Origin of the sequence: Phocaeicola sp. RTP21359st1_B8_RTP21360_211022 (assembly GCF_040911965.1) — a bacterium.
GTDB lineage: Bacteria > Bacteroidota > Bacteroidia > Bacteroidales > Bacteroidaceae > Phocaeicola > Phocaeicola vulgatus.
In genome coordinates, this window is the sequence record NZ_JBDFXP010000004.1 from 1 (window position 1) to 57,671 (window position 57,671).

The following is a 57,671-nucleotide window of genomic DNA, read 5'->3' on the forward strand; positions in this document are numbered from 1 at the left end:
TAATTAATTAACAAAACTCGGTTTAGGGCACTGAAAAGTGCCCTTTCGAAGGGGGATGCCCTAAATTGAGTGCTTACAGGTTTATTTCAGAGTAACCGTTTCATTTCAGAAAGGCAGATCTTTACAGAAACACAGGTCTACTTCAGAACAACCGTTTTATTTCAGAAAGGCAGATCTTTACAGAAATACAGGTCTACTTCAGAGTAACCGTTTCATTTCAGAAAGGCAAAATACTATCAGACTTCAGAAGCCCGGAAAGTTCAGGCGTTTTCTTCCGTCTTGTCATCTGGTCCGGAAGCCTCTCCCGTCAGGTCCACGGTGTTTTTCCCCGCTTTCAGGGCTTTAACCACCAGCTTGGCAGCCTTTCGGGTAGGGACCAGGTTGAATACGCTGTCTTTCAGCAAGCTGAGGAAACGGGTCCCGGCTTTCCAGCGCACGTTCAGGTCTTTCACATGGATGGCGGGATTGTATGTCTCCAGTGATTCGGCTCCCATGCTGTTGATATGAATGGAGAAAGTGCCCAGATCGCCCATCTGGATGCGTTGTCCTGCCAGAAGCTGCTCCCGCATACAGTCCACCGCTTGGATCAGGACCGCCTGGATGTCGGCACGGTTGTATTTGGAGCCGTGAGTCGAGATATGCTCGGCAAACTTGTCCAGTGTCATGATTTCTGAGTACTGGGCGTTGGCATAAGCCTTCTTGGGAGCATCCTGGTCACTGGGATTGGCACGGAGTGAGATACTGTAGTTGATCATCGTTTTTGTTTTTAAAGGGTTATTATTATCGGAAAAGTGTCAGGTAGGAGCAAGGCGCACACTGCTGCGGCGTTCGGTGAAACTTGGGGCAAGATCCGCGGAATCTTGTACCAGGATTTTTGTAATCTTGTGCCGGGTTGCGGCTTCTTCCTTCTGACACTGCAAAGATAACTTCACGTCCGTGCGGCGTGACCCCTTCCGACCCCTTTTGACCCTTTGGGGAAACTGTCCGGGAACTCGGCCAGCACTTGCGTCATGTGGTGACTTCAGGGGGGGCACGCTTCCCTCTTTATTCTTTCCGCGTAATCCACGCTCAAAGAGAGAGGAAGAGTTCTCGGACAGTCTGTGGCAGATTCCAGGGGGAATCACGGTTCTCCCAGGTGGAGGTAGACGAGTTGCAACTGGCGGCAGGTGAAGGATTTCTGACAGGGATGGTATCCAGTGGCTTCCAGGGCGTGGAGCAACGGTGCGCACCGGGCGATCCAGCGCATCAGATGACGCACGGCTACTTTCGGCGTACTGTCCGGAAAATAGAGAAGGGCTGTTTCGGTCTTATTCATGAATGGTTTCTTGTTTAACGTGAGTTTGATAGATGATGATAATGAACCAACGGCCAATCACCTACGGATAGAGTGCGGCCCGGTTGGCACATTGGCGCATTGGTAAATTGTACATAGCAGCAAATCAATAAATCGGTACATTGACACATGGGCAAATTATTCAAATCCCCTTTCGGCATAAAGCGTGCCCGATTGTTTTTATACTAACCGGCATGGAGTGTCGTATATAAAGTTTATCCGGAGTTTTCCGAACAATCGCAAAGAACTGCCACAAACGATTTTTGCTATCCGGGAACAACGGCCGCACGGAGCAGCGACGGGGACACGGGGACAGTGGGGACAGCCCCTTTTTTCCTCACACACACATGCGTGTACATATAGAGAGCCGCGTCAGTTCTTGTGATACGTTCCCTTGCCGTCCACACTCACCAGCGCCCCCTGTTTGGTGAGCCGTTTGAGCCAGGTCAGCGCGGTGGATTCAGGTATCCTCCTGTCGTGCGCTTTTTCCAGCAGCATCCGGCGGGTAAACTCGTCCTCCATCTCGGCAAAGAGCATATCCTTGTCCGCCGTGCTCCGGCGCTTGATAACGGAGGAGGACAGAAACGAAAGAACATGGGTGGCGTGCAGATAAAGCGGCTCCACCAAGGCAAGTACGGCATGGAAATCATCGTCTGTAATCGCCAGGTTCCAGCGCGGGATGATACGGTCCTTCAGATTATCGGAAGAAATATGCGCGTCAGGTTTCACCAGAGAAGGGTCTTCCAGGCTTCGCAGGATGGCGACTATCGACATCATGCGGCACGCATTGACGGCAAGACGGATGACGGAACTGCTCATCTCGTCCCCGTTGATCTTGCCGGAGCGATGGAACAGCTTGTCGAACAGGAAGTTGAACTGTTTATGCTGGGCATGAGTCAGCTTCAGGGTAAACAATCCCCGAAGCGTCAGCTCGTCCAGCGTGTTTTTCCATTCGTTGCCCATCAGGCGGAATTCCTCGTCCACATCCACCTCATCCTCGCCGAACTGGTCCGCCCACTGGGTGACGCGTGGCATATAATAAAAGTTCTGGCGGGAGAACAGACCGTTCTCCGCCGTGGGGATCAGGGGCTTTACCTGTGCGGGCGTACCCGAGAGCAGCACGGAGAGATAGCTTCTGCTCACCTCCTGATATTCGCGGTCAGTACGCCGGTTGTAGGACAGGCGGTCGTGGTCGAACGCCTTGCGCAGCGTGTCGCTCCAGTTTCCGTATTCGGTCCCTATGGCGGTGGATACGGTGTCCGCCTCACTTTCGCAGATGATGCCCGTTCCGTTGGAATCCATGATATTTTGCAGGATGCCTGTTCCGGTGTTGTTTCCCGATATGAGGAACATCCGGTTGGGAGGCAATACGGGAGCTTCCTGATTTTTCCGTTCCTTGCCCAGAGAGTCGTAGGCAGCCTTTTCCCGGCGGTAAGTTTTCATCGCCTCTTTCACCTCGCTGCGTATCTTGTCGTGTATGGGTTCGATGAGGAGCCGTACCCATGTCAACGCGCTTTTTCCCGAGGCGGACGGAGCCACGATGAAAGTCTGCATACAGGGGGCCTGCCACTTCCGGCCGTACTGGCACCGCACTATGTGGGAGAGGGAGGCACCCAGTACGGTAAACGCTCCCAGGAGCAATATATCACGCTGTTCGGGATTTTTACCGAAGGAGATGATTCTCTCCAGCAGTTCCGGCCACACATAGTTCTGTGGAAAGGTAGGCAGGGGGGAATAAGGATCGGAGCCTTCGGTGAGCTGTTCCTCCTCGTCGGTATCATCGGAAATGTTATTTCCCACCTTATTATATCGCGCGCACGTGTGTGGAAAATCCGGGGCTGTCCCTGCTGTCCCCATTGTCCCTGCCTTGTGAGAGCCGGTGCTGCCGGAAATCTTCACTCCGCATTGCCCGGCCAGATGGAACACGGTTCCCAGATGTATATCTTCTTTATCGGCATGAAGCGCGTTCGAGAACAGTGCTTGTGCATTTTTTTCGTCGTATTTGGAGGAAAGGGAGCAGAGGGAGAGGAAATCATTGCGTCCCGCTTCCCCGCAATCGTTTGCGATGGCGAAAGCCAGTTGTACATATTCAATGTAGGTGGGAGCGATATCCGCGCCTGCCATGCGGACAGCTTCGGTCAGCTGCCGCAAGTTTTCTAAAGGATTGTTCATGTTCATGATATTTGTTGTTTTTTGAGTGCCTGTTTAAATTTTGTCCGGCATTCTTTTGAGTATGCTTTTCTATTCTTCTTAAATTTCCCGGCGTATCAATGCTTCCTCGTCATACGAGAGGAAACAGGCCCGTACCAGGTCCTTGCCGGAACGGTCCACGCCTTTGCCGGAGCGGTTCGTTTTCTTATCTTCCCCGTCCGGGTGGCTGCTGTGGAAATCATAGATCGCTTGTACATAGTTCATCGCCCAGTGGATGTTTTCGGAAGTATTCTGTCTGGTGTCGGGTATGCGTGCCAGGTCGTAGGGGATGAACGCTTTTACTCCGTATCCGCTGGGGCTGGTGAATGCCAGTACAGGGTGCAGGAGGCGGTCGTCGAACAATTGTCTTTTCAGCTTTTCCGCTTCCCCACGGGAATCAAGATGGTCTATGTCCACTACAATCAAGCCCGACGGTCCGGTCAGGCTGTCGCTTTTGCGGTAGGAAAAGACGCCGCAGGGAGTAACGTAGGGCAGTGTCTGCTGCTTGAGCATACGATAGATTTTTTCATCCCCGTTTTCCGCTGCCCGGCGCACGGTCTCGGTCAGTGTTTTCAGGCGTTCGCTGGATGTGATAAGTTTGTACACTTCCTGTAAGGTTATTTCCTTGTAGGGCGTTAAGGTGGGCGGCTGGATGGTTCGTCCGGTGGCACTGTCCTTTACCGGTGATATCGGTGGCAGAAACAGTGACATTTTAAATTGGTTCATTCGTTTTTATTTATTAAATTTGCAAGCCCTGATATTTATGAATCAGGTTATTGATTTTCAATGTTACAAAGTTCGATATAATAACCGAGATACGTGTGTTTTTGTCCTGAATGAGGACATGTAAATGAGTATTCATATAAAAAAATACGATTTAATCCGATGGAACATTTGAATCCTGTTGATCAGGCCCGGCAATTGGCTGCCGAGGTAGTGAAACGTCTGGGCCAGTTGAATCTGCACAGACGGGAGTTGGAGCGTAAGCTCCATGTGGCTAATGGCTTTTTTACCAGCCTGGAAGAAAAAAAATAACATGACGCTTCTTCTTTTTTTCGAGGTGAAGGCGGTTATAGAAGAACACTATGAGAGGCGTATCGAGTTTTACAGGTATGTCAACCCGCCGCTGTCACGGGAGGCGGAACGTGAACTGGGGGAGTGGAAGGGAAAAGTGAGGGAGATAATGGGGATGCTTTGAGTAAATTCTTTAATGAGAAATTTTTGTCTGAAGAAAAATAAATTGTATATTTGCGAAAACCTACTTGGAGGAAAAATATGAAAACGACATCTGAATACATTGCATTATTGCGTAAGTATATGGCTGAGAATGCTCATAAATATGGCATTGTGCGTATGGGTATTTTCGGGTCTGTGGCACGTGGCGAGCAGACTGAAAATAGTGATGTGGATGTGTGTGTGGAAGGTCAGCTGCATGGCTTTTTCGCTTTAGCGGGTATAAAGCAAGAGTTGGAAGAATTATTGGGCTGCAAAGTGGATATTGTACGCCTGCGAGATAGAATGGATTCATTTTTACGTGAAAGAATTCAGAGGGAGGGCATTTATGTATGACACGTTGATCGCTTTCCATATATTGGATTTGATACAGAAATCTCTGGAAAGAATAAGTTTTCGTTTTTCGGATATCTCCTGTCCGGATGATTTTCTATTGAGTGAAAGCGGTATGATGAAACTGGATAGTATCTGCATGAAACTGACTGCGATTGGAGAAAGCATTAAAAATCTGGATAAGGTGACAAACAAAGAATTATTAGCTCAATATCCGGAGATTCCATGGAGGTATGTGATGGGGGTACGTGATATAATAGTACATCATTATTTCGATGTAGATGCTGATGAGATTTATCGTATTTGCCTGGAAGACATACCACAATTGCAGCAAGCGATAAAACGAATGCTGGATGATCTGAAGACGGATAACCTAATAATGGGATAGCTTTTCTTTACCAATATCGTAAAATTCTTTTCTGAAGAAAAGAAGTCATATTTTGCGGTAAACGCAACAGGAAGTGGCGGAGTTTGTTTATCTTCGTAGCGGTAATGTTAAAATGGAAAAAATGATGGAACAGCAGCAATTGAAGAAATGCCCGATAGGCATACAGACTTTTGAGGAAATAATCAACAAGGGTTACCTCTATATAGATAAGACGGAATATGTTTACCGGATGGCGCACGGCGCCTCCAAATATTGTTTCCTGAGCCGTCCCCGCCGGTTCGGCAAGTCATTGCTGACTTCTACGTTGCACAGTTACTTTGCCGGGAAGAAGGACCTTTTCAGGGGATTGGCCATTGAGAAGCTGGAAACCGAATGGACGGAATATCCGGTGCTGCACTTCGACATGAGTCTGGCGAAGCATGTGGACAAGGATACGTTGGAAAGCATGCTGAGCTTCCAGCTTAGCGGATATGAACAAATTTATGGCAAGCCTGAGGAGGCTGTGAAGCTGAACGACCGGATGACTTCACTCATCATGCGTGCCAACGAACAGACCGGCCGACAGGTGGTAGTCCTTATTGACGAGTATGACGCGCCTTTGCTGGATGTGATGCATGAGGAAACGGATCTTCCCGTTCTCCGTAACGTGATGCGCAATTTTTACAGTCCGTTGAAGGCGTGCGACCCTTATCTTCGCTTTGTGTTCCTGACCGGCATTACCAAATTCTCCCAACTCAGCATCTTCAGCGAGCTGAACAATATCTTGAATATCAGTATGCTGAAGCCCTATGCCGCCATTTGTGGCATCACTCAGGAAGAAATGCAGGAACAGATGACAGCTTATATAGAACGGCTTGCCGTTTCGCAGGAAATGAGCAAAGAGGAAACGTTGCAGAAGTTGAAAGAGAAATATGACGGTTATCATTTTACCTGGCCTTCGCCCGATATCTATAATCCGTTCAGCCTGCTGAATGCCTTTGCCAATGACGAGTTGAACAATTACTGGTTTGGCAGCGGCACGCCCACTTATCTGATAGAGATGCTACGCAAGTTCCACGTCCTTCCCTCCCAGTTAGGGGGAAGTATGCAGGCTATGGCTGCTGATTTCGATGCGCCTACGGAGAAAATGGAGGGCATTGTTCCTCTGCTCTATCAGAGCGGTTACTTTACGATAAAGGATTACAACAAGCTGGCCGAACTGTATACGCTGGACATTCCGAACGGTGAGATACGGATCGGGCTGATGCGCAGCTTGTTGCCTGGCTATCTGGCCCATAACACGCTGAAAGGCAATACGACCATCGCCCGTATGTATCTTGCGATAGCCGGGGGAGATATGGACGGGGCCTTGCGTCTTCTTCAGGAATTCCTTTCTACTGTTACGTATTGTGATAACACGAATTATGAGGGACATTACCAGCAATTGTTCTACATCATCTTCTCCCTGTTCGGGATGTATGTCGATGTGGAGGTGCGTACCCCCAAGGGGCGTGTGGATGTGGTGATGCGTGTTGCCGGTAAGCTGTATGTCATTGAATTGAAGCTGGGTAGGTCTGCGGAAGCGGCCATGGCCCAGATCAATCTGAAGCAGTATCCCGAACGCTTTTCCCTCAGCGGATTGCAAGTGGTGAAGGTGGGGATCAATTTTGATGTGGAGAAACACACCCTGGGGGATTGGGTCATAGAAGAATAGGCCGTATATGATGTAAGAACTCTTTCATTGCAGGGACGGTAAAAGCGAAAAATAATGGAACAGGAACTTTTCGATAGGATATCAATTAAGATGCTGAATATTTGTTTGTTTGAAGAAAAATTTCGTTCTTTGTATTAAGCTTGATTGCAGTTAACAACAAATTCAATCTAAAGATAAGGAGTATGAAGCGTCCTGAAATCGTGAAATCTATACAAAATGCCTTACATAAGGTTGCTCCTGGTATAAAGGTGATACTTTATGGAAGTGAGGCGCGGGGTGATGCGCGTAGTGATAGTGATATAGACCTGTTGCTGTTGATAGATAAGGATGTGGTTACTTTGGAGGACAAGATGCTTTTAACTGCTCCTTTATATGACATTGAGTTAGAAACCGGTGTTCAAATCAATCCGTTTATAGAGTCGATGAAAGAATGGGGAAAACGTTTCACTCCGTTTTATGAGAATATAATGAAGGAGGGGATATTGTTATGACTCCGGAACAGCGGTTTGATATTGTTTTATATAGGCTGAATTCAGCCAAATCATTGTTAGATGAAATAAAAGATCATATAGAGCGTGGTTATTACAATACGGCAATGAATAGGATGTATTATGCCTGTTTTTATGCTGTGAGTGGATTGTTGTTGCAGTCGGAGATAGACGGAGTCAAGAGTCATGAAGGTGTACGTCAAAAATTCAGCCAGCATTTTATTCTTACAGGTAAATTCCCTAAAGAATGGGGACGCTTTTATTCTATTTTGTTCAATAATCGTTCAGCTGCCGATTATGAAGACTTTAAGAACTTTGATTTAGCAGCAACTCAGGAAATGTATCCTAAAGTCTGTGCTTTTATAGGACTTATTGATAATTGGGTTTTCGATAAAAATTAATCCGTAAAGAATAAGATATTTACTATAGGCTGCATGCAATGATGCATGTGGCCTTCCCTCTTTTTTGTTGCCGGTAGCGACCGGCATCCGCATAATGTATTGCATGAACGACACTCTTCGCGACTACCAGCAGGAGATGAAGCTCCGCCTTTTCAAGGAGTGGGAGCTTCACCGAAGTGTGATGGTACAGATGCCCACCGGTACGGGCAAGACGCATCTGCTGGCCGCCATAGTAAGGGAATTCCTGCGTGGTTCCGGCAGCCGGGTATGGATCGTGGCGCACCGCCGGGAGCTGGTGGAGCAGATAGAGGAAACCGTGTCCCGGCACGGGATGAGCAAAGAGGACGGAAGGGTGAGGGTGATGTCCATCCAGTGGCTGTCACGAAACCGGAAGCACATGGATGAAGAGCCGGACCTGATCGTTATCGACGAGGCGCATCACGCCCTGGCGGAAACCTACCGGATACTTTGGGAGAACTATCCGGAGGCAAGGAAACTGGGTATGACCGCCACTCCCTGCCGGCTGAACGGCAAGGGATTCACGGACTTGTTCGACAGCCTGATCACTTCGTGGACTGTCGCGGAATTCATCGGAAAGGGTTGGTTGTCATCCTTTGACTATGTGTCCATCCGTGCGAACAGCAGGGAACAGCGGTTGATAGACTCGCTGAAGAAACGGGGTGCGGACGGGGACTACCAGGTAAAGGAGATGAACGAGGTGCTGAACCGGGAGACAAGTATCGGCCGGCTGTATGAGAGCGTGGAACGATATGCCCGCGGAAAGAAAGGAATCGTATATGCTGTCAGCATCGCCCATGCCCGCCGGATAGCGGCTTGTTATAGCGCACACGGACTGGAGGCTGTGGCTATCGACAGCAGGACTCCGGCTTCGGAACGCCGGGAACTGGTGGAGGATTTCAGACGGGGGAAGGTGAAAGTGCTGGTCAATGTGGATATCTTTTCCGAAGGCTTCGACTGTCCCGATGTGGAGTTCGTGCAGCTGGCACGTCCCACGCTTTCCCTGGCGAAATACCTGCAACAGGTGGGGCGTGGGCTGAGGAGGTCGGCAGACAAGGCGTCCTGTATGCTGATAGACAATGTGGGTCTGTACCGCATCTTCGGTCTGCCCGCCCGGAACCATGACTGGGCGGCGATGTTCGAGGGGCGGATGATTGGCAACGCGCTGTCCCGGGCACGGGCGGAAACAGGCAGGCTGTCTGTATCCGGTCTGCTGCCGGAGGAGGAAAGACAACGGGAGGATGAAAGACAGCGGGAGGATGAACTGGAGGTGGTGATAACGCACGACCGGCTGATGGACTTCCTTACAAGCCGGGAAGATTCCGCAACGGAAAAAGGCGGACAGCCCGTTTTGAAAAGTTATTATGACAGACAAAGCGGGCTTTGGGGATTGAGGCGCGGGGAGAGGATGACGGTAAGGCCCCGGTATCCGGAAGTGTTTGATATCTGTGGAGACCGGGCGGCAGTGAGATTCGGGAATAACCGGGCAGGTGTGGTGAATGAAACCGGACAGCCCGGAATACAGCTGGACCGCTGCCGGAAAATGAAGTTCATGAAGGGGGATCTGCTTGCCGTGACAGACTGTGCGGGCAATGAATCTTACATCGACCTGAAGGTAAACAGAACCTATCGGGAGAAACCCGTGGTGTTGTCATTCGGCTGTATGGAATTGCCATACGGCGGTGTGGAGCTGCTGAAGGTGGGAACGTTCTTTTTCAGCCGTACCGGAAAACCGTATGTCTCCATGCGAGGGGTGGATCAGAACGGCATCTACTTTTATGACTTTTATCTGAAGATACCGGATTACCGTGTTCCGAAGGACTGCCAACTGGTGGATCCTGTCTGGACTACCTTGTTTGATGTTTTCGCCTGTGTGCTGGCAGGGGATGAGGAGGAAGTGTATTGGTGCTGTGGCCGTCTGGCGGACCGGAGCATCGTGGTGATGGACGGGAACGGGAATTATTATCATGTGGAGAAAGGGAAGGAAAAGCGGTATATAGCCTGTAACACTCCCCGGCCGGGCGAGGAAGATTTCCATACGGTGATGGAACGTCTGAAGGAAGAAGCCGGGCGGCGTGCCGGGATAGCTCAACGGAAACAATTGCAGGAAGAGGAACAGAAAAGGCTGAAAAGGTTGGAAGAGATCAGGGATGCATTGCCTTTTCGGATGGGGATGAAATGGGGCTTGAAACTGGGGGAACGTATCATTGTGCCTCCCAAATACAGGAAGATTCTGCCTCCTGTGGGCTATTATTGCGCTTACGAGGAAAACGCCTGCCAATGGGGAATAATGGCTCTGGACGGAAAAGTGGTGGTGGAGGCCAGATACCAGAAGGTGGATATAGAATGCAACGGTACGGTGCATCTGACGGTGATTCCGGGTAAGGTGAAGACCATAAAACTCTGAGCGTTTGCCGGAACGGAATGCAAATGGCGCAAATGACACAAATAGGAACGGGGATAAATTTGTGTCATTTGCGTCATTTGCGTTCTAAGTAGTCACCACTAGGTAATTCGACGCTATGCCTTAAGCGACCGGTTAATGCTGTCAATATAATCCAGAATCTCCTGTCTGCCTGTTTTCTTTTCAGAGGAGGATACGAAATGAGGAGGGAGTTCTTCCCACTGTTCTGTCAGTTTTTTCAGATATTTGTTTACATTATCCTTAACCTTGCCATTGGTCAGCTTGTCGGCTTTGGTGAAGATGATAGAGAAGGGTACTCCATTTTCTCCCAGCCATTCCATAAATTCCAAGTCTATTTTCTGAGGCTCCAGACGGCAGTCTATCAATACAAACAGATTGGTCATTTGCTCGCGTTCCAGGATATAATCCTCGATAATCTGCTGTATCTTTTCTACCTGTTTCTTGCCCCGGGAGGCATATCCGTATCCCGGTAAATCCACCAGATACCATTCTTTATTGATCAGAAAGTGATTGATCAGCAAAGTCTTCCCCGGAGTGGAGGAAGTCATAGCCAGTTTGGGACGTTTGGCCAACATGTTTATCAGACTCGATTTACCTACATTTGAACGGCCGATAAATGCATATTCGGGCAGGTTGTCCTGCGGGCATTTCTCTACTTTTGTGTTACTTACTACAAATTCTGCACTGAGTATTTCCATAATTCTTTGTTTTTATACTTAAACAAGTCAGCCCCATAAAAGTCAGGAAGCCGTTAAACATTAACATTTCATAGCCAAACTGATAGCCGGTGGAGGTGAACACCAGCCGGTCTATGGCATAGCATAATAGCGGCGAGGCGATGGCTATGTAAGGAACAAAACGGTCGCGCGGCCGCATTGGGGTGAACAGCCCGAATGCAAACAGCCCCAACAACGGGCCGTAAGTGTACGAGGCGATGGTATAGATAGCGTCGATGACACTCTTGTTGTTTACTGCCTTGAACAGCAGGATGAATCCGATAAAGAGGACTGATATGCAGAAGTGCACGAGCTTCCTCCGTCTTTCCGCTTCCTTGCCGGACAAATGGCTTATGCCCGCTATGTCTATACAGAAGCTGGTGGTGAGGGCGGTCAATGCCGAATCGGCGCTGGAAAAGGCGGCTGCAATGATGCCGATGGTAAAGAATATCAGTACGGCGAATCCCAGATGGCCTTCCGCCGCAAACAAGGGCAGTATCTCATCCCCGGCTGCCGGCAGGGGGATGTTCAGTTGCGAGGCGAACAATAACAGCAGGATTCCGAGTGACAGGAACAGAAAATTGACCGGAACGAATGAGATGCCGTAGCAATACATGTTCTTTTGGGCTTCACGCAGGTTCTTGCACGACAGGTTCTTCTGCATCATATCCTGATCCAGCCCTGTCATGACAATCGTGATGAAGATGCCGCTGAAAAATTGCTTGAAGAAATTCTGTTTGCTGTGCCAGTCGTCAAAAACAAAGATACGGCTGTGCTCATTTTCCCGGATGGCATGTACCAGTCCCGGAAAATCCAGATTCAGTTGGCCGGAAACCTCATAAAGTATTAATCCCAGCGCCAGCAGCAGGCAGAGTGTCTGCAAGCTGTCCGTCCACACAATCGTGCGTATGCCGCTGCGGCGGGTGTACAGCCAGATCAGTAAGACAATCCCTATCACCGTGGCGGCGAAAGGAATATGAAAGGCGTCGAATACATAATGCTGGAGGATAAGGCATACCAGATAAAGGCGTGCTGCGGCTCCGATGATCTTGGACAGAAGGAAAAAGGAGGCTCCCGTCTTATAAGCGTGCCTTCCGATCCGGTCTCCCAGATACGTGTAGATGGAGGTCAGGTTCAACCTGTAATAAAGCGGCAGCAGAACGTGGGCGATGATGAGATAGCCTATGAAGAAGCCGAAACAGGTCTGCATATAGGTCATGTCGATGCCGCGTACCATACCCGGAACGGAAACGAAGGTAACTCCCGAAAGGGAGGCTCCGATCATTCCGAAAGAAACAATATACCAGGGAGAACGGCGGTTGCCGCGGAAGAACGCGTCATTATCGGAATGACGGCCGGTAAGGCGGGCTACAAGCAGCAGTATTCCGAAATAGAGCAGTATGGTCAGCAGAATATAAATTCCGTTCATGTTATTTTTTTGAGTGCAAATGTACTCAAAATCGTTGAAATTGCGTAAGTTTGCATCCATTATAATACAAAATAACTGATGAACCAACAATATCCGTCCATGCTGCTGGAAAAAGCGGTAGGAGAGTTTGCCAAGTTGCCGGGTGTGGGACGCAAGACCGCCATGCGGCTGGTATTGCATCTGCTCAGACAGGATACGGCTGTGGTAGAGGCGTTTGGTAATGCGATGATTACCTTGAAACATGAAGTGAAATATTGTAAAGTGTGCCATAATATATCGGACACGGAAACTTGCCGTATCTGTTCCAATCCGGCACGGGACGCTTCCACGATCTGTGTGGTGGAGAGTATCCGTGATGTGATGGCGGTGGAAGCCACGCAGCAGTACAGGGGGCTGTACCATGTCCTGGGGGGAGTCATCTCGCCCATGGATGGCATAGGCCCTTCCGATCTGCAGATAGAAAGTCTGGTGGAACGGGTGAAAGGCGGTGAGGTGAAGGAAGTGATCCTTGCCTTGAGCTCGACGATGGAGGGGGACACGACGAATTTCTATATCTCGCGCAAGCTGGACGGCATGGACGTGAAGCTGAGTGTGATAGCGCGTGGTATCTCTATCGGGGATGAGCTGGAATATACGGATGAAGTGACGTTGGGACGTTCCATCATAAATCGTACTTTGTTTACGGGAACGGCATAAACTGGGAAAAACAGAAAGAGATGGAAAAGAAGATAAGACAATTGCTGCGATACTTGCAGATAGAATATGTGGCGGTATGGGTGTTGCCTTTGCTCCTGGTGGCTCTTTATGAAACAGGGGTGATGACCGAGGGGGCTTACGCGGGCGATGTCCGTATGGATTATGTCTTGCAGACGGTAGGGATTTTATTGGCGGTGGGGCTGATTCCTTTATCGCTCCGGCTGTTCAGCCTTTCCTTGGTGAAGAATGTGAAGCAGCGTTCATTGCCGGAAGCCTTGAAAAGTTATCGCCGCTGGAGTGAGATAAGGACGGGGATGCTGGTGGTTCCCGTATTGGTGAACTTGTCATTTTATTATCTGACTCTGAACAACACGGGCGTATTGTGTGCCATGATGGCGCTGATCGCTTCCCTGTTCTGTGTCCCTACCCGCAAGCGGATGCTGGATGAGCTGGATTTGGTAAAAGAGGAGAATGAGGAGCCTGCTTTATGATGAGTGACCGGCATTTTCAAGGGAACGGGATAAGGCTCCGTGCACCGGAGCCGGAAGACTTGGAAGTCATGTTCCGCTTTGAGAACGCTACGGATGTGTGGGAGATGAGCAATACCACAGGCCCGTATTCGCGTTTTCAGTTGAAGCAGTACATAGAGCAGACCCAGAATGATTTGTTTGCCGACCGCCAGTTGCGCCTGATGATAGAAAACGGGAACCGGCAGGTGGTGGGGATTGTGGATCTATGTTCTTTTGATCCTTTGCACAACCGGGCCGAGGTGGGGATTATGGTGGATAAATCCTGTCGCAGGCAGGGGATAGGGCGTAACGCCTTGGCTTTGCTGGAAGAACACTGTTTCCGTTATCTGGGAATTCATCAGTTGTTTGCCTATATCGCTGTGGAAAACCTTCCTTCCCGCAGACTCTTTGCGGCGTGCGGGTACAAAGAGAGTGCGGTATTGAAAGAGTGGGCGCATACGTTTGGCGGTGGCTATACGGATGTGCTGGTTGTCCAGAAGCTGAATCTCAGTTGAGGGAGGGGTATTGGGGATAGCGGGCCCAAATGGCGTATTTGCCTCCCATTTCGTTCAAACTGGTATGCCATAAGTCGCGGAAGTGCTGGTTGAGCAACGTTTCTTTCCCGGCTTTTCCTATGAGCCATGAGTTCTCTTTTATTTCTTTGGCAAGTTGTCCATGATCCCATCCCGCATAACCGGCAAAGAAACGGATCACTCCTTCAATGGGCTTCCCGTCCAGTATATATTGTTGCACGGCATTGAAATCACCATTCAGATAAAGCCCGTTTCCCAGAGGCAGTGCGCCTTCCAGATCTTTTAGCGTATGCAGGAAAAATATTGTCTCCCGGCTCACCGGCCCGCCTTTATACACTGGGACCCGCTGTGCGAACTCCAATTCGGGGATGAGGTCATTGAGCAGAATGTGGTAACGGAAATCTTTATTCATGATAATACCCATACTTCCCTCGTCATTATGCTCGATAAGAAGCACGACTGCTCTTGTAAAGTGGTAGTCGTTCATGAAAGGGGAGGATATAAGGATGCTTCCCTGTTGTGGAAGTACTTTATTTGATTCTACTTGAAAAACATGCATATCCATAGTTGCGTTTCCTTTTATTTACACGACTAATATACATATTATATTTAAAAAATACATGAAGTGCTCTCTTTTTTTTGTATTTTTATTTTTCTTGTATCTTAAATGGCTTATTATCAGAGTTGATGTAAAAAAGTTCAAGAAAATATTCGTAAAATGCTTGCAGATATCGAAATTTTGCGTACCTTTGCAACCGCAATCGAGAGAGATGCAGTATAAGAAAAATGAAATTTGGTGCGTTAGTTCAGTTGGTTAGAATACATGCCTGTCACGCATGGGGTCACGGGTTCGAGTCCCGTACGCACCGCAATAAACATTGAAAATCAATAGTTTAAAGAAGTAGTGCCCACTTTTACATCTGTTAATGTAAAGGTGGGCTTTTCGTTTTATTCAAGCACATTGTTGCGAGGGGAATGGTGATTTTCGAATATTACGGGAATATGAGTAATAAATGTTTCATAGTTGCTATTATTTGAGTTTAAAAGCTACTGGGACTGTATATTTCACCTTTACAGCTTTTCCTTTTAGTGTGCCGGGTTTCCATTGAGGAAGCATTTTTATCAGACGTAGTGCCTCATTATCTAAAGAAGACTCAACACTCCTTACTATGTTAGGTTCTATTATGTAACCGTCTTCGTCTATGATGAATTGAACAATAACCTTTCCTTGCATTCCTTCCGTTTGTGCTTTGGTTGGATATTTCATATTATCGTTGATGAATTGTAACAATTTATCTATACCACCGGGAAATTCTGGCATTTCCTCTACTACCTCATAAACCGTATTCTCTTCTACCGGTTCTTCTTGCACGGGAATATACCGGACACCATACCCTTCCGGCTCTTTAGGAATTGATTTGCTTGTAAGATTTGATTTTGGTGCCTTATTCGCACATCCCATAAAAGAGTAAAATAGAACTCCTACCCATATTTTTGTTTTCATAACATTGAATTGTTTAGTGAAAGGGATGTTTATTCTATTTCAAATTCAGCATTGAGATTGATTTTTTCCAAATCATTCCACATTGATGTGGAAATACGATATTTGCCGGGAGTTGTTTTATAGTATTTAATAGGAAAACTGAAACAATAATATATAGGTGGGGTAATCGGTATAATTTCGTCATCAAAAAAAACTGTGGGCTTTTTCGTCCAAAGCCTTACCCATTGATTATTTTCCCATCTTTCTAAAATCCATCTTCTGCCATAACTTAGTGGAAGTTTCTGAGGATTGAGGACAATAGCGAACACTTCTTCACTTTCAGTGGTATAATGCCCATGTAGCATATTCATGCGTACTGTTTTCCCTAAAGTATCGGTGCTTACACAGATTGCATCCGCACTGCCGATTTCTACACAGTTTTCTTGACTGGACTGATGCGTACACCCGATAGTGAAAAGACAGAAAAGACAGAAGAAACATGAAAATATAGTTTTCATCTTGGTTTATTTATCAGTGAAACAAAGTATTTACAAAAATACTCAAAGTGCAATTCATTAACAATTAGAATTACACTTTTATTTTCTACCAAAGAATTATATTCTCAACTCTCTTTGGGGCCTGTTTTTCTCTTTTGGAGTGTGGCCTACACCCAGCTTTTCCTTAAGCTCTTTAAATTTCATCTTGAACCATTCAAGTATAGGCATTCCGTCAATGCACAACCGGAACTTTCCTTTCTTCTGCGGATTCCTCTTTACTGTTGCCGTTGAATATGCCGTTCCGAACTTCTCCCGGTGTTCCCGTGAATGCAGTTTTCCCCTGAACCCTACGGGCTGGAAGTAGGCAAGCAGTCTTGTCAGTTCTTCCGTGAATCCCACTTCCCGGCATTGCTCGGCTATCGGCAGCAAGTCTTTTATATCTCCCCGCCCTGACTTGCTTCCACTGTCTCCTGTAACGGAAATATTGAGAAAATACGATTATGTGATTCCGGTTATCAGATAGGGAGGAGGTGTAATATTTGGTCTTTTCTTTATCATAATTGTTTTTTAGACAATAAAATGCTTCTGTCTTTTCGTTTGTATGGTTAATAGAATTATATTTGTACATTATACAATATCTATTAACCATGAAAACTTATTCATTATTAGCAGGCATTTTATTGTCTTTTTCGTTATCTATTCAGGCAGGTGATCTGAAATTGTGGTATAAGCAACCTGCCGGGACGTGGGTGGAAGCGCTTCCGGTCGGCAATTCCCGGATGGGAGCGATGGTATATGGCGGAACGGCCCGTGAAGAACTTCAACTAAACGATGAAACCATGTGGGGAGGCAGTCCCTACCGGAATGACAAGCCGGAAGCATTGGAAAGTCTGCCTCAAGTGCGTGAACTGATTTTCGCCGGAAAAAACATGGAGGCTCAGAACTTGATTCAAGAAAACTTTTATGCCGGGAAGCATGGTATGCCCTATCAGACAATCGGCAGTTTGATTATAGAAACCCCCGGACATGAAAAGGTTACCGATTATTATCGTGATCTGGATTTGGAACGTGCGGTGGCTACTACCCGTTACAAAGTGGATGGCGTGACTTTTCAACGTGAAGTTTTTGCATCATTTCCTGATAAGGTGGTAGTGGTTCGTTTGACAGCAGACCGGCCGGGAAAACTGAATTTTAAGGTCGGATATGTGTCGCCATTGGAGCATAAAGTCAGCAGGAAAGGAAAGAAATTGGTTCTGACCGGAAAGGGTAGGGATCATGAGGGAGTGAAAGGATTGATTCGTATGGAAACACAGACACAGGCTGATGTGGATGGAGGTAAGGTGAAAATTGATGACCAAAACATTACAGTGGAAGGAGCGGACAGTGTTACTCTGTATGTTTCATCGGGTACGAATTTTATTAATTATCACGATATAAGTGGCAATGAGAGTAAAAAAGCGTCCGGATATCTGTCTCTGGCATTGGGACGCCCTTATAGTCAGGTTTTACAGGAGCATATAGCTCTTTATAAAGAGCAGTTTGACCGTGTAAGATTGGATTTGGGAACCAGTGAGCGGGCTAAGTTGGAAACTGTCAAACGCATCGAACTGTTCAATGAAGGTAAGGATGTTTCTTTGGCGGTGTTGCTTTTTCAGTATGGACGTTATTTGCTTATTTCCTCCTCCCAGCCGGGAGGTCAGCCTGCCAATTTGCAAGGTATATGGAATAATAAACTGGCTGCTCCATGGGATGGAAAATATACCATCAATATTAATACGGAAATGAATTACTGGCCGGCTGAAGTGACCAATCTGAGTGAAACGCACCAGCCCTTGTTCGAAATGGTGAAAGAATTGTCAGTTACCGGCAGGGAAACGGCACGGACTATGTATGGATGCAACGGATGGGTGGCTCATCACAATACAGATATATGGCGTGCCACCGGTCCGGTGGATAAGGCGTTTTATGGTACATGGCCCATGGGAGGTGCTTGGTTGACTACCCACTTGTGGCAGCATTATTTATATAGTGGGGACAAGCTGTTTCTTTCCGAAGCCTATCCGGCATTGAAAGGAGCTGCTGATTTTTATCTTGATTATTTGACTGAACATCCTGAATACGGTTGGATGGTGACTGCTCCGTCCATGTCTCCGGAACATGGACCTTCGGGAGAGGATACTAAAAAAGCTTCAACGATTGTGGCAGGTTGTACGATGGATAATCAGATAATTTTCGATGTGCTTAGCAATGCATTGCATGCGTCAAGAATTCTAAAAATGTCCGCTTCTTATCAAGATTCTTTGCAGTCTATGTTAAATCGTCTGGCCCCGATGCAGATCGGGAAATACAATCAGTTACAGGAATGGCTGGAAGACTTGGATAATCCGAATGACAAGCATCGCCATATTTCTCATGTATATGGATTGTTCCCTAGTAATCAGATATCTCCTTACACCCATCCTTTGCTTTTCCAGGCAGCTAAAAATACGTTGTTACAGCGTGGCGACGAAGCTACCGGTTGGTCCATTGGCTGGAAAGTTAATCTGTGGGCCCGTTTGCTGGACGGTAATCATGCGTTCCGGATTATTAATAATATGTTGAAGCTGCTGCCTGGGGATGAAGTGAAAGAGGCTTATCCGCAAGGACGGACTTATCCTAATCTGTTTGATGCTCATCCGCCTTTTCAGATTGACGGTAATTTTGGCTACACTGCCGGTGTGGCTGAAATGTTGTTGCAGAGCCATGACGGAGCTGTACATTTGCTTCCGGCTCTTCCGGATGCCTGGGCCACAGGAAGTGTGCAAGGACTGGTTGCCCGTGGAGGATTTGTGGTGGATATGAACTGGAATGGCGTGCAGCTGGATAAAGCGAAGATTCATTCCCGTTTGGGAGGTAATTTGCGTTTACGTTCGTATGTTCCTTTGCGTGGGGTTGGATTAAAAGAGGCAAAAGGTAAGAATCCGAATGAATATTATATGCAGGCAGAGATCAAAGAGCCTTTGGTTACCAAGGAGATAAACCCGCAATATCCTGCTTTGTATAAGGTGTATGAATATGACTTGATGACAGAACAGGGACAAGATTATATAGTGGAGCGTGGGTTATAATACATGAAGATGCCCAAAGTGATTTGTGCATTATTTCACTTTGGGCACTTTTGTAAATGGAAGTGTCATGGTGTAGTTATCAGATGGCTTCCTTCTTTTCCAATTCTAATGCTCTGGGAAAAATGATATTGTTTTCCAGGTGGATATGTTCATGTAATGCCTCTTCAAATTGTTTCAATTGTTGTAAAACCAAGCGGAAGCTGGCACAAGCATCTTCAGGGGCGGTGAATCCGTTGGTTAATGAAGAGATTTTTTCAAAACGTTCTCCTTCGTGATTATGTTCATCTTCCATCACTTCGATGGGATACAGAATGGTGCCGCAATGGAATTTAGCTACTTTCAAGCCTTCCTCTTTGGCTTGGAACATTTCATAAACATAAGGAAATAATACATTCTCTTCTTTTGATAAATGATTTTCCAAATCAAGAAGCGAGTCGCGGAACAGTGCCTGGACTTGCAGTAACTCTGGATGATTCTTTGAATGCGCTTCGGTTACTTTGGTTAATAATGCTTCTATTTGCGGACCTTTGGCACGGATTCCCCGATGGTGTATTTTCAATACATAGTCTATTAATAAATCGATGGGCCATCCGGCAAAGTCAGGAGCATTACTAACCGTATTCTCTTGTAATTCATTTAATTCATGTGCTACTGCTTCGGGATCAATACCACGGTTCCGGCAGGCTTCTGCAAACGGAGTATTGCCATGGCAGCAAAAATCAATATGGTAACGGGAGAATACTTTGGTTGTATCAAAGTTGCCGGCTACAATTTGTCCGACTGTACATGAATGGTAATTTTTCTGTTTCATAATTATTCCGTTTATTCGTTCGTTAATCCCCATTTTCTCATATCACTTTCTACTGTACCGATACCGCTTACTCCAAAGTTTTCGACCAGTACTTTCGTCACGTTGGGCGAGAGGAATGCGGGTAAGGTGGGACCGAGATGAATCTCTTTTATTCCCAAACTGAGTAATGCCAGCAATACGATTACCGCTTTCTGTTCATACCAGGCGATATTGTAAATAATGGGCAGTTCATTGATGTCATGTAGCCCGAATACTTCCTTCAGTTTGAGGGCGATGACTGCCAATGAATAGCTATCGTTACATTGTCCTGCATCTAAAACACGCGGAATGCCATTAATGTCACCTAACCCTAGTTTGTTATAACGATATTTAGCACATCCCGCAGTCAAAATGACTGTGTCTTTGGGGAGCATCTCGGCAAAAGTGGTGTAGTAATCACGACTGCGCATACGTCCGTCACAACCTGCCATGACGATGAACTTACGGATAGCTCCGCTCTTTACCGCTTCTACGACCTTGTCTGCTAGTTGTAATACCTGATTATGGGCAAAACCACCAACGATTTCTCCATGTTCTATTTCTGTCGGTGCGGCACATTGTTTGGCTGTTTCTATAATTTCAGTATAGTCCTTATGTCCTTTCTCGTCTGCTGTAATATGCTTGCAGCCGGGATATCCGGTAGAATTAGTGGTAAACATGCGTTCTTTATAAGTGGCATTGGGCAGAGGGGGAACGATGCAGTTGGTTGTGAACAGGATAGGACCATTGAACGAGGTAAACTCCTCCCGTTGTTTCCACCAGGCATTTCCATAGTTTCCTGCAAAATGTGTATATTTTTTAAATGCCGGATAGTAATGTGCAGGAAGCATTTCACCGTGAGTATATACGTCCACGCCACTGTCTTTGGTTTGTTCCAACAATTCTTCCAGATCATGCAGGTCATGTCCGCTTATCAGAATACCGGGGCGAGTACCTGTTCCTATATTTACATGGGTAATTTCCGGATTGCCATACCTGGAAGTATTTGCCTTGTCGAGCAGAGCCATTGTTCGAACGCCTATTTCACCTGTTTTCAGTGCTAATACAGTCAGTTCATCAGCCGATAAAGATTTTGTTGTAATTTGTGCGATGGTGTTCTGCATGAAACGATGAATACTTTCGTCATTATGTCCTAACCTCATGGCATGTTCCAGATAAGCAGCCATTCCTTTCAGACCATACATAATCAGTTCTTTTAAAGAGCGTAGATCCTCGTTTTGTTCACGTAATACGCCGACTGTTGCGGCTTTTGCATCATATTCATCGTGGCTGCCTTTCCAATTTAATTCATCGGCTTCCGGCAGAGGAATGTCCTTGGCAGAGGCTTGATGCTTAAGGTCATCACGTATTGCTAATCCTTTGTCAATGCGTTTCGTAATGCTTTCGTCATCGAAATTGGCATTGGTAATGGTACAGAATAAGGCGTCTACAATGAAATTGTCCACTTCTTTTTCAACGGGGAGGGAATGCTGGCGCAATTGATCCGCCACAACAGAAATTCCTCGTACTACAAAGAGCAATAAATCCATGGTACGTGCTGTAGTTGCATTTTTTCCACAAACACCTTTTAAGGTGCAACCGAAACCTTTGGCCGTTTCCTGACATTGGAAACAAAACATGTTATTCTCCATATCTTTTTTCATTTTAATGATTTCTATTACTTTTGTGCAAAAGTAGACGGTTTTCGTCTTTTAAGTTGTACCATATGTTACAGCGGATACAAATAACAGTTAAAAGAAAGTAGGATGGAACTGACAGGATTATTGCAGATGGCTCCTTTCCGGGGAATGAAAGAGGAAGAATTGGTTGCTTTCCTATTCGGACTTCCGAATAGTTTGAAGCACTTTGAACCAGGTGATATCATTGCCCGGCAAGGTGACTTATGTAAAGGGCTGTACATTCTTGCATCGGGAAGTGTACGGGCGGGAATGATAAATGATGAAGGGAAAGAACTGACGGTAGAAGAAATTGGAGCTCCTAACTTGCTGGCTTCGGCTTTTATTTTTGCCACTGAAAATCGTTTTCCCGTTAATGTAGAGGCAATAGGACCTTGTGAGGTTTTTGTAATAGGTAAAGAAAGATTTTTAGAATTTATGCGTTTGCATCCATTGATGATGCAGAATTTTTTGAAGGATATTTCGGACAGGAGTGTCTTTTTAAGCAGGAAATTGAATGAGTTTGCTTTGTTGAATTTAAAGACTCGTTTGTTGAAATATCTAGAAACACATTCTGTTATTCATAATCAGCAGGAGGTGGCGCAGAAGCTGGGAGTTACTCGTCCGTCATTGGCCAGGGCGCTGTCTGAACTGGTGAATGAAGGGAAAATAAAGAAATAAATTGAGATTTCTTTTTTATGGGTAAAGTGGAAAAACGTATCTTGTATCTTTGAGAGTTTTTGTGTGTAACCCATTCTTGTGAAAGTGTTCAAGGTGTTTTGTTATAAATACTTTGACTTTAAAGAAAAGGATCTTTGTCTATAAGGATTGGTTCTTTTGAAATGAGGACCATATTGAAATTTTCTTGATTAAAAAAGAGGGTGAATTCAAGACCCTTTATGTGATTCTTTTGTCTTGATTCACCCTTTTGGAAATATTGGGTTGGTGTGTATTCAGCATGTTACTTCATCTGAATACTTTTATCTCGTACTTTTCTCAATATTTGTTGTAATTCGAATACTTTTTCGGGATGTTCAGTCGCTAAATTCACCTTTTCACCTGCTTGTTTCATATCATATAACTGGGGAATACCTAAATAACCAGTTTCAATTTTCGGACCCCATGGAATCATTTTAGGACCATCGCTGCCTTCAATAAATTTCCAATCTTTAGTACGCACGGATAGGGTGTGATTGGATGCCTGTTCAATAACCCATGGGCGGTCTGTTTTGTCTTGTCCTAATAGATTTGCTAATCGGTTGTAGCTGTCGGGAGCACTTCCTTTCGGAATACGGGCATCTACCAGAGAAGCTAGTGATGCCAGCCAGTCTATTTGCGAAATAAGCACATCGCTGACTTCCGGCTTGTTGATGGCTTTAGGCCAGTGTACAATTACAGGAACACGAGTCCCCCCTTCAAATGCACTGTATTTTCCACCTCTCAGGTTGCCGGCAGGTTCGTGCCCGTTCAGTAACTCTTCTGCCTTGTCATCATATCCGTCGTCTACTACCGGTCCATTGTCGCTGGAAAGAATAATTAATGTGTTCTGGGTTAATCCCATTTTATCGAGGGCTTCGAGTAACTGACCTACACTCCAGTCAAATTGTGCGATAGCATCACCGCGCAGTCCCATCTTGTTTTTACCACGGAAACGATTGTGTGGAAAACGGGGAACGTGCACATCATTAGTGGCGAAATACATAAAGAAAGGCTCGTCTTTATGTTGTTTGATAAAATCAACTGCATGTGCGGTAATGGAATCGGCTATATTTTCATCTTTCCATAATGCTTTGCCACCTCCTTTCATATAACCGATTCGGCTGATACCGTTCACGATAGACATATCATGACCGTGACTCGGTTTCAGATTATATAAAAGTTCAGGGTTGTCTTTTCCGGTAGGTTCACCGGGGAAATTTTTTATATAGCTTACTTCTATCGGAGCTGAAGGATCATAATTGGCTACTTGGCCATTCTCGATAAATACACAGGGAACCCGGTCGGCTGTGGCTGCCATGATATAGGAATAGTCAAACCCCAAATCACCTAGAGAAGCAGAGAGAGGAGCATTCCAGTCTTGTTGTGCAGTTTTATCACCTAATCCTAAATGCCATTTGCCAAATGCTCCTGTGGCATAGCCGGAGCTTTTAAACATATCTGCCATAGTATATTGCTCGGGACGTATAATCATTCCTGCATTGCCGGCAGCTACATCTGTTCCGGGTTTACGCCATGCATATTCTCCGGTCAGCATGGAATATCTGGATGGGGTACTGGTAGCGGCGGTAGCGTGTGCGTTGATAAATCGTATCCCTTCGGATGCCAGACGGTTGACATTTGGAGTTTGTACGTTTTTTGCTCCATAACACTCCAAGTCACCATATCCTAAATCATCAGCATAGATGAAGATAACATTGGGCTTGTCTGTATTTTGATTTTTGTTTTCCGCATGAACAGCCAAGCATGAAGTAAGTGCCAATGAAAGCATTCCGTAATGTCTTTTTTTCATAGTAATTATATTGTTTAGTGAGTAATCAATTCTACAAAGATAAAGATATATTTTAAAAACGGGGATTAATTCTACAAAATTGTGGAATGAAATTGTGGTATTTCTACATAATGTGAAAAATGAAATAATGGTTATTTTGTTGATTTTTAGAGTATTGGATGCCGATGTGCCCCATGGCATATTTTTTGTTATGTAAATTAATGTAATACACTAAAAACTAAACTTTAAAATATATAACCATTTGCCTTAACAAAACAAGGCTGAAAAGCCATGTTCCCCCTGAATGGGAAAATCTGTATATAACTCAGTTTTAAGCTTCCCGGTTCGTGACGAATCGGGAAGTTTCTATTATTTCCTTGATGAATCTGGTTTTTCTACAAGACTTTTACTGAAAATAAGTTAATATTAATGGATGATATGCAGTATTCGATCTCTTTCTTACTTTTAAAAGTAGAAAATAGATTAATACATTATAGTTATGAAAAAGTTGAACCTTTTATTATTAGCATTCCTGGCAGTTATGGGAGTCACTTTCCAATCATGTGATGATGATGATGGTTACTCTCTTGGTGATGTGGCAGTGGATTGGGCTACTGTAAATGTGAAAGGTGCCCATGTTTATGACTTTACAGGTGACAGATGGGGACAAATCTGGCCTGCAACGACTGATTATTTTTGGTATTCCCCGATAGATGGACAACGGGTTATTCTTTATTTCAATCCTTTGTATGATAATTATCCGGAAGGATATGATTGCTCAGTCAAAGTGTTGAGTATAAAGGAAATTCTAACTAAACCTATAGAGGAGCTGACAGCAGAGAATGAAGAAGAGTTTGGAAATGATCCTGTAGATATATTTGAAGGTAATATGTGGATTAGTGGTGGTTATTTAAATATTATCTTTAATCAGAACATGCCTTCTAAAATGAAACATTTGGTTAGTTTGGTAAAGAACACTACAATTACGCCCGTCCAGGATGGCTATATTCATTTAGAGTATCGTTACAATACGTATGCTGATACTACTGGTTATTGGAGAAACGGTGCGGTATCTTTTAATTTGAAATCTTTGAAAATAACATCGGAAACAAAGGGTATAAAGGTAAAAATAAACTCGGCTAAAAATGGTGAAAAGGAAGTCTCTTTTGATTTAAAAGAAACACCGTCACCAGTAGGCTTGAGTCAAATGGATTTTTCTCAAATGGAAATCAAATAATTAGGGTTTGATTAGAGAGAGTTGTGTGTGGCCCCTTGCATCTTGTTGTGGTAGATGCAGGGGGCTGATTGTATAGTTGATAACGGTTTTTAGTTTGATATTTGTTGTTTATTAGTTGGTTGATGGAAAAAATTGTATGGCTTCTTCGTTTTTTTTCTTATTTCAGTGTTTTTTCAGAATTATCTTGTTTCTTTGTCTTTAAGAACCAAAAGTTGGACTTATGAAAATACTATTAGTAGAAGACGATGCTAATTTGCGTGAAGTGACTCAGCGCTCATTGGAAAAGGAGCGTTATGTGGTGGAAATTGCTGCCGATTACCGTACCGCATTACAAAAGATAGAGGATTATGATTATGACTGCATTTTGCTGGATATTATGTTGCCGGATGGCAGTGGCCTGGATTTGTTGGAAAAGTTGAAAGAAATGCATAAACGGGAAAATGTGATCATTCTTTCAGCCAAAGACTCTATAGAAGACAAAGTGCTAGGATTGGAGCTCGGAGCCGATGATTATCTGCCTAAACCTTTTCATTTGGTGGAACTGAATGCACGTATCAAAAGCGTGATACGCCGTCATCAGCAAGGTGGGGAAAATAGTATCAAATATGGAAATATAGAAATTTTTCCCGATAAATATGGGGTGACCGTAGCTGGAAAGAAGCTTGAACTGAACCGTAAGGAATATGATATTCTGGTTTATTTTATGAACCGTCCCGGCAGATTGGTTAATAAAAGCACACTTGCCGAATCCGTATGGGGCGACCATATAGATCAAGTCGATAATTTTGATTTTATCTATGCCCAAATCAAGAATTTACGAAAGAGATTGAAAGAGGCTGGAGCTACTCCTGAACTGAAGGCTGTTTATGGTTTTGGATATAAAATGGTAGTGGAATAAATGAAACTGATTTATTATATCATTATCCGTATATCGTTGGTGTTGTCGGTTTTATTGACCGGCTGGGCCATCCTTTTCTATTTTGCTGTAATGGATGAGGTGAATGATGAAGTGGATGACTCATTGGAGGATTATTCGGAAATTATCATCATACGTGCATTGGCGGGAGAGGAGCTTCCTTCTAAAAATACAGCTTCCAACAATCAGTATTTCCTGCGTGAAGTGACGAAGGAATATGCAGGATCTTGTGATGATATCATTTATAAAGATTCTATGGTTTATATTCCTGAAAAAGATGAAACTGAACCTGCACGAATCCTTACGACCATTTTTAAGGATGATGGCGAAAAGTTTTTTGAATTGACGGTAGCGACTCCTTCTATAGAAAAAGAAGATTTGAAAGATGCTATGGCAGGTTGGATTATTTTTCTTTATATCGCTTTATTATTGACTATAATTGTTATTAATGTGTGGGTGTTTTATCGGAATATGCGTCCTCTTTATGTATTGCTTCATTGGTTGGATAAATATCGTATCGGTAAGGTAAACGAGCCTTTACAAAATAATACCCGGGTTTCAGAATTCAGAAAATTAAATGAAGCGGCTGTTCGTTATGCAGAGCGCAGTGAGCAGATGTTCGAACAGCAAAAACAATTTATTGGTAATGCATCTCATGAGATGCAGACACCACTGGCTATTTGTCGTAATCGGTTGGAGATGCTGATGGAGGATGAAAATCTTTCAGAAAGCCAATTGGAAGAGTTGATGAAAACCCACCAGACTTTGGAACATATAACGAAGTTGAACAAGTCTTTGTTATTGCTTTCGAAGATAGAGAACGGTCAATTTACGGATACTGTCCAAGTAGAAGTGAATAAATTATTGAGGCAATATCTGGAGGACTATAAAGAAGTGTATCAATATCGTGAGATCATAACAAGTATAGAGGAAGAAGGTGTTTTCTATCTTACGATAAATGAAACATTGGCAGTGGTGTTGCTTACCAATTTGTTGAAGAATGCTTTTGTGCACAATATGGACGGTGGGCACATCCGGATTGTCATTACTCCCCACAGTGTGATGTTCTGCAATACAGGGGCGGCACAACCGCTGGATGCCCGGCGTATTTTTGAGCGTTTTTATCAAGGAAAGAAAAAAGAAGGCTCTACCGGTCTAGGTTTGGCAATAGCAGATACGATATGTAAAATGCAGGCTCTCAGGCTTTGCTATGAATATAAGAGCGGGGAGCATTGTTTTACACTTTATGCATCCACTCATAATCAATAAAAAAAATCGTGTTTTTTTTAGAATTTCAAATTCTTTTCAGAATCTCCCTTCATATTTGCATCAGAAAACAGAATGTAGAACCAAATAAAAAAAATGACGATTATGAAAAAGGTATTATTATTGTTAGTGTGCTTATTTACGTTGCAAACAGTGGTATGGGCGGATGATGACAAACCTATTCAAGTAAACCAATTGCCTCAGACTGCACAGACTTTTATCAAAACTCATTTCCCCGATAATAAGGTGGCGATGGCTAAAATGGAAACAGACTGGTTTGATAAAAGCTATGATGTGATTTTTACCAATGGAGACAAACTGGAATTCGATAAGAAAGGTGTTTGGACAGAAGTGAATTGCAAATACAGCGCTGTACCTGTCGCTGTGGTTCCTGAAGCAATAAAAAAGTACGTTGCTACGAATTACCCCGATGCCAAGATGCTCAAGATCGAGAGGGACAAGCATGACTATGAAGTGAAACTTTCTAATGGTTGGGAGATAAAGTTTGATATGCAGTTCAATGTGATTGATATTGACAATTAATTGTTAGTTATAGATTGAAGTATGGTTTATGTATGATAAACTGAAGCTTTGCAGGCCGTTTCTTGTTCCATGAAGAAACGGCCTGTCTTTTCATTAATTTTAATAGCATAGTAATTTTGCCGACACGATCTTGTAACAGATAACATGGATATTTGCATAGTTTTAATAATAAAGATATGCATCTGAGAACGTATTATCCTACAGTGGTTTTATCGGATATCCATCCGGGAACCTCTCATTCTAAAACAATAGAGGTCAGTAACTTTTTGAAATCTGTCAATTGTGACCGTCTGATATTGAACGGAGACATTATAGATGGTTGGCATTTGCGCAAGGCAGGTACTAAGAGGTGGCAAGCAAAACATACTGATTTCTTTAAGGTTATCATGAAGATGATGGAGAACTTCGGTACTGAAGTTATTTATGTGCGCGGCAACCACGATGATTTTTTGGACAGCTTGGTCCCTATGACATTCTATAACGTAAAAATCGTCAAAGAATACATCCTTGAAACACATGGAAAGCGTTATTATGTGACACATGGCGATCTATTCGACCGGGTTACCACACAGATGAAATGGTTAGCCCGGTTGGGCGATGCAGGTTATACATTCCTCTTATGGGCGAACCGCTTTTATAACCAATATCGTACCCAGTGGGGGAAACCGTATTATTCTCTGTCACAGGCCGTCAAACAAAAAGTAAAGTCGGCTGTTTCCTATATATCGGACTTTGAGAAAGTGTTGGTGGAGTTTGCACGTGTACGTAAATGTGACGGAGTGATTTGTGGTCATATCCATCATCCGGCTAATACCTATTATGATGGTATTCATTATCTGAATTCGGGCGATTGGGTAGAAAGCCTTTCGGCACTGACTGAGGATGCGGACGGGAATTGGAATATCATGGAATACCATCATGTACTAGCTGATGAGAATGAAGATAATAAAGAGTTTACCCTAATACATACAGCCTCATGAAATTTTTATTTATAGTACAGGGTGAGGGGAGAGGACATCTTACTCAAGCCATTACGTTGGAGGAAATATTGCGCCGGAACGGTCACGAAGTAGTGGAAGTACTGGTAGGTAAAAGTAGTTCGCGCCGCTTGCCGGGATTTTTCAATCGTAACATCCATGCTCCTGTAAAACGTTTTGTCAGTCCTAATTTTCTGCCTACACCAGCCAACAAACGGGTGAGTTTGATGCGGAGCGTGGCATATAATCTAGTGAAACTTCCTGTGTATATCAATAGCATTAACTACATTCGTCAGCGTATCGAGGCCAGTGGTGCGGACAGGGTTATCAATTTCTATGAATTGCTGACCGGACTGACTTATTTCCTGTTCCGTCCCTCTGTTCCGCAGATCTGTATAGGGCATCAATATCTGTTCTTGCATAAAAGTTTTGAATTTCCAAAGGCTGATAAAGTAAGCTTGGCTCTTTTGAAGTTTTTTACCGTATTGACCAGCTTGGGGGCGAAGGAACGTTTGGCTCTTTCTTTTCGTCACATGAAGGATGATCCTCAGAATCATATCCGTGTGATTCCTCCCTTGTTGCGTAGGGAAGTGACTTTACATGAACCTTATTCCGGTGACTATATACATGGCTATATGGTTAATGCGGGTTTCAGTGAAAATGTAATGAAATGGCACAGGCAACATCCCGGGATACCGCTTCGTTTCTTTTGGGACAAGTGGGAGGAGGAACCGGTGAAGAGAGTGGACAATACATTGAGCTTTTATCAACTGGATGATGTGGAATTTTTGAGGCAGATGGCGGGATGCAAGGCTTATGCCAGTACTGCCGGATTTGAATCGGTGTGCGAGGCCATGTATTTAGGCAAGCCTATTCTGATGGTTCCTGCCCATATAGAACAGGACTGTAATGCATATGATGCCGAAAAAAGCGGTGCGGGTATCATTTCCTCCGATTTTAATTTGCAACAGTTGCTGGAATTTGCGAAGGATTACCATCCCAATCGTGATTTTGTGTATTGGGTACGTGGAGCTGAGTATACTTTGTTAAATTTATTGGAGAGTGATTCTTCCAATTATCAACAAGTTTTATTCAACGAGATGTATTTGGTGGAAGAGTTTATTTGAGTTTCGTATAAAAAATCTAGTCATGGTTGTGTGCGCCAGAAAGAAATGAAAGTTGAATAAACTTTCATTTTAATACTGTTTGTATTGTACGACTTCAAAAATATTCGGTTTATCCTGATAAATTGTTGGAAATTAATAGTTGAAGTTCCAAAATTTGCTATATATTTGTAATCGTTAACAACTAACAAACAGAAATACCATGATGAACAAAATGTGCATGGCAGCTGTTATAGCTGCTTCTTTGTATGCAGGGACTACTTTTGCCCAACCTGCCGCCGTAAAGAAAATCATTGAAACGGGCCAAACAGATAACCGGGTGATGCATCAGTTGGATATTCTCACCAATCGTTTTGGGGGAAGAGTTATAGGCTCGGATGCGTATGAGAATGCAGCCGAGTGGATGATGCGTGAATATAAACGATGGGGTATTGATGTACGCTTGGAAGAAGCTGGAGAACTGCCGGTAGGTTTTAACCGTGGTCCATGGTTCGGACGTTTAATCGGGGGAGATCAGGCAATGGATCTGCATTTTGTCACTCCATCCTACACTTCAGGTACTAAAGGTCTGCAACGCGGGCATGTTTTGATAGAGCCCCGTACTCAAGAAGAGCTGGACCGCATGAAACATCAGTTGAAAGGCGCTTGGGTGTTGATCTCAGGTGAAAATGTAGGTTGGCCTGTTGACCGTTCTGCTAAAGGAGATTCGTTGAGAGCTGCTATCAAAGCTGAAAATATAGAAATAGAAAAGCAGAATGCTGCCTTGATGGAAGAGAATTGGAGCAAAGGAACCAAACATGCCATGAAGCCTTTGCGTGAAATGCCGGGACTATTTTATAAAGAGATGTGTGAGGCAGGAGCACTTGGCTTTATTCAGTCGGCACCTGTACCTTTACGTGCTTTGTATGATCGTGCTTTATTGAATGATCCCCATACTACGTTTGATAATTTGCCCGAAGTCTGTGATATCAAGTTGGATGAACATCAATACAAGATTATTAAACAGATGGTGAAAGAACGACGGAACTTTTGGCTGGAATTTGATATTCGTAATCATTTCAAACTAGGTCCTGTGAAATATCATAATGTCGTAGCATCCATTAAGGGCACTAAATATCCGGATGAATATGTTATTATAAGCGGACATCTTGATTCTTATGATGTGGCAACCGGTGGTATAGACTGCGGCACAGGCATTGGTCCTATGATGGAGGCTGCCCGTATGATTGCACTTTCCGGTGCAAAACCTAAACGTACTATACTGTTTGTGGCTTTTGCTGGAGAGGAATTTGGATTATTGGGTGCAAAAGCATATGTCAAGACTCATGCAAAAGAATTGGGAAAGATTGCCAATCTGTTCAACCGGGACGGAGGGCCGACTCCACCGGTGGGAATCTCCGTTCCTCAGGCTATGTATGATGATTTTGTGGAAGTGTGCAAGCCTGTGAAAGAGATCCGTGCGGATTATCCGTTTGAGGTAAAGGTTGCGAAACCCTTTAAACGTCCTACTCAAAGCGGCGGTACGGATGCCAGTGTTTTTGCAGTGGAAGGAGTGCCTACTTTTGGTTTCAATACACAAGACATAAAAGGATATAATTTCTCTTATGGGGAAATATGGCATACGGAACGTGATCTTTATACGAAGAATATACCAGAATACCAAGAGCATGCAGCTACGGTAACAGCAGTGGTTGCTTTGGGAATTGCTAATTTAAGTAAACAGTTATCTCGTGAAGGAATGCACAAAAAGTAGCGGAAATGTTCTTTTTTTCTTCTTTTGGTGGAATAATGTCGTATTGATGTGTAAAAAATGTTAGCTTAAGTTCAATCTACTGAGATAATCTTTACCTTTGCTGCGCATATAAAGCAAAAGGTAGGTAAACAAAAAGCCTGCGATATTTGTTAATATAGAAAAGGTAAATTATCAAATAAAAGTAAATAGAAGCTTATGTCACAGATTATTGGACATATTTCACAAGTTATCGGACCGGTAGTCGATGTGTATTTTGAGGGCAAAGGCATCGACACCGATCTGCTTCTTCCAAGCATTCATGATGCATTGACTATCAAACGCAATGACGGCAGAATTCTAGTCGTGGAAGTTCAACAACACATTGGTGAAGACACAGTGCGTACTGTAGCTATGGATAGTACGGACGGTTTGCAACGTGGTATGGAAGTAATTCCGACAGGACATCCTATTACTATGCCGGTTGGTAATCAGATTAAAGGCCGGTTGATGAACGTAGTAGGTGAGGCTGTGGACGGTATGCGCCCGTTGAGTAAGGAAGGGGCGTTTCCCATTCACCGTGAGCCCCCTAAGTTTGATGAATTGTCTACTGTGCAGGAAGTGCTCTTCACAGGTATCAAGGTTATTGATTTGCTGGAACCTTATTCAAAGGGTGGTAAAATCGGATTGTTTGGGGGGGCCGGTGTAGGCAAGACTGTGCTTATTATGGAGCTGATTAACAACATTGCCAAGAAACATAACGGCTTTTCTGTTTTTGCCGGAGTCGGTGAACGTACACGTGAAGGCAACGACCTGTTGCGTGAAATGATTGAATCTGGTGTAATCCGCTACGGAGAAGAATTTAAGAAAAGCATGGAAGAAGGTCATTGGGATCTTTCCAAAGTAGATTATAATGAAGTTGAAAAGTCACAGGCCACATTGGTGTACGGACAGATGAACGAGCCTCCCGGCGCGCGTTCTTCCATTGCCCTTTCGGGGCTGACCGTTGCCGAATCTTTCCGTGACCGCAAAAACGGTGACAGCAACGGACCACGTGACATTTTGTTCTTTATCGACAATATATTCCGTTTCACTCAGGCAGGTTCCGAGGTTTCGGCTTTGTTGGGCCGTATGCCGTCAGCCGTGGGGTACCAACCGACACTGGCAACGGAAATGGGACAGATGCAGGAACGTATCACTTCTACCAAGAATGGTTCTATCACCTCGGTACAGGCTGTGTATGTACCTGCTGATGACTTGACAGACCCTGCGCCCGCTACTACATTTACTCACTTGGATGCAACGACCGTATTGAGCCGTAAAATTACCGAACTGGGTATTTATCCGGCTGTAGATCCGTTGGAATCAACCTCACGTATTCTTGATCCGCTGATTGTAGGGCAGGAGCACTATGATGTGGCTCAGCGTGTGAAGCAGATTTTGCAGCGCAACAAGGAGTTGCAAGATATCATTTCTATTTTGGGTATGGACGAATTGAGTGATGAAGATCGTCAGACTGTAAACCGTGCGCGTCGGGTGCAGCGGTTCCTTTCACAACCGTTTGCCGTAGCCGAACAGTTTACAGGTGTGCCGGGTGTCATGGTTTCTATCGAAGATACGATAAAAGGATTCAAGATGATTTTGGACGGTGAGGTGGATTACTTGCCGGAACAGGCATTCCTGAATGTAGGAACGATAGAGGAAGCAATAGAAAAGGGAAAGAAGTTGCTGGATGCTGCCAGCCATAAGAAATAAAAGTAAGTATGGAACATCATGAAGATCTTCATTTGATAGTGGTTTCTCCGGAAAGTACTTTGTTTGACGGCAAAGTGGAAATAGTGACACTACCGGGGGAATTAGGCTCTTTTTCTGTCCTGTATGATCATGCTCCGCTGATATCATCACTGATAAAAGGCGAGATAAAATACACGGAGGACGAATTGGAGAAATCAATTGGAATATCGAGTGGGTTCGTTGAGGTGAGGGACAATATAGTTTCGGCCTGTGTGGAAATCTAATACATAATTATGTTTTTGTTAGCCGTAAAGAGAAAATTTATCATATCGTTGACCATATTAATGGTTGTATTGAGTTGGGGAGGAGCCTTGGTATTTCACACCTTGTTGCCTAGGTATTATTTTGCCTGGTATCCCTCCATACCGATATTTTTTTATCTTTTCGGCCTCTTTTACATATTTATGTTCGGATGCTGTTATCGGGTAAGTCCGCAAAAAATGGTGGCGGTTTACTTGGTGGCGAAAGTGACGAAGATGATGTTGAGCATCTTGATTATGTCCGTCTATGCAGTGGCGGTGGCACATCAAGTACTGTCATTTATAGGAACTTACATGGTATTCTATATTATCTTTCTGATTTTTGAAACCCGCTTCTTTTTTCATTTTGAGATAAAACATAAAAGTAATAGGTACAAGTATAAGTAATATGAGAAGTTTACGATATATAGGAACGGTTTTAATGTTGCTGATCGCTTTTCTGCAAGGAGCCAATGCCCGGGAAGAGTCGGATACTGACTATAAAGAGCAGCAGGTAGACGTAAATGAAATCGTTTTCGGACATATAGGTGATTCGTATGAATGGCATATCACTGACATAGGAGATACACCTATAGCTATACCACTGCCGGTAATCGTAAAAAGCAGTACAGGATGGCACGTTTTTCTTTCTTCTAGGTTTGAGGAAGGAAACGGAGAGTATGAAGGACTGTACATTGCTAAAGACGGTGAATATAAAGGTAAGATAGTGGAAAAGGATGCTAGCGGTAACGAAGTAAAACCTTTGGATATCTCTATTACAAAGAATGTTACCGGATTGTTTGTCAATAGTGCCATTCTGGTGATTCTAGTGTTGAGTTGTGCCCGTTGGTACAAAAAACATCCAGTAGAAAAGGAAGCTCCTAAAGGAATGGTGGGCATGATGGAAGCTTGTATCCTGGCAATCAATGATGATGTGATAAAGGGTTGTATCGGTAAGGATTATAAGCGTTATGCACCTTATCTGCTGACGGCTTTCTTCTTTATCCTGATCAATAATCTGATGGGATTGATTCCTTTCTTCCCCGGCGGTGCGAATATTACAGGTAATATTGCCGTTACCTTTGTGCTGGCTATCTGTACGTTCCTGGCTGTGAATCTATGGGGGAACAAGGAATATTGGAAAGAGATTCTATGGCCTGATGTTCCTTGGTGGTTGAAGGCTCCGTTCCCGATGATGCCGATTATTGAGATTTTCGGAATCTTTACGAAGCCATTTGCATTGATGATCCGTTTGTTTGCCAATATGATGGCCGGTCATGCTGCTATTCTCAGTTTGATATCCATCATTTTTATTACGGCGAATATGGGACCTCTGATCAATGGTTCCATGGGATTTGTTGCTGTGGCATTCGGAATCTTTATGACTGCGCTGGAATTATTGGTCGCATTTATTCAAGCATACGTATTTACCATGTTGTCCGCGGTCTTTATCGGGTTGTCCCGTACAGAAGAGATGCGTGAAGAAAAAGAAATGAAATAAATTAAATAATTAATTCAAAAAACAAACTATTATGTTACTAGCAGTTTTATTACAGTCCGCTGCTGCGGCAGGTTTAGGGAAATTAGGTGCTGCACTTGGAGCAGCTATTGCAGTAATCGGTGCAGGTATCGGTATCGGTAAAATCGGTGGTTCTGCCATGGAGGCAATTGCCCGTCAGCCGGAGGCGGCAGGAGATATCCGTATGAATATGATTATTATCGCCGCGTTGGTAGAAGGTGTGGCCCTGATCGCCATTATTGTTTGTTTATTAACTTTGTTCTTATAATTAATTTAGCATGTCATTATTAACACCTGATAGCGGTCTGTTATTCTGGATGGTCATCGTTTTCGGTATCGTTTTTGTCATTCTGGCAAAATACGGTTTTCCGGTGATCACCAGAATGGTGGATGAGCGAAAACAATATATAGACAAGTCACTGCTTGCTGCACGTGAAGCCAATGAGCAATTGGCTAATATTAAAGCAGACAGTGAAATGATATTGGCTAAGGCTCACGAGGAGCAGGCGCGCATCCTGAATGAAGCGGTCGCAACCCGCGAACGTATTCTGAAGGAAGCCAAAACACAGGCTCAGGTTGAAGGACAGAAACTGCTGGATGAAGCGAAAAAGCAGATTCAGGCAGAAAAAGACAGCGCTATCAGCGACATCCGCCGCCAAGTAGCTGTACTGTCTGTCGACATTGCTGAGAAGGTTTTGCGCAAGAACCTCGATGATGAGAAAGAACAAATGGAAATGATTGACCGTTTGCTGGATGAATTAACTGTTTCTAAAGACTGATTGTTATGTATATAGGAGTCATTTCAATGCGTTATGCTAAGGCTTTGCTGGCCTATGCCGACGAAAAGGGGACAGAGGATACTGTTTATGAGGAAGCCGGAATATTGGCAGATAGTTTCTCGAGAATCCCCGAACTTCGACAGGCATTGGATAATCCTGTATTGCCTGCTGAAACAAAGTTGAAACTGATTTGCGAAGCCGCCGGAGGAGGTAAGGTGAGCGAAGAATTGAAACGCTTTGTGGAATTGGTACTGGAGGAAAGAAGAGAGAAATTCTTGCAGTTTATGATTATGTCATACATTGACCTTTATCGGAAACAGAAGAATATCAGCGTCGGTAAAATCACGACTGTTTGTCCGGTAGCGGAAGAGGTAGTCAGCCGCATACGGGCATTGGTCGTAGAGAAAACTCATGGAACTGTAGAGTTCAAAACCAAAATAGATCCGAAACTGGAAGGTGGTTTTATCTTTGAAATCGGAACTTACAGATTGGATGCGAGCGTAGCTAACCAGATAAAACGGGTAAAGCAACAGTTTATAGCTAAAAATAGAAGAATAGTATAAAATTAAAAATTATAAGTTAGAAAGTAAAAGTATATCAGTTTGTATCTTTTGGTTTTTAATTTAAGGTTAATACCTGGTCGGACTTTAATTTTTAATTTTCAATTTTTAATGTAAAAAGATTATGTCTGAAAATATAAAACCCAGCGAAGTATCCGAAGTTTTACTTCAGCAGCTGAAAGGCATCGACACCCACCTGCAATTTGACGAGGTGGGGAATGTGCTGCAAGTGAGCGATGGCGTAGCACGTATTTACGGTCTGCGCAACGCGGAAGCCAATGAGTTGCTGGAGTTTGAAAACGGTATCATGGCTATCGTGATGAACCTGGAGGAGGACAATGTAGGTGCGGTATTGCTAGGTCCTACTGATCAGATTAAGGAAGGAATGGTGGTGAAACGTACCAAACGCATTGCTTCTATTAATGTGGGCGAAGGTATGTTAGGGCGTGTCATCGATCCGTTAGGCGTACCATTGGATGGCCGCGGACAGATTGGCGGGGAACTGTGCGAAATGCCTTTGGAGCGTAAAGCTCCCGGAGTGATCTTCCGTCAGCCTGTGAACCAGCCTTTGCAGACAGGGCTGAAGTCTGTGGATGCCATGATTCCTATCGGGCGTGGACAACGTGAGTTGATTATCGGGGACCGTCAGACCGGAAAAACCTCTATCGCTATAGATACGATTTTGAATCAGAAATCCAACTATGAAGCGGGAAAACCTGTATATTGCATTTATGTAGCTATTGGTCAGAAGGGTTCCACTGTAGCCAGTCTGGTGAATACGCTGCGTGAACGCGGTGCGATGGATTATACCATAGTGGTAGCTGCCACTGCTGCCGATCCGGCTGCATTGCAGTATTTTGCTCCGTTTGCCGGAGCGGCTATCGGAGAGTATTTCCGTGACACCGGCCGGGATGCCTTGGTAGTGTATGATGACTTGTCAAAGCAAGCCGTAGCCTATCGTGAAGTATCCTTGATTCTGCGTCGTCCCTCCGGTCGTGAGGCATATCCGGGTGATATCTTCTATCTGCATTCACGATTGTTGGAACGTGCGGCGAAGATTATCAACCAGCAGGAAGTGGCCGAACAGATGAATGACCTTCCACCCAGTTTGAAAGGCAAGGTAAAGGCAGGTGGTTCACTGACTGCATTGCCTATTATCGAAACACAGGCAGGTGATGTTTCCGCGTATATTCCAACCAATGTCATTTCCATTACAGACGGTCAGATATTCCTTGAAACCGATTTGTTCAACCAGGGTTTCCGTCCGGCTATCAATGTGGGTATTTCCGTATCCCGTGTGGGAGGTAGTGCCCAGATCAAGAGCATGAAGAAGGTGGCAGGTACATTGAAGATCGATCAGGCACAATATCGCGAACTGGAGGCTTTCTCCAAGTTCAGCAGTGATATGGATCCTGTAACGGCAATGGCTATCGACCGGGGACGTAAGAACAACCAGTTGCTGATACAGCCGCAGTACAGTCCGATGCCTGTCGGAGAACAAATAGCAATCCTTTATTGTGGTACACATAGTTTGCTGCGTGATGTACCCTTGCATAAGGTGCAGGATTTCCAGAAATCATTCCTGGAGATGATGCGTGCCGACCATCAGAAAGATGTGCTTGATGTATTGTCAAGCGGTGTGATAAATGATGATGTAACTGCAATTATAGAGAAAGTAGCAGCTGATACGGCTCAACCATTTAAAGTGAACGAATAGTCATGGCATCACTGAAAGAAGTAAAAGGAAGAATAGCCTCAGTAAATAATACGCGGAAAATTACTTCGGCTATGAAGATGGTAGCCTCTGCCAAGTTGCATAAGGCGCAGGCTGCCATAGAAAACATGCTTCCTTACGAACGAAGGCTGAATCACATCCTGACCAATTTTCTGAGTGCGGATAGTGAGGTGGAGTCTCCTTTCATTGTGAAACGTGAAGTGAAGCGTGTGGCTATCGTCGTGTTTGCCTCCAATACCAGTCTGTGTGGCGGGTTCAATGCAAATATCATCAGGCATCTGACGGTTATTTTGGATGAATACAAGTCCCTGGGTATGGAGAACGTGCTTTTATACCCGGTAGGCAGAAAGGTAGCGGAAGGTGTGAAGAAATTGGGATTCAAGGCCGAAGGCGATTTCCAGCATATGGCGGATAAACCTTCCTATCAGGAAGCTGCCGCCTTGGCAGAGGACTTGATGAGGCGCTTTCTGCATCGTGACATAGACAAGGTGGAGTTGCTGTACAACCATTTCCGTTCTACAGCAGTACAGGTCCTGACGCGTGAAACCTATCTTCCGATAGACTTGACACAAGAGAAGAAAGAGGAGGACAAAGGCAGGATACCCGATTATATTGTGGAACCGTCTGTAGATGTGGTGATGGGGGAATTGCTCCCGAAGGTACTCCGTATGAAGATGTTCACGGTATTACTGGATTCGAATGCTTCCGAACATGCCGCCCGCACTATGGCTATGCAGATTGCTACAGACAATGCGAATGATTTGTTGCAGGATCTGACGGTGATGTACAATAAGAGCCGCCAACAGGCAATTACCAATGAGCTGTTGGATATAGTAGGCGGTTCAATGGCCTGATTTTTTTTCTTGGGGCAAGATACGCAGCATCTTGCCCCAAGAATTTGAATATCATGCGACAAGTTTATCGGAATCTTTCTATAAGTGTCATCCCTTCCATCGAAGGCGGGTTAAATAATCATAGTGCTCCCCCTCTTTGATAAGCTCCGCCTCGAATCCATTCCCGGCAGCATACAGGCTGAGTGTCTGAAAATCGACATAAAGCCAGTCGAAAGAATCTCCTTTTATATTTTTGTATTGCATCCGGAAGTCTATTTCGCCATAATAATCTCCTGCCAGATCAATCAGGAAACTCCCGTCCTCATCTTCAAAAAGATAACGGAGATCACTGGAATCCATCAAGATACATCCCCCGGGGCGAAGCAGTTGTTTCATCTTTTGAAAGAAAGCTGCCATATTTTCCAACTTCCCGATAATGCCCGATCCGTTCATCAGCATGAGGATTGTATCGAATGTTTCTAGAAAATGCGGATCGAAAAGATTCATCTGACGGACATTCCTTACCCCTCTTTTTTCCATTACTTCTACAGAACGGGGGGAAATGTCGATGGCGCATACCTCTTTTCCCATCTCTTGCAAGGCCAGTGCATGGCAGCCGCTTCCGGCTCCTACGTCCAGAATATTTCCTTCGGCCATTTGTAAGGCAATCTGTTCCAGTTCCGGCATTTCGTCATAAGGGCGGAATAATTGATTCACGGGTATTTCGTCTTCCTCGAACTGTGAGGAAAATACACGTAACTTATCTGCTTTGTTGTGGTTGAAATAATCGGCGATGGCAGTTCCCATCGGGTCTTTATCGGAGGAAAGCAAGTTTGTTTTCATTTGGAATCATTGTTTGTTGTTGAAGTTGCAAAGGTAGGCAATTTAGTGGAGAAAATACTACATGCTTGTGTAAGATATAAACCTTGTCACTGTAACTTATCCAATCTATCATGAAAAAACAGCAATTCTGCAAAAAGAAAAAATACATTCTAGTGAGAAATACATCCTTTTTTCAGATATTTGCATAAGAAACAAGGAGTGGTTGGTGGTTAATGCACCACTAGTTGATCATCATTAGTCGATAATTTTTATGAATACATTGAAACCTCGTATAGCATCTCTGTTACAACAACTGAATGAAAGGGTTTTTGAAAAGGAGCATATTGTGGCTCTGGCTCTGCTTTCGGCTGTGGCAGGGGAAAGCATTTTCCTTTTAGGCCCTCCGGGAGTAGCTAAAAGTATGGTAGGGCGCCGGCTGAAACTGGCATTCCGCAACGCTTCCGCATTTGAATATCTGATGTCACGATTCAGTACGCCGGACGAAATATTCGGTCCTGTCTCCATTTCCAAACTGAAAGACGAAGATACGTATGAGCGTATTGTCGATGGTTATCTGCCTTCTGCCACCATTGCTTTCTTGGACGAGATATGGAAAGCCGGACCGGCCATTCAGAATGCATTGCTCACCATTATCAATGAAAAAATATACCGTAACGGACAGTTTTCCATCCGTGTTCCTCTGAAAGGGCTGATTGCCGCTTCCAATGAACTGCCTGCCCAGGGACAGGGACTGGAGGCCTTGTGGGACCGTTTCCTGCTTCGCTGTCTGGTGGGAGGCATTGAGGATATGGGAGAATTTGACCGGATGATTTCCTCTACGGATGAAACGGAACCGGTGGTGGACGAGCAACTGCAGATCACCGATGAGGAATACATCCGGTGGGAAAAGGAGATGGCTGCCATTAAAATCCATTACTCTATTTTCGAAGTGATTCATGCCTTGAAAGACCGGATAGAGCAATATAACCTCCAGATACAAAATGAGGGGGGTGTGTCGTCTCCTCTGTATGTGTCGGACCGCCGGTGGAAGAAAATGGTGAAGCTGCTGAAAGCTTCCGCTTTCCTGAACGGATCGGACACTATCCGCCTTTCGGACTGTACATTGCTGTCCTATTGCCTTTGGAGTGAGATGGATCAGATGGAGGCGGCAGAGGAGATGGTGAACGCTGCCATTCAGAAAAGTGCCGAAGGCTATCTGCTGAATATAAAAGGGCTGGAACAGGACATTGAAGAACTGAAAGACCGACAATCGTCCGAACACAGTTTGCGTGAAGTGAACGATCCGGGCATACAGGTCATCGATACTTACTATTACCAGGTAGAGGGCGTCCGGATGAAAGAGCGCCTCCTTATTTTTGCAGCCGACTATCAACATCTGGATCAGACCGGTAAATTATTCTACCTGCATAAGGACAAGTACAAAGCCAACTGCTGTATTCTGAAGAAATATGATTCCATACTCCATGCCAAAGTTCCGCGTAATAAGATATATACGCTGAAAAAAGGGCTTCGTTCCATTTATATCAATAATTATGAATATCACTTGATGTGCTATGAGAATTGTCCTCCACCGCCGCCCGAACCCGAGCCGGAGGATTTCGGAGCCAAATATAAATCGGTGGCCGAAGCGTTGGACAGAGTGGAGAAGGATTGGTCCGGGCTGCTGGATGCGGAAACGGAATATTATGAGAAGCATTTGTTTCTCAGCGAAAGGCAGCGGGCTTCCATGCGGAGGATGCTTCGCCACCAGAAGAATACCATAGACCGATATAAGAATGATTTGAACGAAATGGCAGATGCGTACCGAAAAGAGAACCAGGAATATAAGGTTGAGAGATCTGAAGATGATCTATTCTCAGGAACTGAAAGATAGGACATTCAAAGCATACGAGGAGGATGTGAGCAACGGGGTGGTGCGTCAACGCGAACTGGAAGAGAAAGTGTTGATGTACTATCGGCGTACCACACCTTCTTTGCAGGAATATTATTCCCGCTACACTCCGGAGTGGGAGGCTTTCTATTCTTCGGAACATCTGCCGGATATGGCATTCTTGCAATACTTGAAGCAGATGCGCGGTGCTTTCAAAAAGAGGTATGAACTGGCGGAACTGAATATTGACTATTATATCAGTTTGCTGGAGAATGCTTCTCTGCTGAGAGGAGAGGGGGCCCGGACCAAGGAGTTCTTTTTGGATAAATGGCATCAGTTGCTTACCCGCAAAGAGTATGACTATCAGTACATGCATATAAACAGTTTATGTGAAGGTTTTGATTTGTTGATCCGGAAGCAAGGAAAGGAGTCGGGTAACAAACTGTTGGGGTCGCGCATGGAGTGGCTGCTTCATAATTATCCTGATTTGTACCGGAGGATGCTTCCGTATGAAACAGTGATGAAGCGCAATCCGGCTATCCGGCAATTGGCGCGTCTGCTGGGCAAGAAGCACCGGGACCAACAAAAATACGATTCTTTGTCGGGCGTAGATAAAAAGAGGCTGATCAGGCACTCTCCGCATAGTGATATCACAGGGGTGACTTTGGGAAATGATTTGAACAGTTTGCTGCCCGTCGAGTATTGCTATCTGGCGGATGATGCGCTGCGTGCCGTATTTATGGAACGATATGCCGAAAAGAGATTGCAACAGTTCGATTACCAGTCCAAGGAAACGGAACCGGTAAAGGATGACAAGCATAAGGTTTCGGGGCTAGGACCCTATATTATCTGTGTGGATACTTCCGGCTCCATGCAGGGAAACAGAGAGATCTTGTCCAAATCGGCTATTCTGGCTATAGCGCAACTGACGGAGAAAACCCATCGGAAATGTTATGTCATCAATTTCTCGGATGAGGCTGTATCGTTGTTGATTGAAGATTTGGGGCGGGATATGCCCAGGTTGGCGGAGTTTCTGAATAAACGTTTTGACGGTGGAACGGATATAGAGCCGGCTCTTCGGGAAGCTGCGCATATCATCAACGGAAATGATTTCCGTGAATCGGATATCGTATTGATCTCAGATTTCGAGATGCCTCCTTTATCCCGCGATTTAATGGAACAGGTAAAAGTGATTAAGCGGAGGAAGACCTCTTTCTTCGGATTGGTGTTCGGCAACAAGCCTGAGATGGAATACTTGAATCTTTGTGAACGTTATTGGGAAATGTAAGTTACAATTCTGTTACATAAATATGAAATGAATATTACTTGCTTTCTGCGCGTAATAACTTCATCATCAAATTAATGGTTATTCATTTTTAGTATAGGTCATTCCTCTTACATTTGTTATAAAGTAAAAAACAAAAGAATACAATGGGAAGAATGACTTATGTTAAAGCATTGATGTGCCTGTTATTCCCCTCTGCTGCTTTAGTTGCCCGCGCGCAACACCCGGTTGCCGGGGATTTGAAGTGTAAACTGACCGGACGGATGCTTATGGATGGTGGCGTTTATTTAAAGAATGATAACCTGTTTGGTAACGGTACGGAGTTTAATGACTTGCGGTTGGGGGTGAAAGCGACCTATCAGAATTGGAGCATGAAAATGGAGGTGGGGTATGTAGGGAATAAGGTTTCCATAAAGGATGCCTTTGCTGCTTATACTTCGGGCAAGCATATTATTCAGGTGGGACAATTTTATGAACCTTTCACCTTGGACATGCTATGCAGTACGTACGATCTTCGTTTTCACCAGTCACCGGGAATCGTGCTGGCTTTGACCAATGGCAGACGGATGGGAACCTCTTATACCTACAATGGAAAACATTATTATGCTTCCGGAGGCTTCTTTACAGACAGTGACCTGGGTAATGTGAAAAACATTTCACAAGGATATGCCATAGACGGTCGTTTGGTGTATCGTCCTGTAAACGAAGAGGGAAAATTGTTACACATAGGTGCGGCGGTGGTGTATCGTACTCCGGATAGCGCATTGCCGGGAGATGAAGACGAGAATACGTTTATTTATAAATCTCCGGGGGTAAGCACTATTGATAACCGGAATCTTATTTACGCCAAGGTAGATCATGCAAAGTACCAGTTGAAACAAGGGGTGGAATTAATGATCGCTCATCAGAGGTTCTTTTTGCAAGGGGAGTATATACGGACTATGGTGAAGCGTGAACAGAATTTCACAAATTATGCAGGACATGGCGGATATGTGCAATGCTCCTGGTTGTTGACAGGCAGGCAATATGGGTATGATGAAGCATTGGCTTGTCCGGGCAGACCTGTGGGGCGGGCATTGGAGCTGTGTGGAAGATTTAATATCCTTGATATGAATAATGAGGAAGCCGGTGTGTGGGGAGGGGCTCAAAAGGATTTTTCATTGGGCGTGAATTATTACATGAATAAGCATATAGGGATGAAGCTGGCTTATAGCTGGGTGATGCCGGGAAAGCATATAAAGGAGATTAGTGATAAGAATTTCAGTGTCGTGCAGCTCCGGTTCCAAATGATCTTGTAACGGAAGAAGGGTAGAAACAAATTCGGGCGCAATCACTGCGCCCGAGCCATAAAGCTAGATTTATTTTTTATTTTGCGACGGTCTTGATAGCTTCAATCAATCTGCTGAAATCTTCGGGGAACACATCACCGATGTTTCCGATGCGGAAAGTATCTGCCTGGGAAATCTTTCCCGGATAGATAACGAATCCTTTTTCCTTCAACTGATGATAGAATTCCTTGAAATCGAACTCCTTGTCAGGATAAAGGAAGGAAGTGATGACAGGGGATTGGACTTCATCTTTCAGTAAGGTCTTGAATCCCAGTGACCGCATACCTTCTACCAGTACATCGTGATTACGGCAGTAGCGTGCATGCCGGGCTTCCACACCGCCTTCGGCTGCCAGTTCGTCCATGGCTTGTTTAAAGGCACGCACTACATGTGTAGGCGAGGTGAAGCGCCATTTTCCATGTCCTTTCTCCATCGCATCCCATTGGTCGTAGATGTCCAGAGAAAGACTCTTTGATACTCCTTTACAATATTGTAATTCGGATTTACGTGCAATGATGAAACCAAAGCCGGGAACTCCCTGAATACATTTGTTGGCACTGCTGATCATAAAGTCGATGCCTAATTCCTCTACATCCAACGGCACGCCGCCAAAGCTGCTCATTGCATCCACTATCAGCTTTTTACCATGCATCTTTACCATGTGGGCTATTTCCTTTAACGGGTTCAGGATACCGGTTGTAGTTTCGCAATGTACCACTGCCACATGCGTGATTTCTGCATTGTGTGCCAGATAATCATCCACATACTCCACAGATACTTGTTCTGTTTCATCAAAGGCCAGCATATCATAGTTCATTCCATGATATTCTGCAATGTTTCCCATGCGGTCTCCGTATGCACCGTTGCTCAGAATCAATAATTTGTGTTTGGGCGTAATCACACTTCCCAAGGTCGCCTCTACGCAATAAGTACCGCTTCCCTGCATCAGGATGCTGGTGTACTCATCTGTTTTTCGTGTAGCCAGTTGTACCAATCCTTTACGTATTTCCTCTACGATGTGAACATTGTAGTCTTCATCCCATGTGCACCAGTCGGTCATCATGGCTGTTTTTACGCTTTCAGAAGTGGTTAAAGGGCCGGGGGTTAAAAGTAAGTATGGTCTCATAATCGTTTAATTCATTTTATGGTTAATAATTTCAATAATTTCGGGAAGTTCGGCAATGGTGTTTACTACATAATGCGCACCTGCCATATACATACGTTTTCTGACTGCTGCCATGCGTCTGTTCAACTCTTCTGCAGGCAGTTTTCCGGTTTCCTCTTGGGTGAGTCCCATTTCGTTGCTGCCCAGAATCACACCGACAGTCCATACACCGGCATTCACACCTTCTTTGATATCGGCTATCGTATCCCCGTATTTTATTACGCTTTGAACGGAAGGTATGGCCAGATCAATCATGTTCTGGTAAATCATGTAGGGTTGCGGACGTCCTGCCGGAAGATTGTTGGAAGTCACACAGTTGTCTGTGGTATAGCCATGGGCGGCGGCACCGGGCAGCACAATGTCCATCATGGCAGTAGTATATCCGGTGGTGGAACCTATCTTGATGCCATCCCTTTTCAGTTTCTCGATTACTTCGATTACACCGGGAATAGGAGTCGTATATTCTTCCAGGGAGGCGAACAAGTGTTTTTCGAATTCTTTGTATATGGATACCACATCTTCCTCAGTCCAGTTGCGGTTATAGTTTTGTTTGAATTGCTCCGTCACACTTGGTAACTTGAATAATTCACGGATATGGTCTATTTTGGTCATACCCATGGGGCCTCGTGCTTCTTCCATTGTCACTGTCAGTCCTTTCTCGGCAAAAGCTTTCAGGAAAGCGGCTACCGGAGCGAAGCATCCATAGTCTACAGCCGTTCCGGCCCAGTCCATAATAACACACTCAATTTTCTTCATCTTCTTGTTTGTTGTTTATTTGGTTATACTTTTATTTTTATGTTATGGGTTACAGATGTTTTCTGCTGTTTCCTTTAAGTTGGTTAACGCCATCGGTGAAACGATGATCTTTTTATTTTTTTCTTCTTTTCTCAGCTGTCTTTCCAATTTATACCGTTGCATCAGATAGATGGCCGAACCGATGAATGCAATGCTGCACACAATGCCTACCCATCCCGAGAACTGGTTATAGAACTCCATCCAATTGATATCCGGGCTGCAAAATTCCTTGAACAGCAGTACACAGACAGTTCCTGTATATCCGATAAAGTCGATGGTGGCAATGAAGAATCCCACATTTCCTTTAATCTTGAAGCAGGCTATGAAGCGCTCGAAGAACAGAGTCTGGAAACTAAGATAAACGATGTACAGGCTCAGGCTTTGGAGGAACAGCCAGTAAAGGGTAGGCAGTTGCAATGCATCATAATTAAAAGCCAGATAGCTGATTGTGCCCGCTCCACCAATAACCATAGCCAGAAGCACCTGCAATACTCTGTAGTTGCTGTTTATTAACGACATCATGGCAAAGATTCCCAAAATAATCAGCGTCACCATACCGTCCACTTGTGCGAACAACCAGGAAGAAATAGTGCTGACATCAATGATATTGACCAGAAAATCTTCTTTTATATCACGTAAAATAGTGATAAACAGATTGGCGAAGAACAGCATGATCAGCAAGGGCATATAACTTTTGAACAGTTGTCTGCGTTGCTCTCCGTTCAAGGTGACACGTTCCGAACGGAGGGCGCGGTCTTCATCTGTGGGTTGTGGCAACTTGTTGAGCGACCACCCCATGAGGATAAGGAGCGGGAAGGCTAAACCACCTATCAGGGCGGGCATCCAGAATTCTGTGACACCAAATGTATTGACTACAAACAATCCCATAGATTTAGCCATTCCTGAGCTCACCGCCATACTTACCCCCAGCAAGCTGGCCAATATATCGGTAACTTTGCGTCCTTCTATGAAACTGAAGATGACTCCCCACATGCATCCCAATGCCAGTCCGTTGAAGAATAGGGCAAACACATTAAAGGGTTGGGGGAGTAATCCGAAGAAGACTAAAGCGAGTTCTGCAAGGGCTACGGAGCATACCATGAACTTCAACCGGTCCTCGCGCTTCAATTCTGAAACAATCTTGATGGCAAAGAACTTTGAAATAAGGTAGCCGAAAATCTGCATGATGGTAGTGGCTACTTTATAGTCCATCCCGAAGAAATCCATTCCGTCAAAGGTGGCAGCTGTAAAAGGTTTGCGCAGGGCATATACCAGTGAGTATGACAGTAGTGCCGCCCCTCCTGCCCACAGGATAAACAGGAAACTGGATATCTGTTTGTTTGTTTCGCTTTTTGCTTCCATTATACTAATTGATATTGACTAATTGTTTTGTTTCTTTTCTTTGTAGGAACCTCACTCCTCGTGTCCTTGGATTGCTGTTTCCGGAAGCAAAAGTAGGGGCCTTCCGAGAGAGAAAAAATGAATCTTTATGATTAATATTTTTCATATTCCACCTGTTGTATGATGTAACATTAATGTAATGTATATGTCATTGTATGTTCATATAAAAACTTGTATTTTGCAAGTTCAATAAAGAAGAAGAGAACAATGAATGATTTGATAGAAATATACCGAAGAATAGAATATCTCCGTAACAATGGTTTGAAAATGAAGGAGATAGCAGATTATGTAGATATAGCTCCCAGTGTCTTGTCTGCTCTTTATTCCAGCGTTCTGCCCACTTATGTAACCTCATTGAAACAAGGACACTCTGAAGAAGATTCATTAGATTTGGCTTTGGCGCAGGTCAATAATGTGTCAAAAAAACGTCTGTTGGGCAATTTGGCAAGTATCAAAGAGTTGCTTTTCAGTTTGGAACCTGCCCATGGTGAGGCAAAGACCAATCCTTTTATGGAGATGATGACTGCCGAGATGCAACGTTCCGTGCAGGAAGTTTATAATTATAGCGGAAGTTATCTGAGCTATAGTCTTTCTTCTTCGTGCCAATGCCTTAAAGTGGAACCCTATCTGATAGAGGCTTCCGAAGACAATACGTATGTGAAGGTGACTCACATGAGTGCCTATAATACAACGCATCGGGGAGTGGGATTATTCAATAATCATCAGAACGGGTATATTTTCTTTAACGAGCGCGAGTCACCGCAAATGGCTTTGTTCAGTATTTATCTGCAATTGCCGATGTATGATTTTCCGCCGTTCCTTAAAGGTTTGTATCTTAGTCTGGATTACAACAGGAATCCGATAGCGCGCCGTATCTTGTTTGTAAAGCAAGGAGACAGTACAGACATGGAGGAATTCCTGGAACTGAAAGGGGAGCTGGTTCCACTCGATAAGTTGACAGAATTACAAAAGAAGTATTATGACTATACTTGTCAGGAGGGAGATTGTATCCGTACCTGCATGGTTCCGTCTCCCCAACTGAATGAAAATGATTTGGAGAGGGAAAAAAAGATTTTGTCTTTATGATTCGTACATTGGAAACGGCTTGTAATAACAACATATCGCATCCGTCGCTGTTACATAAGCCTTTTCTCTTCCTTGATCAAGCCTTTTTATACGGATGTATTCTATCTCCCAAGTCTTTGGAGTTATCTCCATAAGCTTTGGAGTTGACTCCCAAGGCTATGGAGATAACTCCAAAGGCTTGCGGAGATAAAACAAACAGGAAGAAAATCTTTAACCCTACGGCGGGAAAGGTTTAGAGATATGGGTAAGAGCTTTTAAGGATGAATCAGATTACAAGGCTACGCATTCCTTACGGAGGAATATCCTTTTGCAGACTTGCCCATCCACTGTAGGGATGGATTTCATTCCATTCCTGCAATGGATGATGTTTTGTCAATGCTTATGATAGAAATGTACTTATATTACCCGATGCGGAAATATAAAGTTTATGCATGGCACGGGTGCAGGCTACATATAACATGCTGCGGTCTATCTCTGTTCTATAGTCTTTATCAGTTACAAATGGAACAATCACTTCGTCAAACTCCAGCCCTTTTGCCATGTGGGCTGTAGTAATGACCACCCCATTGACAAAAGCTACACTTTCTTCTGTCAGCAAACAGATCTTATCAGACAAATGATTGATGGCTGCATACAACTTGTCCGCTTGTTTTACGGTTTTGCATATTATACCCATGGATACATCAGCTCCTTTCAGGAAAGAGGTGATGAGGTTTTCTATCCATTCTATCTCTTTCTTTTCAGTAGGCAGCAAGGCGACTGCCGGTTCCTCTCCATGACGCTCTATAGCTTCCAGTTCCTCGTTCTTGGCAATACGTTGGGCAAACTCTGTGATTTCATACGTGGAGCGATAACTTTTACAAAGCTTCATCACTTCCGAGCCGACCAGTACACGTTGGATCTGTTCGCAGGTGGTGGAACTGTATGGATTTACTGATTGCTTTGCATCTCCCAATATTGTTTTCCGGCAAGGGAATAATTTAGCCAGAACTTTGTATTGTATCGGAGTATAGTCCTGCATTTCGTCTACCAGCAGATGCTTGATGCCATACATGGTTTTATTATCTTCCAGGGCCAGTTTCAAATAAAGTAATGGAGCTACATCCGCATATTCCAATTTCCGGTTTTTACCCTGCTTGAACATTTCCGGTTTTCCCAGCCAGTCATAAAATCCCTTGTACAAGTCGAGGTCTTTATTGTTGAACATCTTTTTCAGTTCATTACCCAACTGCCGTATCTGTATTTTTCCCATCGGCTCTTGGTGATAGGTGAAAGTCAGTTCGCGGGCAATTTCTTCTGCCATTGGTTGGAAACGGCTGCGCATGGGCAGGCGGTGCCATGCCGCGAAACGTTCTTTCAGGTACTCGGCAGGGATAGGGATACGCCCTGCTTTCAGGTCGGTTGGCCGAAATGCGTTTTGTTCCAAATATAGAATGTATTTATCCATCTGCTGGATAAACTCGGTGGTGGATTTGAATCGGATACGTTCTATAAAATCTTCTTCCTCTTTGTCCAGTATTTCGGCCACCTGGTCAAAGAAGGTTTGTATTTTATATTTGTTGTCCAGTATTTTGAGCATTAATTCCTCAAAGCCGCATTCTTCAATTTTTTCTTCTCCCAATTCGGGAAGTACGTTCGAGATGTAATCGGCAAATACTTTATTGGGGGAAATGATCAGGATATCATTGGACGTGATTTCCCCTTTGTGCCGATATAGCAGATAGGCTACGCGGTGCAAGGCGATGGATGTTTTTCCTGAACCGGCTACTCCCTGGATAATCAGGGTGTTCGATGTATCATTACGGATAATTTTATTCTGTTCCCGTTGGATGGTGGCGACTATATTCTTCATCCGGTCATCGGAGTTTCCACTCAATTCCTTCTGAAGGATGTCATCTTGAATATTCAGTGAACTTTCCAGCATGAATTCCATTTTTCCGTCACGGATGCGATACTGGCGTTTCAGACGGATGTTACCTTTCACTTCTCCCGAGGGGGCGTCGAAATGTGCTTCTCCTAATTCATAATCATAGAACATGCTGGAGATGGGGGCACGCCAGTCGTGTATCAGATTTTCATTGGTGGGAGGATTGAAAAATGAGTGTATACCTATATATAATGGCAGGACTTCGGGTTGCCCTTTTTCTTGAAAGTCGATGCGACCGAAATAGGGGATGGCCATCATTTTGCGATAACGTTTCTTTTTCTCGGCCAAGGACTCGCTGGCTGCTACTTGTTGGGTGACTATCTGCCGGACCGCACTTTTCTCGGCTCGGTCCAGTTCGGACAGATTTTCCCACAAGTAGAGTTTGTGCTCCATTACGTCTTTGGATTTATCTTCAATGGCCTTATCCATCTGTTCGATATTGGCAGCTAATAAAGCAATAATATCCATGAGATAGGCTTTTTCTTCCTTTTCAGTCCGGTTAAATATCATAGCGCGTATTGGTTTGTAGTTTTATTACCGGGCGAAATTACACAAATATGTTTAATGTTATTCTCTTTGTATGGAGAAAAGTGGATGTAAATTTGTTCTTTGTCCGGTTGTTTGGGTTACTCTGATATGAATATTGCAGGAATGGAAGCCGCTCTTTTCTTTGTGGAAAAAAGGTGGAGGAACTTTCACAAGCTCTCCGTCCCAACCGTAGCAGGTATATGTAAGGAGAATGTTCACGGAAAAAGAATAATGCACAATCTTTTTTTGAGAGATTGTGCATTATAATATAGAAATATACAGATTGTTATTACTGGCTTTTATAGCTGTTTATCTGAGATTAACCGTGCGATGCGGGTCTTGTTCTGTGTTCCTTTGGTAAGCAGGTAAACGTGCTTATACGCATCGCGGTTCAGTTCGGTGGGAGAACCGTTGATAAGAATGATATTCCGGTCATTGGCGAATTTCAGGATACCGCTGATGTTGTTGGGATGTAGTTTGCCTATTTCATCCATCATGCAGTGTAACTTGAAATCTTTGAATTTGCGGGATGCTCCTTCCTTGAACACATTCAGCAACATGATGTTTATCATCGCTTTTACCAGAATGTCGGTTCCTTCCGACCCCACATTGGCTATCTTCTCGATAAATCCGGTGTCATTGCCGTTCTCCACAATGCGGAAACGCAACTCGAAGGAATCATACAGGCGGATACTGTCATAGCGGTAAGCATGTATTTCCTTGATAAAGGTACGCAGCAAAGTGATAGCCTCTTCTTTCACCAATTGCTCTTTGGCAGAGGAGAACAGGTTGGTTTCCGGTGAGAGGTCATAGCCGTAATCATGGTAATATTTCTGTATCTCACGCAGAATATTCACTACGCGGTTGCTGCTCTCTTCCACTTTCATTTCAATGCGCTGGATGACTCCCACAAAATTGCAGGTGGCGAAACCTTTATTGATTTCACGGATCACATCTTGAATATCATCTTCCGATGAAGTCAGCATGGAGGTGTCCATACTGATACGTTTGAAGGTATCCCAATGCTCGTTGTTGATGCGGCGGATGTACTCGTCTATGCGGTGTTCTTCCACAAAGTCGTGCAGTTCGTCGGCAAAGCGTACATATTCCCAATCCTCGTTGAATTTTACGCGGAACTTGAAGGTGTTGTCCTCATCAAAATGTCCGGTGAAAAGGTTCACTTCTTTACGGAGCTTGCTTTGCACCTGCGTGAATTGGTTGGCCTGGCGGGTCAGTTCGTCAATCAGCTCCATACAGGTCTTGGTGGTCTGCATGGTTTGCGTGTTTTCGGAACGGAATATATCCTGATGCGGTTTATACCAGTCGTATGCCGGAATCTTGCTGTAAGCCTCCAGGTTCTTTTGCAGTTCCCTTACATTTTCTTCCGCTTCTTCCCATTCTTTGTTCAGAAGGTCTATTTTTTCTTGTAGGGAGGATGTTTCCACTCTCAGCGTTTCCCGTTCCAATTGGAGCAGACGTTTTTGTTCATCGTGCTCCCGTTGCCATCCGGGAATACGGTCTATCAAATCCCGTTTGTCTTTTTGGTATTCGATGACCAGTGTCGCATTCTCCTTAATGAAAGAAAGCTCTTTTTCCAGCTGGACCAGTTGGTTGGCAATGTCTTGCAGACGTTCGGTATCTGCTCCCTGCGAGTGAAGCTCTTTCTGCATATCCGCTTCATATTCGGTTTTGATGGAGGAAATTCTGCGTTGTTCTTCTTTTTCTTCCTTCCCGATAACTTCCGCTTGTGTCTTTTTTTCGGCGGCAAGAGCCTGTTGTTGCTTGTTCCATTCCTGTTTCAGGCTATCCAGTTTCTCTGTCTTTTCTTTGTTCAGGTTTTTTAGCTTGCTGTTTATACCGTCCAGTTCGGCAACCCGTTTGCGCTGTTCGTTTTCCAATCGGTTTATTTTGGCATTCCGTTCCTCATTGGCTTTCTTCTTCCACTCTTCCAAGTCGAGCATATCCTGCTGGTATTGGCGTTCCAATTGTTCCAGTTCATACTCTATTTGGCTGATAATGGCTTTTTGTTCCTTTATCTGCGGTTGGTATTTGCGTTTCAACTGTTCCTGCAACTCCTCCCTTTCAGTTTGCTGGCGTTGCATGGCAGCAGTGATTTCTTCCAGACGTTTTTCACCGTTTTCTTTCTCGACGATATAATCGTCTATGGATTTGATGGGGCGGTGGATGCTGTCTAAATTGATGGAAATGCCATAGAATGAGTTTCCCCCCTCAATGGTAATTTGCGGAAAAAGCCCCCGTTGCCATAAAATGCTCTCATCACACAGTTTGCCGATATTCTCTTCCCATCCCTTTTTGTTTTCTTTCAGCCAGCCTTGCAAGGTGTCTTTGCTGTTGTTCAGAAAAGCTTGTAATTCGTCTATGCGGGGACGGAGTTGCAGCATCTCCTGTTGCAGTTTTTGCAAGGTCAGGTCTTTTTCTTTCAACTGTTTCTGCTGTTCCTCTTCCCAAGTCATGGTCAGTTCCTTGATGATGAGCTGCGCTTGGGCGATACGGTTTTTCCGTTCCGTATGAAAGTTGGCATAGTTTTGGATACGTGTTTTCAATTCCTGTTGCTCTTCCTCAAAGAAAACCTCCTTTCTGCATAATTTTATCTGGTAATCTATAGCGTTCAGTTCGCCCAGTTTCTCGGCTTTCAGCGGATGGAGTTGCTGTGACAGGCTTTCGAACTCCTGGTAAAGGGAATCTGTGAACCGCTGGTATTCTTTGCGGGCCTCTTCCAGACGCTCGTTGTATGCATTGTTTAATGTATCCAGTTGTTTGATTTTCGCTTCATGAATCTTGTTCCATTGCTCGTCCAAGGCCTGAATCAGCGATTTATACTTGGTGGATATTTCCATATATTGTGAGGTAAGGATGCGTTGTTCTTCCAGCAATCCCACCTGCCGGTTCTTCCATTCCTCTTTTTTGGAAGAGCGTTCTATAATCTCTTCTATGTTCTTGTTCTGATAGTCCTTTTCTTTGCCTAATGCCTTTTGCAGTTCGTTGTTCAGCACTGCCAGCGCTTCCTGTAACTTGTCGCTGCGTTTGCGCGATTCATCCTGAAGCTCCTGTTTCCGGCGTATCAGTTTTCCTTTGTCGGCATCCGTGCAGTCTTGTTTCTCTTTCCATTGGGGAAGGATACTTTCGGCTTTGCGGAAAGCGGCAACCAGTTCGCGGCAATTCTGCACCAGTCCGCCTTGCAGTTTGGACGTTTGTTGGGATAACAGTGTGATTTCCCGAGCCTGTTTCCGGGTTTCCCGTTTCTGAAATTCTTCGATATCCTTCAGACGGGTTTCAAAGTTTTTCAGATGCTCCTTGTAACTGTTCAGGTCGATGGCCGTTTCATCTTCATTCAGAGAAGAAATGATTGTTTTCTTGATAAATTCAGCATCCAGTTTCGAATTCAGCAACACGTTCTGTATAGTGCGCGGAATATTCTGGTATTGCTTGCTCTCCATCAGCGAGTACCGGCTGAACTCAGGACTTGTACTGTTTCCATACAGAATGTTCCGATACTCGTCGTAGGTATAGATGATGCGTGAATATTCTATGCCATATTGGTCCAGCACGGCACGCACGCGGTCGCTCTCGCTATAGGCCACCCGATTCTCGTCTATAAAGAATTCTTTGCGGTAAGGAGAGTGGATGAAGCGGTAACATACACGGTTCATCGATTTGAAACTCAGAATACAGAACGCGCCGTTCTCTGTTGCCACTTCGTAAACGATATACGAATTGGAGTAGGGAAAATAGTAATCCGTGTAATTCTGCTTTTCCACCGAAATGCCCAGCCGTTGCGTGTCGGCATTGTAAAAGAAAAGGATAGCACGCAGAAGGGTACTTTTTCCCACTCCCTGCGTACCGATGAAGTGAACGTTTCCGTCCAGATAGATATCGTCCGAATAAGGGATATTCGCACTATTGATAAAGATAATTCTACTCAGGTTTCTCATCTTCGGTTTCGTCGTAAATGTTGATACTTTCAATCAGTCTTTCCAGATAATGCCAGGCGCTCATCACTTTATACGTATTGGTTTTCTCATTTTCCTGTTCCAGGAACGAGTCTTTGGTGAGCTGGCGTATCATGTTTTCCAGCACTTCCTTGCGGATGTCCTTGTCCGAGAAGTGTTTCCGCATACCGTCCAGTTTGTTTTGGAGCAGCATGTTGATGTTGGTTTCCACCAATATCTGTTCGGGCTGGAAGCGGAATCCGGGACCGAATGTTTCATCGTAGGTTTTGAAAAAATCGAGCACATCTATCCAGTAATAGGCACGCATGATTTTTTGCTCCAGTGTGGCTTTAGGTTCTATACGGGAGAAGAAGAAATATTCGTTTCCCCGTTCCAGTGTATAGTTTATTTGTGAGAAATACTGATAGAGAGATTCGTAGTTCTCATCTATTTCATTATACATATCGCGTACTTCTTCGCTGGTGCTGTTGGAACTGATGAACAGTCCTTTTTGCAGGTATTCAAAGATGGATGCGGTATTATCGGGTATTTGTATATTTAAATCCATAATTCTCAGAGTGGGTATATTTTAGCATATTCATATTGATTGTGGAGTCCGAACTCGTTCCGGATTTCCAGTTGGCTCTCGTAAAGTGAGACAATCTGACAGAAGAACGTGGTACGTTCCTTTTCATCCACTTCGCGATGGAAATGATATTGCAACAGAAAGGAAAAAAGGTCGCTGACCGGCTCTCCTTTCCAGCGGGCTTCTGCCCCCGACTGCACAAAGGCGGTTACCACTTCGTCCAAATTAATCACTTCTTCGTACATGGCCTGTGCTTCCAAGTCTTCTTCACTGAAAGCTCCGGCTTCATTTTTCCGTACAATTTCACGATACTTCTGATTGCTGATAACTTTCAGAATGATGGGACGCACTTCGTCACTGGCCAAATAGCTGGGGGACAGTTTGAACGATGCTTGTGTATTGCCTTCCAACAGGAGGGAGCGTTCCCGTTCCATTATTTCAGACAGATTACTCCGGGCACGTAACTCGAACTGATCTTGCAGATATTTTACTTTTCGTATTTTTTCTACCAGTATCACCTGATTCTTTATTTGGTTCAGGTAATTGATGATATCCTGCTGGGCACGAATCAGACTGTGAGCTGATAGTTGCAGTTCCTGCCGCAGTTCGAGCAGGATGCGGGTCAGCTCTTCGTCAGTGGCTTGGCGGAAGAAATCCCGTTCTTCATGCAGAATCAGATGTTCGGTAGAGTCTATCAACCGCTGGATGTTGATTCGTTTCTTGTCCAGATTTTGCAGTTTGGCTATTTTTATCTGGTATGTGGGCTCGTGTTTGAAAGCATTATCAATATTGTGTTGAAGGTTGATAATGTTCCGTATCGTTACACGTGCCAGTTTCTGAAAGGTAATCTTGATATTGCGTACATAACTTTCCTTGCGCGACTGGATCTTTTCTTTCAGGTAGTAGTCCATCAGTTCGTGCAGGTACTCTATGTTTTCCTCTACGGTAGCCGTGTTGATTTCCTCGTTCGCTTCCAGCAGCAGTTCGAAGAAATCAAGGAATCGGGCATCCAGTTCCACAAAGTTTCCGTTTTGGTGTATGATTTCCTTTTCGATGAGTATCTTTAAACGGTTTTCATCCTCTTTCAATAGGGCTAGTGCGTCCGAGTATCGAAAACTAAGTACTTTTCTCTTCTCAAACATCTCTACCAATAGCCCTTTAGCTACAAAAATCGTATTTATTATTTCGTGA

The 57,671-nt window shown here is 44.4% G+C and carries 52 protein-coding genes, 1 tRNA gene and 1 pseudogene (1 of these 54 running past the window's edge); 33 read left to right on the forward strand and 21 right to left on the reverse strand.

The genetic code is table 11. The features are described 5' to 3' along the window. Positions 1-260 precede the first annotated feature (260 nt). From AB5062_RS02560 to AB5062_RS02575, 4 genes are all read right to left on the reverse strand, one after another. On the reverse strand, positions 261-755 hold the full coding sequence (locus AB5062_RS02560; RefSeq protein ID WP_016270442.1) for a hypothetical protein: 495 nt from the start codon (positions 753-755) through the stop codon (positions 261-263). A 365-nt stretch (positions 756-1,120) separates the two neighbouring features. Next, a complete protein-coding gene (locus AB5062_RS02565; protein ID WP_008667139.1) occupies positions 1,121-1,315 on the reverse strand; it encodes a DUF4248 domain-containing protein in 195 nt (64 codons plus the stop codon). A gap of 390 nt (positions 1,316-1,705) precedes the next feature. Beyond that, positions 1,706-3,511, reverse strand: a complete 1,806-nt coding sequence (locus AB5062_RS02570; protein ID WP_016270443.1) for a DUF3987 domain-containing protein — start codon at positions 3,509-3,511, stop codon at positions 1,706-1,708. 72 nt (positions 3,512-3,583) lie between these two features. Continuing rightward, positions 3,584-4,249 (reverse strand): BT4734/BF3469 family protein, encoded by a 666-nt coding sequence (locus AB5062_RS02575; protein WP_016270444.1) that lies wholly within the window; start codon positions 4,247-4,249, stop codon positions 3,584-3,586. Positions 4,250-4,408: 159 nt separating this feature from the next. Here AB5062_RS02575 and AB5062_RS02580 point away from each other — a divergent pair, with 159 nt between their 5' ends. The 8 genes from AB5062_RS02580 to AB5062_RS02615 all read left to right on the forward strand — a co-directional run bounded on the left by AB5062_RS02580 (position 4,409) and on the right by AB5062_RS02615 (position 10,484). Beyond that, a complete protein-coding gene (locus AB5062_RS02580) occupies positions 4,409-4,558 on the forward strand; it encodes a hypothetical protein (protein WP_005847786.1) in 150 nt (49 codons plus the stop codon). Continuing rightward, on the forward strand, positions 4,524-4,721 hold the full coding sequence (locus AB5062_RS02585) for a hypothetical protein (protein WP_008667147.1): 198 nt from the start codon (positions 4,524-4,526) through the stop codon (positions 4,719-4,721). Before AB5062_RS02580 ends, AB5062_RS02585 begins: the two co-directional genes overlap by 35 nt. A 77-nt stretch (positions 4,722-4,798) precedes the next feature. Further along, the gene (locus tag AB5062_RS02590; RefSeq protein WP_008667148.1) at positions 4,799-5,092 is read left to right on the forward strand and encodes a nucleotidyltransferase family protein; all 294 of its coding nucleotides are present in this window, start codon (positions 4,799-4,801) and stop codon (positions 5,090-5,092) included. Then, positions 5,085-5,477 carry a DUF86 domain-containing protein gene (locus AB5062_RS02595; RefSeq protein ID WP_005846761.1) on the forward strand — a complete coding sequence of 131 codons (393 nt, stop codon included), beginning with the start codon at positions 5,085-5,087 and terminating at the stop codon, positions 5,475-5,477. The genes AB5062_RS02590 and AB5062_RS02595 overlap by 8 nt, the downstream gene beginning before the upstream one ends. A gap of 124 nt (positions 5,478-5,601) precedes the next feature. Beyond that, positions 5,602-7,170 (forward strand): ATP-binding protein, encoded by a 1,569-nt coding sequence (locus AB5062_RS02600; RefSeq protein WP_016270445.1) that lies wholly within the window; start codon positions 5,602-5,604, stop codon positions 7,168-7,170. Between the two features lie 182 nt (positions 7,171-7,352). Further along, the gene (locus tag AB5062_RS02605) at positions 7,353-7,661 is read left to right on the forward strand and encodes a nucleotidyltransferase domain-containing protein (RefSeq protein WP_005846765.1); all 309 of its coding nucleotides are present in this window, start codon (positions 7,353-7,355) and stop codon (positions 7,659-7,661) included. Next, positions 7,658-8,059 (forward strand): HEPN domain-containing protein, encoded by a 402-nt coding sequence (locus AB5062_RS02610; protein ID WP_005846767.1) that lies wholly within the window; start codon positions 7,658-7,660, stop codon positions 8,057-8,059. Before AB5062_RS02605 ends, AB5062_RS02610 begins: the two co-directional genes overlap by 4 nt. Before the next feature lie 103 nt (positions 8,060-8,162). Next, entirely contained in the window at positions 8,163-10,484 is a 2,322-nt protein-coding gene (locus AB5062_RS02615) for a DEAD/DEAH box helicase (RefSeq protein WP_016270446.1), read from the forward strand. Between the two features lie 113 nt (positions 10,485-10,597). Here the strand turns inward: AB5062_RS02615 and yihA are convergent, their stop codons facing one another. Continuing rightward, positions 10,598-11,200: a ribosome biogenesis GTP-binding protein YihA/YsxC gene (yihA, locus tag AB5062_RS02620; protein WP_005846771.1), complete on the reverse strand. Its 603-nt coding sequence runs from the start codon at positions 11,198-11,200 to the stop codon at positions 10,598-10,600. Continuing rightward, on the reverse strand, positions 11,166-12,647 hold the full coding sequence (locus AB5062_RS02625; RefSeq protein ID WP_008667157.1) for a sodium:solute symporter: 1,482 nt from the start codon (positions 12,645-12,647) through the stop codon (positions 11,166-11,168). The genes yihA and AB5062_RS02625 overlap by 35 nt, the downstream gene beginning before the upstream one ends. Before the next feature lie 78 nt (positions 12,648-12,725). Here AB5062_RS02625 and recR point away from each other — a divergent pair, with 78 nt between their 5' ends. The 3 genes from recR to AB5062_RS02640 are packed head-to-tail and all read left to right on the forward strand — an operon-like array spanning position 12,726 to position 14,367. Next, positions 12,726-13,343, forward strand: a complete 618-nt coding sequence (gene recR / locus AB5062_RS02630) for a recombination mediator RecR (protein ID WP_005846775.1) — start codon at positions 12,726-12,728, stop codon at positions 13,341-13,343. 20 nt (positions 13,344-13,363) lie between these two features. Then, the gene (locus tag AB5062_RS02635; RefSeq protein WP_005846777.1) at positions 13,364-13,834 is read left to right on the forward strand and encodes a hypothetical protein; all 471 of its coding nucleotides are present in this window, start codon (positions 13,364-13,366) and stop codon (positions 13,832-13,834) included. After that, positions 13,831-14,367 (forward strand): GNAT family N-acetyltransferase, encoded by a 537-nt coding sequence (locus AB5062_RS02640; protein ID WP_005846779.1) that lies wholly within the window; start codon positions 13,831-13,833, stop codon positions 14,365-14,367. The genes AB5062_RS02635 and AB5062_RS02640 overlap by 4 nt, the downstream gene beginning before the upstream one ends. On the opposite strand, the gene AB5062_RS02645 is transcribed toward AB5062_RS02640, so the two are convergent. Further along, positions 14,360-14,950, reverse strand: a complete 591-nt coding sequence (locus tag AB5062_RS02645; protein ID WP_005846781.1) for a YqgE/AlgH family protein — start codon at positions 14,948-14,950, stop codon at positions 14,360-14,362. The genes AB5062_RS02640 and AB5062_RS02645 overlap by 8 nt on opposite strands. A gap of 230 nt (positions 14,951-15,180) precedes the next feature. Here AB5062_RS02645 and AB5062_RS02650 point away from each other — a divergent pair. Further along, positions 15,181-15,254: transfer RNA gene (locus tag AB5062_RS02650), tRNA-Asp, on the forward strand. Between the two features lie 161 nt (positions 15,255-15,415). Here AB5062_RS02650 and AB5062_RS02655 read toward each other — a convergent pair. From AB5062_RS02655 to AB5062_RS02665, 3 genes and pseudogenes are all read right to left on the reverse strand, one after another. Next, positions 15,416-15,889: an energy transducer TonB gene (locus AB5062_RS02655; RefSeq protein WP_016270448.1), complete on the reverse strand. Its 474-nt coding sequence runs from the start codon at positions 15,887-15,889 to the stop codon at positions 15,416-15,418. 29 nt (positions 15,890-15,918) lie between these two features. Further along, entirely contained in the window at positions 15,919-16,386 is a 468-nt protein-coding gene (locus AB5062_RS02660) for an immunoglobulin-like domain-containing protein (protein ID WP_011965847.1), read from the reverse strand. 96 nt (positions 16,387-16,482) lie between these two features. Beyond that, positions 16,483-16,803: pseudogene (locus AB5062_RS02665) on the reverse strand (mobilization protein); the annotation flags it as partial. Between the two features lie 209 nt (positions 16,804-17,012). Between AB5062_RS02665 and AB5062_RS02670 the strand changes: the two are divergent. Continuing rightward, on the forward strand, positions 17,013-19,472 hold the full coding sequence (locus AB5062_RS02670; protein WP_032952873.1) for a glycoside hydrolase N-terminal domain-containing protein: 2,460 nt from the start codon (positions 17,013-17,015) through the stop codon (positions 19,470-19,472). Between the two features lie 79 nt (positions 19,473-19,551). Here AB5062_RS02670 and ric read toward each other — a convergent pair whose 3' ends face one another. Together ric and hcp are read right to left on the reverse strand one after the other, a co-directional pair. Further along, complete coding sequence (gene ric / locus AB5062_RS02675) at positions 19,552-20,283, reverse strand: iron-sulfur cluster repair di-iron protein (RefSeq protein ID WP_005846790.1); 732 nt, start codon at positions 20,281-20,283, stop codon at positions 19,552-19,554. Positions 20,284-20,294: 11 nt separating this feature from the next. After that, positions 20,295-21,953: a hydroxylamine reductase gene (gene hcp, locus AB5062_RS02680; protein WP_016270449.1), complete on the reverse strand. Its 1,659-nt coding sequence runs from the start codon at positions 21,951-21,953 to the stop codon at positions 20,295-20,297. Between the two features lie 114 nt (positions 21,954-22,067). Here hcp and AB5062_RS02685 point away from each other — a divergent pair, with 114 nt between their 5' ends. Then, positions 22,068-22,658 carry a Crp/Fnr family transcriptional regulator gene (locus AB5062_RS02685; RefSeq protein ID WP_005846794.1) on the forward strand — a complete coding sequence of 197 codons (591 nt, stop codon included), beginning with the start codon at positions 22,068-22,070 and terminating at the stop codon, positions 22,656-22,658. Between the two features lie 280 nt (positions 22,659-22,938). Here the strand turns inward: AB5062_RS02685 and AB5062_RS02690 are convergent, their stop codons facing one another. Continuing rightward, on the reverse strand, positions 22,939-24,486 hold the full coding sequence (locus tag AB5062_RS02690) for an arylsulfatase (protein WP_011965849.1): 1,548 nt from the start codon (positions 24,484-24,486) through the stop codon (positions 22,939-22,941). 478 nt (positions 24,487-24,964) lie between these two features. Between AB5062_RS02690 and AB5062_RS02695 the strand changes: the two genes are divergently transcribed. The 15 genes from AB5062_RS02695 to AB5062_RS02765 all read left to right on the forward strand — a co-directional run bounded on the left by AB5062_RS02695 (position 24,965) and on the right by AB5062_RS02765 (position 39,737). Continuing rightward, positions 24,965-25,702 carry a NigD-like protein gene (locus AB5062_RS02695; protein ID WP_016270450.1) on the forward strand — a complete coding sequence of 246 codons (738 nt, stop codon included), beginning with the start codon at positions 24,965-24,967 and terminating at the stop codon, positions 25,700-25,702. A gap of 220 nt (positions 25,703-25,922) precedes the next feature. Continuing rightward, the gene (locus AB5062_RS02700) at positions 25,923-26,600 is read left to right on the forward strand and encodes a response regulator transcription factor (RefSeq protein WP_005846803.1); all 678 of its coding nucleotides are present in this window, start codon (positions 25,923-25,925) and stop codon (positions 26,598-26,600) included. Beyond that, on the forward strand, positions 26,601-27,887 hold the full coding sequence (locus AB5062_RS02705; protein ID WP_005846805.1) for a HAMP domain-containing sensor histidine kinase: 1,287 nt from the start codon (positions 26,601-26,603) through the stop codon (positions 27,885-27,887). It abuts the gene before it with no gap. A gap of 102 nt (positions 27,888-27,989) precedes the next feature. Further along, positions 27,990-28,427 (forward strand): PepSY-like domain-containing protein, encoded by a 438-nt coding sequence (locus AB5062_RS02710; protein WP_032952883.1) that lies wholly within the window; start codon positions 27,990-27,992, stop codon positions 28,425-28,427. Between the two features lie 176 nt (positions 28,428-28,603). Then, positions 28,604-29,407, forward strand: coding sequence for a UDP-2,3-diacylglucosamine diphosphatase (locus AB5062_RS02715; protein ID WP_032952872.1), 804 nt, complete (start codon positions 28,604-28,606; stop codon positions 29,405-29,407). Continuing rightward, positions 29,404-30,531 (forward strand): glycosyltransferase family protein, encoded by a 1,128-nt coding sequence (locus AB5062_RS02720; protein WP_005846811.1) that lies wholly within the window; start codon positions 29,404-29,406, stop codon positions 30,529-30,531. Before AB5062_RS02715 ends, AB5062_RS02720 begins: the two co-directional genes overlap by 4 nt. A gap of 202 nt (positions 30,532-30,733) precedes the next feature. Further along, on the forward strand, positions 30,734-32,281 hold the full coding sequence (locus AB5062_RS02725) for a M28 family peptidase (protein ID WP_022509051.1): 1,548 nt from the start codon (positions 30,734-30,736) through the stop codon (positions 32,279-32,281). A 195-nt stretch (positions 32,282-32,476) separates the two neighbouring features. After that, positions 32,477-34,012, forward strand: coding sequence for a F0F1 ATP synthase subunit beta (atpD, locus tag AB5062_RS02730; protein ID WP_005846820.1), 1,536 nt, complete (start codon positions 32,477-32,479; stop codon positions 34,010-34,012). 8 nt (positions 34,013-34,020) lie between these two features. Continuing rightward, a complete protein-coding gene (locus tag AB5062_RS02735) occupies positions 34,021-34,275 on the forward strand; it encodes a F0F1 ATP synthase subunit epsilon (RefSeq protein WP_005846822.1) in 255 nt (84 codons plus the stop codon). 424 nt (positions 34,276-34,699) lie between these two features. Continuing rightward, positions 34,700-35,791: a F0F1 ATP synthase subunit A gene (gene atpB / locus AB5062_RS02740; RefSeq protein WP_012055505.1), complete on the forward strand. Its 1,092-nt coding sequence runs from the start codon at positions 34,700-34,702 to the stop codon at positions 35,789-35,791. A 31-nt stretch (positions 35,792-35,822) separates the two neighbouring features. Continuing rightward, positions 35,823-36,077: an ATP synthase F0 subunit C gene (gene atpE / locus AB5062_RS02745; protein ID WP_005846828.1), complete on the forward strand. Its 255-nt coding sequence runs from the start codon at positions 35,823-35,825 to the stop codon at positions 36,075-36,077. A gap of 10 nt (positions 36,078-36,087) precedes the next feature. Then, positions 36,088-36,588 carry a F0F1 ATP synthase subunit B gene (gene atpF / locus AB5062_RS02750; RefSeq protein WP_005846830.1) on the forward strand — a complete coding sequence of 167 codons (501 nt, stop codon included), beginning with the start codon at positions 36,088-36,090 and terminating at the stop codon, positions 36,586-36,588. A gap of 5 nt (positions 36,589-36,593) precedes the next feature. Further along, a complete protein-coding gene (locus AB5062_RS02755; RefSeq protein WP_117678173.1) occupies positions 36,594-37,151 on the forward strand; it encodes a F0F1 ATP synthase subunit delta in 558 nt (185 codons plus the stop codon). 121 nt (positions 37,152-37,272) lie between these two features. Further along, positions 37,273-38,865, forward strand: coding sequence for a F0F1 ATP synthase subunit alpha (gene atpA / locus AB5062_RS02760; protein WP_005846835.1), 1,593 nt, complete (start codon positions 37,273-37,275; stop codon positions 38,863-38,865). A gap of 2 nt (positions 38,866-38,867) precedes the next feature. Next, on the forward strand, positions 38,868-39,737 hold the full coding sequence (locus tag AB5062_RS02765; RefSeq protein WP_005846837.1) for a F0F1 ATP synthase subunit gamma: 870 nt from the start codon (positions 38,868-38,870) through the stop codon (positions 39,735-39,737). A gap of 87 nt (positions 39,738-39,824) precedes the next feature. Here AB5062_RS02765 and AB5062_RS02770 read toward each other — a convergent pair whose 3' ends face one another. Further along, entirely contained in the window at positions 39,825-40,559 is a 735-nt protein-coding gene (locus tag AB5062_RS02770) for a bifunctional 2-polyprenyl-6-hydroxyphenol methylase/3-demethylubiquinol 3-O-methyltransferase UbiG (RefSeq protein ID WP_005846839.1), read from the reverse strand. 250 nt (positions 40,560-40,809) lie between these two features. On the opposite strand from AB5062_RS02770, the gene AB5062_RS02775 reads away from it, so the two are divergent. From AB5062_RS02775 to AB5062_RS02785, 3 genes are all read left to right on the forward strand, one after another. After that, entirely contained in the window at positions 40,810-42,432 is a 1,623-nt protein-coding gene (locus tag AB5062_RS02775) for an AAA family ATPase (protein ID WP_005846841.1), read from the forward strand. After that, a complete protein-coding gene (locus AB5062_RS02780) occupies positions 42,404-43,717 on the forward strand; it encodes a VWA domain-containing protein (protein ID WP_005846844.1) in 1,314 nt (437 codons plus the stop codon). Before AB5062_RS02775 ends, AB5062_RS02780 begins: the two co-directional genes overlap by 29 nt. A 143-nt stretch (positions 43,718-43,860) precedes the next feature. After that, a complete protein-coding gene (locus AB5062_RS02785; protein ID WP_005846847.1) occupies positions 43,861-45,012 on the forward strand; it encodes an OprO/OprP family phosphate-selective porin in 1,152 nt (383 codons plus the stop codon). Between the two features lie 67 nt (positions 45,013-45,079). Here the strand turns inward: AB5062_RS02785 and AB5062_RS02790 are convergent, their stop codons facing one another. Genes AB5062_RS02790 through AB5062_RS02800 form a run of 3 tightly spaced genes read right to left on the reverse strand, consistent with a single transcriptional unit; the run spans position 45,080 to position 48,364 of the window. Then, the gene (locus tag AB5062_RS02790; protein WP_005846850.1) at positions 45,080-46,168 is read right to left on the reverse strand and encodes a 2-aminoethylphosphonate--pyruvate transaminase; all 1,089 of its coding nucleotides are present in this window, start codon (positions 46,166-46,168) and stop codon (positions 45,080-45,082) included. Between the two features lie 6 nt (positions 46,169-46,174). Continuing rightward, positions 46,175-46,963: a phosphonoacetaldehyde hydrolase gene (phnX, locus tag AB5062_RS02795; protein WP_005846853.1), complete on the reverse strand. Its 789-nt coding sequence runs from the start codon at positions 46,961-46,963 to the stop codon at positions 46,175-46,177. Positions 46,964-47,005: 42 nt separating this feature from the next. After that, positions 47,006-48,364, reverse strand: a complete 1,359-nt coding sequence (locus tag AB5062_RS02800) for a DUF5690 family protein (protein ID WP_005847737.1) — start codon at positions 48,362-48,364, stop codon at positions 47,006-47,008. A gap of 246 nt (positions 48,365-48,610) precedes the next feature. On the opposite strand from AB5062_RS02800, the gene AB5062_RS02805 reads away from it, so the two are divergent. Beyond that, a complete protein-coding gene (locus tag AB5062_RS02805; protein ID WP_057279372.1) occupies positions 48,611-49,489 on the forward strand; it encodes a hypothetical protein in 879 nt (292 codons plus the stop codon). A gap of 379 nt (positions 49,490-49,868) precedes the next feature. On the opposite strand, the gene AB5062_RS02810 is transcribed toward AB5062_RS02805, so the two are convergent. The 4 genes from AB5062_RS02810 to AB5062_RS02825 all read right to left on the reverse strand — a co-directional run. Then, positions 49,869-51,926, reverse strand: a complete 2,058-nt coding sequence (locus AB5062_RS02810) for a UvrD-helicase domain-containing protein (RefSeq protein ID WP_005847735.1) — start codon at positions 51,924-51,926, stop codon at positions 49,869-49,871. A 317-nt stretch (positions 51,927-52,243) separates the two neighbouring features. Then, positions 52,244-55,897: an ATP-binding protein gene (locus tag AB5062_RS02815; RefSeq protein ID WP_368326830.1), complete on the reverse strand. Its 3,654-nt coding sequence runs from the start codon at positions 55,895-55,897 to the stop codon at positions 52,244-52,246. Then, on the reverse strand, positions 55,881-56,462 hold the full coding sequence (locus AB5062_RS02820; RefSeq protein WP_005846867.1) for a hypothetical protein: 582 nt from the start codon (positions 56,460-56,462) through the stop codon (positions 55,881-55,883). The genes AB5062_RS02815 and AB5062_RS02820 overlap by 17 nt, the downstream gene beginning before the upstream one ends. Before the next feature lie 5 nt (positions 56,463-56,467). Then, a protein-coding gene (locus AB5062_RS02825; RefSeq protein WP_005847734.1) for a hypothetical protein crosses the window boundary here: on the reverse strand, positions 56,468-57,671 show its 3' portion. It continues 20 nt past the right edge of the window; the window shows 1,204 of its 1,224 coding nt (coding positions 21-1,224); the start codon falls outside the window, past its right edge; the stop codon is at positions 56,468-56,470.

Bases quoted from the DNA above. Each gene is read 5' to 3' on its own strand.
- AB5062_RS02560 (WP_016270442.1), bottom strand. From the start codon at position 755: ATGATCAACTACAGTATCTCACTCCGTGCCAATCCCAGTGACCAGGAT.
- AB5062_RS02565 (WP_008667139.1), bottom strand. From the start codon at position 1,315: ATGAATAAGACCGAAACAGCCCTTCTCTATTTTCCGGACAGTACGCCG.
- AB5062_RS02570 (WP_016270443.1), bottom strand. From the start codon at position 3,511: ATGAACATGAACAATCCTTTAGAAAACTTGCGGCAGCTGACCGAAGCT.
- AB5062_RS02575 (WP_016270444.1), bottom strand. From the start codon at position 4,249: ATGAACCAATTTAAAATGTCACTGTTTCTGCCACCGATATCACCGGTA.
- AB5062_RS02580 (WP_005847786.1), top strand. From the start codon at position 4,409: ATGGAACATTTGAATCCTGTTGATCAGGCCCGGCAATTGGCTGCCGAG.
- AB5062_RS02585 (WP_008667147.1), top strand. From the start codon at position 4,524: ATGGCTTTTTTACCAGCCTGGAAGAAAAAAAATAACATGACGCTTCTT.
- AB5062_RS02590 (WP_008667148.1), top strand. From the start codon at position 4,799: ATGAAAACGACATCTGAATACATTGCATTATTGCGTAAGTATATGGCT.
- AB5062_RS02595 (WP_005846761.1), top strand. From the start codon at position 5,085: ATGTATGACACGTTGATCGCTTTCCATATATTGGATTTGATACAGAAA.
- AB5062_RS02600 (WP_016270445.1), top strand. From the start codon at position 5,602: ATGGAACAGCAGCAATTGAAGAAATGCCCGATAGGCATACAGACTTTT.
- AB5062_RS02605 (WP_005846765.1), top strand. From the start codon at position 7,353: ATGAAGCGTCCTGAAATCGTGAAATCTATACAAAATGCCTTACATAAG.
- AB5062_RS02610 (WP_005846767.1), top strand. From the start codon at position 7,658: ATGACTCCGGAACAGCGGTTTGATATTGTTTTATATAGGCTGAATTCA.
- AB5062_RS02615 (WP_016270446.1), top strand. From the start codon at position 8,163: ATGAACGACACTCTTCGCGACTACCAGCAGGAGATGAAGCTCCGCCTT.
- yihA (WP_005846771.1), bottom strand. From the start codon at position 11,200: ATGGAAATACTCAGTGCAGAATTTGTAGTAAGTAACACAAAAGTAGAG.
- AB5062_RS02625 (WP_008667157.1), bottom strand. From the start codon at position 12,647: ATGAACGGAATTTATATTCTGCTGACCATACTGCTCTATTTCGGAATA.
- recR (WP_005846775.1), top strand. From the start codon at position 12,726: ATGAACCAACAATATCCGTCCATGCTGCTGGAAAAAGCGGTAGGAGAG.
- AB5062_RS02635 (WP_005846777.1), top strand. From the start codon at position 13,364: ATGGAAAAGAAGATAAGACAATTGCTGCGATACTTGCAGATAGAATAT.
- AB5062_RS02640 (WP_005846779.1), top strand. From the start codon at position 13,831: ATGATGAGTGACCGGCATTTTCAAGGGAACGGGATAAGGCTCCGTGCA.
- AB5062_RS02645 (WP_005846781.1), bottom strand. From the start codon at position 14,950: ATGGATATGCATGTTTTTCAAGTAGAATCAAATAAAGTACTTCCACAA.
- AB5062_RS02655 (WP_016270448.1), bottom strand. From the start codon at position 15,889: ATGAAAACAAAAATATGGGTAGGAGTTCTATTTTACTCTTTTATGGGA.
- AB5062_RS02660 (WP_011965847.1), bottom strand. From the start codon at position 16,386: ATGAAAACTATATTTTCATGTTTCTTCTGTCTTTTCTGTCTTTTCACT.
- AB5062_RS02670 (WP_032952873.1), top strand. From the start codon at position 17,013: ATGAAAACTTATTCATTATTAGCAGGCATTTTATTGTCTTTTTCGTTA.
- ric (WP_005846790.1), bottom strand. From the start codon at position 20,283: ATGAAACAGAAAAATTACCATTCATGTACAGTCGGACAAATTGTAGCC.
- hcp (WP_016270449.1), bottom strand. From the start codon at position 21,953: ATGGAGAATAACATGTTTTGTTTCCAATGTCAGGAAACGGCCAAAGGT.
- AB5062_RS02685 (WP_005846794.1), top strand. From the start codon at position 22,068: ATGGAACTGACAGGATTATTGCAGATGGCTCCTTTCCGGGGAATGAAA.
- AB5062_RS02690 (WP_011965849.1), bottom strand. From the start codon at position 24,486: ATGAAAAAAAGACATTACGGAATGCTTTCATTGGCACTTACTTCATGC.
- AB5062_RS02695 (WP_016270450.1), top strand. From the start codon at position 24,965: ATGAAAAAGTTGAACCTTTTATTATTAGCATTCCTGGCAGTTATGGGA.
- AB5062_RS02700 (WP_005846803.1), top strand. From the start codon at position 25,923: ATGAAAATACTATTAGTAGAAGACGATGCTAATTTGCGTGAAGTGACT.
- AB5062_RS02705 (WP_005846805.1), top strand. From the start codon at position 26,601: ATGAAACTGATTTATTATATCATTATCCGTATATCGTTGGTGTTGTCG.
- AB5062_RS02710 (WP_032952883.1), top strand. From the start codon at position 27,990: ATGAAAAAGGTATTATTATTGTTAGTGTGCTTATTTACGTTGCAAACA.
- AB5062_RS02715 (WP_032952872.1), top strand. From the start codon at position 28,604: ATGCATCTGAGAACGTATTATCCTACAGTGGTTTTATCGGATATCCAT.
- AB5062_RS02720 (WP_005846811.1), top strand. From the start codon at position 29,404: ATGAAATTTTTATTTATAGTACAGGGTGAGGGGAGAGGACATCTTACT.
- AB5062_RS02725 (WP_022509051.1), top strand. From the start codon at position 30,734: ATGAACAAAATGTGCATGGCAGCTGTTATAGCTGCTTCTTTGTATGCA.
- atpD (WP_005846820.1), top strand. From the start codon at position 32,477: ATGTCACAGATTATTGGACATATTTCACAAGTTATCGGACCGGTAGTC.
- AB5062_RS02735 (WP_005846822.1), top strand. From the start codon at position 34,021: ATGGAACATCATGAAGATCTTCATTTGATAGTGGTTTCTCCGGAAAGT.
- atpB (WP_012055505.1), top strand. From the start codon at position 34,700: ATGAGAAGTTTACGATATATAGGAACGGTTTTAATGTTGCTGATCGCT.
- atpE (WP_005846828.1), top strand. From the start codon at position 35,823: ATGTTACTAGCAGTTTTATTACAGTCCGCTGCTGCGGCAGGTTTAGGG.
- atpF (WP_005846830.1), top strand. From the start codon at position 36,088: ATGTCATTATTAACACCTGATAGCGGTCTGTTATTCTGGATGGTCATC.
- AB5062_RS02755 (WP_117678173.1), top strand. From the start codon at position 36,594: ATGTATATAGGAGTCATTTCAATGCGTTATGCTAAGGCTTTGCTGGCC.
- atpA (WP_005846835.1), top strand. From the start codon at position 37,273: ATGTCTGAAAATATAAAACCCAGCGAAGTATCCGAAGTTTTACTTCAG.
- AB5062_RS02765 (WP_005846837.1), top strand. From the start codon at position 38,868: ATGGCATCACTGAAAGAAGTAAAAGGAAGAATAGCCTCAGTAAATAAT.
- AB5062_RS02770 (WP_005846839.1), bottom strand. From the start codon at position 40,559: ATGAAAACAAACTTGCTTTCCTCCGATAAAGACCCGATGGGAACTGCC.
- AB5062_RS02775 (WP_005846841.1), top strand. From the start codon at position 40,810: ATGAATACATTGAAACCTCGTATAGCATCTCTGTTACAACAACTGAAT.
- AB5062_RS02780 (WP_005846844.1), top strand. From the start codon at position 42,404: ATGATCTATTCTCAGGAACTGAAAGATAGGACATTCAAAGCATACGAG.
- AB5062_RS02785 (WP_005846847.1), top strand. From the start codon at position 43,861: ATGGGAAGAATGACTTATGTTAAAGCATTGATGTGCCTGTTATTCCCC.
- AB5062_RS02790 (WP_005846850.1), bottom strand. From the start codon at position 46,168: ATGAGACCATACTTACTTTTAACCCCCGGCCCTTTAACCACTTCTGAA.
- phnX (WP_005846853.1), bottom strand. From the start codon at position 46,963: ATGAAGAAAATTGAGTGTGTTATTATGGACTGGGCCGGAACGGCTGTA.
- AB5062_RS02800 (WP_005847737.1), bottom strand. From the start codon at position 48,364: ATGGAAGCAAAAAGCGAAACAAACAAACAGATATCCAGTTTCCTGTTT.
- AB5062_RS02805 (WP_057279372.1), top strand. From the start codon at position 48,611: ATGAATGATTTGATAGAAATATACCGAAGAATAGAATATCTCCGTAAC.
- AB5062_RS02810 (WP_005847735.1), bottom strand. From the start codon at position 51,926: ATGATATTTAACCGGACTGAAAAGGAAGAAAAAGCCTATCTCATGGAT.
- AB5062_RS02815 (WP_368326830.1), bottom strand. From the start codon at position 55,897: ATGAGAAACCTGAGTAGAATTATCTTTATCAATAGTGCGAATATCCCT.
- AB5062_RS02820 (WP_005846867.1), bottom strand. From the start codon at position 56,462: ATGGATTTAAATATACAAATACCCGATAATACCGCATCCATCTTTGAA.